Genomic DNA, 55,951 nt, shown 5'->3' on the forward strand with positions numbered 1-55,951 from the left:
CTAAAGACATATGCAATGTACCATCTTTAGCCCAAACACCAATAGGGTCTGCACCAACGAGACCTTTCAAGTCAGAGGTTTGTTTTTTAGATCCTTTCACCGTAGCGGCTAACATACCGAGCAAGATAGCTGCAGAAGCACCTGTTTCAATATATAAAGGATTTTCCTTTAAATTAAAACGCTCAATCAATTGGCTACAATCATCCATAGTAGACAGAGATGTACCGCCGATACCAACAGCTGCGCCTACTTGCACATCTTGATCATGGCGTGTTGCTTCATCAAGACGAATATTGTGAATGGTGCCACCTTTTACAATTTCGTATAAACTTGCATGGTTAGCATCCTTAGGAAAAGATTCGTCTACATATTGGGATACGCCCCAAGAGTCTTTAATATAACCACTTGCCTTTGTGCCACGTAGGAACTCACCTGCCCCAGGGTATACACCCTTTGGAATTTTTTCTCCATGCAATGCAGGCGTATAAATTGGTTGTAACGTAATTCCCTCATAGGTTTTAGTGAACATCTTCTTATGGAAGTCGCCACCTTTTAACGCTTTTTCAACCTCGGCCTGCCATTGTTCATACGTAGGTTTCTTAAACTCATCAAAGGATACAGGTGCTAATAAATCGCGTTCAGCATCCTTTGAAGTCTTTTTGTCAGACATATATGTGCCTCCTTTTCAACTCGAAACCATACCGAGAAACAGCGCACCGTACCTGCGAATTGTTTAGATATATGAATCACTCGAGCTTTATCTTATTGGACCACATCAACCTCAAAATGTGTCCATCTGTTTAATATCTATAAAACCTGATTCCTATACTCAACATCCACTCTAAGGGCAATAAAAAACGTGCCACCTAAAGTGACACGTAAGGTTTCTTATTGAAAGGTACACTAAAAAATACTGTAGCCAGCATACCCCAATCCCCTTCCTATCGCTCGTAGGTACATAACGGTGATTATCAAATAGGCAGTTCTCCTGGCTCGGGATCATCACCTCGCTTTCGCCTTCCCAGATTACTCCAGTGACATGTATGAAAGCAGGCTCATCCTTACAGTGGCGGGACCGCATCGGCTTATACCGATTTCTCTATTAAGTCTTGCGACACCTATTCTCTATATTCGTTGTTCTAAGTCCAATATAGTGTAACAATATGCACAAAGTCAATGAACATAACATTTAATCATAAGTGCCAAAATCAAAGTTATAACTGAAAATCATATGCAATAACTAAAACGCATGACTTGAGTATTAGTGATATAATAAATACTATCACGAGGAGGCATTATGGAGCATACAAGTAAAAAAGGGTTAATCACAGCCCTTAGTTGTTATATAATTTGGGGCTTACTCCCTCTATATTGGGCATTATTAAACCATGTTTCGCCGTATAATATACTGGCACAGCGCATTATCTGGTCAGGTGTTTGCATGGCTATCGTTGTATTTGGCCTACACTTTAAACAATTCAAAAAGGACTTTCAATTACTAAAAGAACAACGTTCACAATTATTCCTACTTTTAGTTGCGGCAGTCATCATCAGTATAAACTGGTTCACCTACATTTGGGCCATCGCCAATAATCAAGTTATGAACACGAGCCTTGGCTATTACATCAACCCACTCTTCAATGTAGTATTAGGTGTCATCCTATTTAAAGAGGTTCTATCGATACCAAAAAAGCTGAGTGTCCTCATCGCTACCATCGGTATCGCCTTACTCACCTATCAAGTGGGATCCTTGCCATTAGTGTCGATGATCCTCGCCGTTTCCTTCGGTCTCTATGGAGCTGTAAAAAAGAAACTGCGCATCTCTCCCTTTACGAGCATCGCCTTTGAGGCCTGGCTATTAACACCGCTAGCCTTACTATATACGACCATGGTCGATAATACCGTGTGGTCCTATTTCGGCACGGACTGGTATACAACTATGTTGCTCATAGCCTGCGGTCTAACTACATCTGTCCCATTGGTGCTATTCTCCTATGGTGCACAACTATTGCCGCTCAATCTACTAGGCTTCTTGCAATATGTATCCCCTACCATTGCCTTGTTGCTAGCCATTTTCTACTTTGGTGAAAGCTTTGGCACACCACAGATAATCGCCTTCGGTTGTATCTGGATAGCCTTAGTATTATTCTCGTTATCAAGCCAAATTACAACGCGCATTAGCCTAAAAAAGTAAGGTATATCCTATATATCAACTAAAAAGCTGTATCAAATGACACTCTCATTTGATACAGCTTTCTTTTATATAGACGTATTAATCTAACTTATTTTAATCTAACTCATTCATATTGGTCGTATTCAGATTAGAAATGTAATGGTTATAGGCCTCAATCATACGATTATAGTCATTATCTTGTTTTGAACCCATATAGGTACGGATTGCCCCAATTGTAGAGTTTACAGAAGTCTTAACAGAATCATACTTAGGACTAGTAATACCATTTGATACATCACCAATAGCTTGCAACTCTTGATTGATAGCATTTACATCTAGTTGTTTTTCACTATCGATCTTTTCTAGGACCGCAGTAAGTCGCAAATGAACCTCTTGTGCTGCAGCGGCATTTTTCTTGCCTGCATCACGCAATTGTTGTAACCGTTGTTGCAAGCGGTCCGTATTGATTTTATGCATAACATTATCAAAATCAGCATAAATAGGAACAAATTGTTCATACAATTGAACATATTTAGGGCCTAATTGTTGCTCCTTAGCATAGTTGTCTGTGGTATACCCTTTAGATTTATAATATGCATCGAGCTCTTCGGCTACCGGTGTAATTTCGTTCAATTTTGAAAGCAGCTTATCTAAAGGCTCCTTCATTTCATCATACGGAATACCTGCTTGCTTAGCCTCTTCTAATTCTTTTTGTAGCTGCTTAAAGTTCGGTGCATTAAATACAGTTAAATGCTGCCCAGCTTTTAACTCATTAAGAGTTGGCGTATTCGCATAATCAAACATGACAGCCATGCGATTGTATCGGCTTACAGCTTTCACATATTGATTAAATAACTGCACCTGATCCTGCTCAGACCGCTGCGCAAGTTCCTTGCGACTCTGTTCAGTCCCCTGCCATAATTCTGACATACTACAACCGCTCAAAAAAAATGGGGATGTCAATGTCGCCGCACACAACACAGTCATTGCTACCCTTTTACCAAATGGTTTCATGATGAATCCTCTCCTTCCATCAATACACAACCTAATTTATATATATTAATTATATACTAATATGATTTTTATGAATAGGATTAATATATAAAGGTCATGTATCAATCTTGTCAAGTGACTAATAGAATCAGGGGTGACCAATGGTCACCCCTATTTTCCTTTATATACTGCTAGACTATAAATAAGAATGTATAACTCCTAATAATTGTTTTGTACGTATACACGTGTTATCATAAAAGGAGAGAATATGAAGGATAAGGATTTACTATTAGGAGGACCTATGAAATTTATATACCCTGCTATAATCCATGATGATGCCGATGGTTTCTGGGCCGAATTTCCAGATCTCGAATACACTAGTAGCACCGGCTCAACACTAATAGAATTAATAACCAATGCACAAGAGGCTATGGAACTCTATATATTAGACGCTTTAGAAGATGGACAAACTCTACCTACCCCCACATCTATTCGCAGCTTACCATGTACCGATACAACATATCCTACATTAGTGCAAACAGATATTGATTTAGCTAAAAATAGTAAGTCCGTAAAGAAAACCCTAACGATTCCTGCCTGGTTAAACGATAGAGCATTAGCTAAAGGAATTAACTTTTCTCAACTTTTACAAGAAGCATTAGTAGAGAAAACAATGTAATTTACATCATCAATTGCTCAGTAAAATTAGAACTATTGTCCATGCAATAGATGCTAAGGTTAGTAATAGTATACAGATCATCCACAAGATTATTACAAAATAGAGCAGTAGCTTGAGTACATATAGTACATCAAACCATATACTATGTTGGTCCTCTAGACGGTCCATATAGGCACTAAGACATCGCACCAAATAGGGCGGTTTAACATTAGGATTCAGTTTTTTCCAATAAAACACCAAATAAGGCATAACAATACACCCTACCACCACTATATAGCTAAGGAAAATTGGTGTTTCAATATTGTACCGAGTCATAAACCCTGACCAGTCTACGACCATTAGACTGCCAAGGTATAGAAAAATAAGCCAATATATAAATCCTATCACCTTTATAATAAGGCGAATCATCTGTTTCACATCCATGTCTATAATTCTACCAATGTTTTAAATCGCCTATTATTGTGAAAGCGTTCAAAATGGTCTTGTTCGGCTGCAACAGCTTTTACAGAAGGATCAATTTTTATAGCTTTTTCTAACCAATCAAGGGCCTTAGTATCTTCTCCTTGGTCTGCATAAATGGTAGCAATACCATACACAGACCAGGTGTTACTAGGGTCCTTTTCCAATACCTTTTCAAACCATTGTTTAGAATCGTTTAACTGACCTTGCAACTTATAGACCATGGCCATGTTATAGTAATTAGCCACATTGTTAGAGTCTAAATCATAAGCCTTTTTAGTATCTGTCAAACCTTTAGCCGCATCACCGTTTAATGCTGTTGCAAAGCCACGTACAGAATAGGCTTCTGCATTATTAGCATTATTCTTAATGGACGCTGTAGCTTCCTCTATGGCTTTCGCATACTCACCAGCGGATAAGGCTTGCTTTGCTGTAATTAGATGTCCATCTTGCTTGGTAGTCGCTTGGCTGTTTCCCGCAGCAGATGTAGAGGAACCAGCAGCAGAACTAGTTGCATTTGATTCTGTTTTATTACTATTCGTATTTTGATTCAATCCACATCCCGTAAGGGCTGTTATTAAAAGAAAGAAAAGCACAACCTTCTTCATTAGAAATTCTCCAATCATTAATTATATACAAGACTCCATAGCATGATGATATAATATAAAATACCTCCCGAAAGGAGGTGGTATATTGCAGGAGCTGTTTTATGCACTCTGGGGCACCTTGCTTGCCCCTATTATTGTTGCCTTAGTTGTAACTACCTACAGCTACTGGCTTAACAATAAAAACAAAAAATAAGCAAGAAAAAGGACGAGCTGCCACTCGTCCTTTTTTTTGGTTATATTGCAGGTAATTTCATACACTCTACTACCTACGTTTAGTATACCACATTTCTTAGAAAAATAAAGAATTAGCAATAAATCTCATAAAACTCCTAAAAAACTATTAGTAGTTTTAACATAATTTACGAGCAATATTAAAGCAACATTAATATAAACTACCAGTTACTTTAACCCAACCTACTAGTAACCTCAATGTAAACTACTAACAACGTTAACGTAAATAGCAATAGATATACAAGACTTATTTCTTAGCCTTAGAGCAACGATCCAATAGGAATGCAACACCAATGAATGGGATGCCGCCGTTTTCGCCAAGGCCGATTTCACAGGTAGAGCTGGAACTTACGCCTAGTGTTGCACCGTATTCAGCGATTTCGGCTGCAAGGTCTTTGGTAGCACATTTGTTGAGTTCTGGTGTGAAGAACCCTTTTTGACCGGCAAAGCCATCGCATGCAAAGGATTTAATGTTGAATACATGGTCTGTGCATAAACGAGCTAAATCTTCAATATATTGAGATTTATTCAAGGATTTGATTTTACATTGTTTATGTACGATGACCCTTTCATCACATTTTTCAATGTCGAGATGAGGCACAACGTATTTGCACAAGAATTCAGAAATATCGTTGATTTCTAAGTCTGGCATATGTTTGAAAGCATGATTAAAGCATGCACTATGGTCAATCACGATTGGGTATTTACCATTTTGAGATGCTTTCATCAACGCATCGTGTAAGTCTTTCACAGCACGCTCATGAACGTCATCGTAGTTTTCAAAACTCAAGCCACAGCAGAGGTTTTCGATATGTTCAGGGTAGATAATATCGATATGGGCCTTATTACATAAGCTTTCCACTACTTGTTGCAAGCTACGTTCATCGTCATAACCTTGATTAGGTTTGAAGGCGCGGTTCGCACAGGTACTGAAGTATACAACCTTTTCAAAATTAGTCGGTTTAATGCGGCTTCTCAATCTGTAGCGATTAGCCTTAGGAGTTGTTTTAGGTACATATGGTGTAACACCTGTTACGCCATGTAAGCCTTCAGTAATCTTAGAAATCGCTTTTTGTGTAATGATAGATCCTGCAATGCCTTCAAGACTTACACCAGCACGGCACATTTGAAGTGTTGTGGAGAAGTTATCATAGATTTTCTTAGCTAATTCTGGTGCAGGTGGATCGATGCGACGCATGGATAATGCAATTTGAGCCGTATCGATGCTGAGCGGGCAAAGACCTTTACACATGGAGCACGCAGCACAAGTATCTACACCAAAGTATTCATAACCTTTTTTAAGCTCTGCAGCCAATGTGAAATTGCCTTCGTTTTCAAGGCGTTTCGTTTCGCGCAACAATGCAATACGTTGACGTGGAGTCAATGTTAAATTGCGGCTTGGACAATGTTTTTCACAGAAACCGCATTCCATACAGATTGTGAAAGCATCATCGATAACGCATTGAGCTTTAAGGTTTTTCTTATACACATCTGGATCATCAGTAATGATAACATCAGGATTCAAGATGCGTTCAGGGTCAAAGATGGCTTTGATGCGACGGTTAATTTCGTACGCTTTACGGCCCCATTCCATTTCAATGAACGGTGCAACCATGCGGCCTGTACCATGTTCAGCTTTCAAAGAACCACCGAAGCCAGAAACGCGTTCGGACATTTCTTTTACCAAATCGCCAAAGTTCTTAGTATCTTTAGGATCACTAAAATCAGGAGTAATGTTAAAATGAACGTTACCAGATAACGCATGGCCGAAGATTACGCCACCGTCTACGAAATCGTATTTGTGGAATAATTCGGTAAGCATTTCGATGCCCTTCGTGAAATCTTCGATTTGGAAGCATACGTCTTCTGTAATAACAGTGGTGCCTTTTCTACGTTGACCACCAACGATTGGCAAGATACCTTTACGAATTGCCCACCAGGAATCGTATTCTTTAGCATCTTGAGAGTAAAGACTTGGGATAGCCGTTGGAATATCTTTCAATTTGTCTTTAATAAAAGCTAAGTTTTTATCGACAGTTTCTTTAGAGTAGCTTTCAGTTTGGAACAAGATAGCACTTGTACCTTCTGGAACTTCACGAACAAAGTCAGGTACATTATCTAGAGATTGAACGGCCTTAAGGGATTGATAGTCCATCATTTCCGCAGCAACAACCTTGTCACGACCCATATTAGCCAAGGCTACAACAGCAAGAGATGCATCGTTCAATGTTTTAAAGAACATGAGACCGCAACCTTTATACGGTACGTCCTCAACAGTGTTATATACGATTTCAGACACGAAACCTAATGTACCTTCAGAACCGATGAACAAGTGGTTGATGATATCAATAATATCTTCAAAATCAACAAGGGAGTTCAAGCCGTAACCTGTGGTATTTTTGATTTTGTACTTATGGTGAATCAAGTGTGTCAATTCTTCATCGGCCAAAATATCCTTACGCAATTGTAAGATATCCTCTACCATTTGAGGTTTTTCTTTAAGGAATTGATCAATACTCTTTTGGTCAGACGTATCAAGGATGGAGCCATCTAATAATACAACGCGAATGGACCGAATTGTTTTATAAGAGTTTTGCGCCGTACCACAGCACATACCAGAGGAGTTATTATTCAAGATACCACCTACTAATGCTGTAGCAAGCGTTGCAGGATCTGGACCAATTTTACGATTGTACGGTTTCAATAAATCATTCGCATCGGAACCGATAACACCGCATTCACATTTCAAGGCTTTCCCATCATCAATAACTTCCATTTTCTTGAAGCCATCATTACATACGATGAGCACATCTTCACTGGAGCATTGACCAGACAAGGAGGAGCCGGCCGCACGGAATGTAAATGGTGTCCCACATTGTTGACACAAACGAATAAGTCGTCTTACTTCTCGTTCATCTTCAGCTTTAACAACTACCTTTGGTAAATAGCTATAGCAAGACGCATCAACGCCATATGCATAACGACGTAAATGATCGGTGTATACGCGACCTTTACAAATCTCATTTGCCTCCTTGGCAAAACGTTCATAATCTCTAATAAGTGTACTCACTTCTATTTCCTCCTATCCTTTCTTAAGGAATCTATTACTTTTAGTATACGCCGTTCTCATTCTCCTCACTATAATTATGCATAATTTATATCTCTTCTAATAAAAATCGATATGCATTACCCTTTTATTCCCTCAGTTGAAAGTACATCTCATTAGCATTATCATGTACCCATTTTTCCTCATATACAATCAAGAATCCTTATTTATTAAGCATGTATAGATATAGTCAGTAATTATATGCTAAAACCTCTCTAAATAACGATTCGTACTACCTATAATTCTATAGTAAATACATTACTAACATTATGCATAAAAATAGTATGATTTATATATTTTAAATTTTTCATTCTCATTTATAGTTCTCTATGACTTTTAGTTATACCCTTTTATAAAATGCTGAAAATACAGAAAGCCCTCTAATGATAAACGCTTACGAATCACCATTAGAGAGCTTTACTAAATTATGCTTATTAAAGATAGATTAATTATAAAACCATATTATCCCAAAATACCAGATTTAAGAATGAGGCGTACCGCCAATGCAAAGACAGCTATGCTCATGAGGGCGAGGATAGCTTTTGCTTTGAGACGTTTTGCAATACGAGCACCTACTTGAGCACCAAAGATAGCGCCAATACTAGTAGGGATAGCAATACTAAATATGATGTGGCTTTCAATTAAATGTGTAATAACCCCCACCGTTGTTGATACGGCGAGAATAGATTGACTTGTAGCCGTTGCCATATGGGTAGGAAAGCCCATGAGATAAATCAAAGCCGGCACATGGATGAGGCCACCACCGATACCAAAGATACTCGAAATAAAGCCAACAAAAAAGCTAATACTAATACCGATAGGTTTGCTATAGCTCAACTGCTCAAGAGTCAGAGACTCTTCCTTTCGTTCCCCTTTTCTAAAATTTTTAAAACCAATCAATACAGATGCACACAGCATAAAGCATCCAAAGGCAAACATAAATCCCTTACCGGAGAACCATCCAGACATTTGGGCCCCTAAAATAGCGCCTGGGAAGGTAGCTAAACTAAAGACAATAGCAGCGTTAATGTATACCTTTTTTTGTTTCAGATATGCTATAGATCCAGAAATAGCATTACACATAACAGAAAAGAGTGACGTCCCTACAATCATGGACGGAGACCACTCAGGGAACCAATACATAAAAAGAGGCACAAAAACAAGTCCTCCACCGGCACCGATGATGGTACCAATCATAGCTGCTAAAAAGCCAACTATGGTAAAGAATATATAGAATACCACTATATTATCAATCACATTAAGACCTCCCATGCCGTTTGAATTATTGTTTCTCCATATATACAAAAGATAATCCCGTTTCATCCTGTATTTCTCTAACGGCTTTATACCCCATTTTTGTATATAACTTTATATTGATCCAGCTTTTCGTACATGTATATAATACACGCCGGTCTTGACTGCATTGTTCATCTACGAAAACTAATAACTTCCGAGCCAACCCTTGTTGCCGATAGTTTGGATGCACCATCAAGCGACCGACCTCTACCACGCCATCGTCATATTGATAGCGAATACCTCCGATGATTCTTCCCCCATCATCTACTAGTTTATAGGTATGCCATTGGGTGAAAGTAGCGTTAAACTCCTCTTCCGACTCCATCAATGCAGGAACCATTCGACTTCCAATCATCTCCGCTTCGCTTTCAAATGTAAGCAATTGCAAACGGTACAGATCCAATACATCTGACTCAGTAGCTTTCACAATTTTCATAAACTACTCCTAATATATACCACGAATCAACGATTAGCTTTAGATATAATGACTAATTTGATTGGAAAAACTCCTTAGCCGCTTTCAATCGGCCACGCTCACAAGAGACTTGTAATTCATCGCCTGGCTCGAGCTTCACATCACCAAGGGGCACAATGTATGTGCCGTTGCGACGAATGCTTACGATGAGCGTCCCATCTGGCAAGGCCAAATCTTGTAATTGTACATCTGTATAGTTTGCCACCACAGGCACCTTCGTTTGAAAGAAGGTTTGCACCGATTCTAGATTGCTTTGACCACTCATGGCTTGCAACAAGGAATCGTAAATCGGCGGTTCTTTTAAAAGCTCCGCCACAAGATAGGCCACGAGCGTAACGATACCGATAGCATAAATATTAGAGAAACTATCCGTCATTTCAAGAACGAGCAAAATCGCCAAAATTGGGGTCCGCATAGCGGCCGCTAACATACCTCCCATGGCACAGATAACGAACTGTGGTACAAAATCAGGAGAAATAAGTCCTAAGGTTGAAAGTAAGCTTTCACAAAAAGCACCTGTTGCAGCACCAATTACGAGCATGGGCAAAAATATGCCCCCTTGAGCACCACTGCCATAGCAGAAGGTGGTAAGTAAAATCTTGCCTAATACAATGCCACCTAAGAGCAATACGCCATGAGATTGAAAGGCAAGCTGACCCACAAGGTCATTGCCCCCACCCAAGAGGAGCTGCGAATCAAAGCCAATGGCTGCCACTGCCACAAAGGTAAGGGCTAATTTCAAGAATCGAGAACATTTGAGCCAGTCAAAGAACCTCTTGAAAGCAAAAATCATACGGCAAAATAACACACCACATAGCCCCATGATAACACCAACCATGAGTAGTATCGGGAAATATTCAAGAGGAACCCCTGAGGTCACCGTAAAGCCCAGCGCTGGTGTAAGTCCAAAGATACTAACTGTAATATAGTTAGAAATCAAAGTTGCCACGAAGGTTGGTACAACGAGATACGGATAAAAGCTTTTATGTACCTCTTCAAAGACGAACATCGCCCCCGATACGGGCGCACTAAAGGCAGCTGTTAAGCCTGCCCCAGCACCTGCGGATGTCAAAATACGCTGTTCTCGTAGTCCCGAATTCATCCAGTAGGACACAATCTTCCCAGCAGAGCCGCCAATCTGTACGGCTGGCCCTTCACGACCTACGGAAAATCCTGCAAAGCCGGTCAGTACGCCACCAATCATTTTAGATACTAGCGTCCGATAGGGCTTCATATCAAAGAGTCCAAGCATTTCCCCTTCGATTTGAGGAATCCCTGAACCACCGGACAATGGGGCCCATGCGAGCAATCGATCTACAATAAACGCAAAAATGACCATTACCACAAGCCAACCTATGGCCCATTCCATAGTAATACCATCCATCAAATGCCACCTGATATGCTCTGATTCAAGTATCAAATAACGGTATGATGCCCCAAAGAAACCTGCAATCACCCCAACAAGGGCCCCCTTTGCAATAAGCTCCGTTAAAAGCACACGATTCATAGACATATCTGCCAAGGTAGAACTACGCTTATTAAATTTCCATAATTTCATAAGATTCTCCTTAGCATTACTATCTAACACCTATCTAAACATCACATGTAACCATCTCAGCGATTTAACGAGTTGAACTAAGCACCTAGTCATTGAGTGCCATCTACCAAAATCGCTCGGCTCTCAGTCAAACTATCTATTCATATCCTTAGTATACTTATGTAAACTACCATTTTCAAGAAAGGATTACGTATAAAAATAGCTTTCTCACTGAACACGAGGTCAAAGGTCCGAGTCATAAAACAATAGATAGCGCTTTAAACACAAAGCTAGCCACCTCTAAAAAGAGATGGCTAGTTTTGTTAAACAAGTGTGTAAATGTATTTTCTTTACATATTCGGAGGCATTTGAAATATGTAAAGACACTAATTAGAATATGGATTCATAGATAGCGATGATTTCTTCCTTAGATGCATCTCGTGGGTTGCCAGGTGTACATGCATCGTTGAAAGCAGATTCAGCGAGGAATGGAATGTCTTCTCGTTTCACGCCCGCTTCGCTAAGAGATTTAGGAATGCCTACATCATCAGCTAGCTTTTGGATGACATCGATTGCTGCTTGACGATAGGTTTCTTGATCCATACTATCTACATCTGGAACGCCCATAACACGAGCGATTTCACGATATTTTTCACCTGTAGCAGGGGCATTGAATTTCAGTACCGCTGTTAACAGCATAGCACAAGCCTTGCCATGAGGGATATCGTACACGGCACTTAATGGATGAGCCATAGAGTGAACGATGCCAAGGCCTACGTTGGAGAAGCCCATGCCCGCGATGTATTGACCTAAGGACATGGCTTCACGGCCTGCATAATCACCAGCCACGGCACTGCGCAAGGAACGGCTGATGATTTCGATAGCTTTCAAATGAAGCATATCCGTTAGTTCCCACGCTCCTTTTGTGATGTACCCCTCTACAGCATGAACGAGTGCATCCATACCGGTAGACGCACAAAGTCCTGTTGGCATCGATGCGGACATGTCAGGATCTACGATAGCTACGATTGGAATATCATGCGGATCAACACAAACGAATTTGCGATTCTTTTCAACGTCTGTAATAACGTAGTTAATGGTAACCTCTGCAGCCGTACCAGATGTGGTAGACACAGCGATAATCGGTAAGCATGGATGTTTAGTAGGCGCTAAGCCTTCCAGGCTGCGTACATCGCCAAACTCAGGGTTCGTCATAATCGTAGCAATAGCCTTACTTGTATCGATAGCGCTGCCACCGCCTACAGCAACGATAGCTTCAGCGCCTGCCGCCTTACAAGCAGCCACGCCAGACGTTACGTTTTCAATGGTTGGATTTGGCTTAATATTATCATACACATCGTAAGCAATGCCTGCCGCATCAAGTAGGTCTGTTACCTTTGTAGCTACCTTAAACTCGAATAAATCAGGTGTAGACGTAACGAGAACCTTTTTAAAATGGCGATTCTTAATTTCGTTCACAATCTCCTGAATCGCGCCTTGTCCAAAATAAGACGTACCGTTCAACATTATTCTCCGAGCCATATACCTCACTCCTAACGAAAAACAAACCGATAGAGAATCACTTTACCTATTAATTCTCTATCGGTTTAATAAAATCCTTGATAGCTCGTTATGTATACACTATATATTTTTCTATTGTAATGATTCTAAATTTTGCTCATTTTCATAAGCAAGATTCGTTTCACCGATTCATCGAGTCGTTCTTTTGAGATGCGACCGTCTTTCACGGCTTTCATAAGGCCATTGTAAGCCTCTTGCATGTGTTCGTATTCGTGGCACACAAGCAAGATGTCGCTGCCTGCGAGGATGGATTGCACCGCCATGTCACCAAAGGTATAGTGTTTCGCGAGGGCTCCCATGTCCATATCGTCTGTTACGACAACGCCATTGTAACCCATATCCTTTCGCAACCAATCAGTAATAATCGCCTTCGATAAACTAGCGGGATGGTCTGGATCGATTTGTGGGTACATCGCATGAGATACCATGATTGTATAGGTATTCGGTTTAGACTGTTTGATGAGGTCTACGAATACCTTTGTGTCCTCTGAAAGCAATGCTTCTTTAGATACAGAAACAATACTCGTATCTGCATGTAAATCTACATCGGTCTTGCCAATGCCGGGGAAGTGTTTATAGGAATACCACAAGCCCGCTTCATCGTAAGCCTTACCAACGGCACCTGCATAGCGCACAACCTCATCAGGGTTTGTACTATAAGAACGACCATAGGTTAATCCCAAGTCCGCCACAGGAGCAAAGTTAATGTTAAAGCCCAAGTCTTTTAGTTCCGCACCAGACTGCTTTGCCAAGGATGCAGCCTGTTCAATAGGTGAATTACCTAGCTCCTCAGCAGAAGGAACCTTGATGAGCTGATTCTCCATGCGCGCTACCGCACCGCCCTCTTGGTCAATGCCGAGGAACAATGGGGTTAAACCCGCACTTTTACCAGCCTTATTAATGTCTGCAATGAGCGTTTTAACTTGATCCTTGGACTCCATATTCCGATCGAACAAAATGATGCCGCCTACGCGGTACTCGTTGAGCATAAACTTTGCGTCATCGTTTAACGTTGTGCCGTGGATGCCAATCATCAACAGTTGACCCACCTTGTCTGCATCAGACATATTCGCCACTAGCTTGTCCACCTTTTGCTCTGGTGAAAGCTCGCTTTGTACTACGGACTCATAGGTCACAGGCTCTGCCTTTGAAGTAAATAGATTATGTAAACCACAGCCCGTTGTGAGTGCTAAGGCGCCGATCATCGTAGCTGCTACCAAACGTCGAAACATGCATACCTCCAAAATCTCTAAAAAGTATTATGTATAGTATATCAAAAAATAAAGACCACCCCAACAACACAAAAAGATTGTTACCCAAACCCTGCGGATACGTCCGATAGCAGGATTAAGCAACAATCTTTATGTATTTAATCTAATCTTTGAAGTTTACTATTTACAGCTTATAGATTCAACTTTTAAATTTATATTATATTGCTTATAGTTCTTAGCTTCGACTTTGTAATTTGAAATTTCGTAATTTACATTTCATATTTTGGATGTTTTAATTTAAATTTTGCCTTGCTCTTTCATTTCCGCTAAGAGCTTTACGATACGAGGTCCACAGCCTTTGCCACCGCAAGCGCCCGTGCCAGCACGAGTTGCTTCTTTTACTTGTGGAAACGTGTGAGCACCATCTAAAATGGCTTCCTTAATCGTTTTGCGCGTAATGCTACGGCAAGTACACACCTTTGTAAGCTTGTCCAGAATCGCCTCTGGCACTTGATTTTCTTCAAAATTCATATGTAATTCCTCATTTATTCACTTGAATATCTATATACAGTATCAATTTAGTGTATCGATTTAATATATCGATTTACGTGTCAATTTAGTGTATTGATTTACATATCGATGTAGCAGATCAATTTACTCTATCGATAGTATCTAATAATACACTGTAATATTAATATATCGAAAATTTACGATCTTTGTATTTATTATAACACAATTGAGGAACTATATCGATAGTTTTTAATATAAAATCCAAAGAACAGTCAAAAGTAAAATTGTTACTATAAAAAACGAAAAAAATTTACAAATACATTATATGTAAAGATAAGCTAAATCTATCTATAAACTATAAAAAACTACCATAAAGATATTATCTTTATGGTAGAAACTTTCACAAAATATAATTATAGTATGAGCCCAATAATGGCAAAGTAGATTTTAAATATCGTTTGTTGTAATGGACGAATAACCATAGAAATAATGGGTGTGTTAATAAGGATGATAAAGAATAATAAATTAAGCATCCCTAATTGGTAATATCTCATCTGCCACTCTGTAGGCAACCACGGCAAGATAATATTAAAACCAGGCAATGGTGGGAACGGAATCAAACAGAAGATTGATAAGCCAATACTATATAAAATAATATATTGCATAACCATGGCAAGACCTTGGGACTCCATGAGGCCTAATTTTCCAAGGAGCATATATATAAAGGTGAATATAAAGCCTGCTATAAGACCTGCCACAGGACCTGCAAAGGCAAGCAAGCTTATATCACGTCGTGGATCTTTAAAGTAAGATGGATTAATTGACATAGGTTTTGCCCAACCAAAGCCAACAAGAATAATACAGATGGTACCAATTAGATCAAGGTGTGCCATTGGTGACAATGTGAGGCGTCCCGCCAGACGTGGCGTTGGATCACCAAACCAAGTTGCTACCTTTGCCTCTGCATATCCAAAGATAGAAAAAACGATCATAATAGCAGGAATACTTGCTAATATCTGAACCGGATTTAAATCAAACATAGAACTCCTTTATTGTTTAGCTTCCCATGCGGTGTAGCCTTCTTGAATACAACGAAGGGCATTTAAGGTACGAGGATAGCCGATATACGGCACGCATTGGGATGCGATATTAATCAAATATTGTTTGCTGTTTCCTACGTTCAAATTGCCTTGTACATGAGCCTTGAGTTGAGATTCACAGCCACCTTGAGCCGCAAGGAAGCAGAAGGTAATCATTTCACGATGAGCCACGCTAAGGCCTTTACGCGTATAGTAATCGCCGAACATATTGGCAAGCCATTTGTTGATATGACGAATATCTTCTGGCCCTTCTTGGTAAGAATTGCGCATAGACTCCCCAAAGATTTCCACTTGTTTTTCTACGCCCTTTTCTAGACGAGACTCACTAGTAATAGTGCTGCGAGAGGGATCAACAATAGCCTCTCCTCGATAGTCAAAAATCTTATTGGTCACCTTAAAGAATGGGCGCACACGTCCGATGCCAAGATAGGGCACCGCTTGATAAATGAGCTCTACCACTTCATCAGGAATAAGGCCAAAGTTTAATGCTGCCGGTAGCATTAATGCATATTCATCAACAGCTGAGGCGCCTACTAATGTAGCGAGAATGGCTAAGAAGCGATCCTTTGCCGGTACATTACGGCCTTCTTCGGTGATGACTTCATCAAAGGCAAAATTATCAAACAATACTTCAAACTCTGGATCAATATAACCTGCTGGGGCTGCAATATCAGGGAACATACGCTCCGTATAGGCTTGAGCAAATTCAGATTTAGACATAAAAAACCTCCATAAACAACACTGGTGAAAGCCATAAAGGAGCTTTCACCAGCAATAGTTATGTAATTATTACGGCACGGGCCATCAGATTATAACGCTGGGAATTCGAAAGTTGTGCCGTATACTTCTTTCCAAGCAGCCATGAACATATTGAACTCATTTGTTCCAGGTTGAATTTGGTAAACTTGACCATCTGGAGCGTAACGATATACAGTATGTAAGCTTGGATTAACAAGATATTTGAACAATGTAGCTTCCCCGTATTGGTTATTATGCATGTTAATCACATTAACACCAAATACGTTGTTACGGCTGCTATCGATACCTTTAAACTCAGATGCTTTATCAAAGAAATACGTTTCTGTACCATTTGCACTATTTGGAACCTCTGGGTAGTTAGCTAACCCATTCCAGTTTTCTGCGTTTGCAACACCACCTACTAATAATGTACCGGCTAATACAAATGCACCTAATAAATTTTTATTCATAATGATCTCCTTTGTGCCACGAGGGCAAATCACGAATCAGTCATACTCTCACATGACTTGAATACAATACGCTATATGTATAGTATATCACATTTTTAATAAAATTTTTAGATTTCCAAAGTTACAGAATATATACATATGAGGTTGTATCAAATTAGCCCTTCATGTTCTCTGCTGTTTTTGCATTTGCGTTATCGATTGCTTCTAGCAATTTATTAAGCAACATACGCAATTGACGTGTCTCTTCTACGTCAAATATAGGACCTGACGATTCAGCCAAGCGGCGTGGTATATGAACCGCTACATCACGTAATGCTTTGCCCGTATCAGTAAGGGTTACCATAACTACGCGTTCATCTTGACGACTGCGTTTGCGTTTCAAGAATGCTTTGGCTTCTAATTTCTTTAAAAGCGGTGTTAATGTACCGGAATCAAGGCGCAATACTTGTCCCAATTCCTTAACGGATAAATCACCATATTGCCACAATGCCATCATTACGATGTATTGAGTATATGTCAAATTTAAAGGATCTAAGTGACTACGATATGCATTAACAATTTCCTTTGCCACTACATAGAGTGGAAAGCTCAATTGATTTTCCAATCTTAAATATTCTGAATCAGGAACATCTTCTTTATGTTTGTACCCTTCAAGTACACCAATTTGTGCCATATTCTACCTCCATATGCACACAATTATCTACTAATTAATTGTACACAATTTTACGGTAAACAGTCAACGCAAAAAGCCCACTTTGAACAGATATTTTTAAATTTGTCAATTAATTAATATTTATTTTCTTATTCGTTAAGAATTAGGCGCTTCTATAGAATTTATGGGTAAAAATCATACCATAAAGTTGTTACTTTATTTATAAATTAATTTGATATTAAATTAGAAAGTTATAACTTCTGTTTTCAATGAAATCTTCTTTCGTTGCAGGCCCGTCTCCTAATAAATGACTTAGTAAAAATACGCCCCCTACTAGGTCCTTCCTTGTAGTATAATAAAAGAAATTCTATATCAAAGCTAACTTATAATAGGAGGCCTATATGAACACCTTAGAGTGCATCAAAACTCGTCATAGTACACGTAAATTTAAAGCAGATCAAGTATCTCGAGAACTTATCAATCAAGTCCTCGATTCTGGGCGCCGCGCTCCATCTGGCGGTAATACACAATTAACACATTTCATGGTCATTACAAACCAAGATGTGCTTCAAGAACTAGTAACACTCATTCAAGAAGAATACGGCAAAATGCCGATTACAGAAAATACTTTACCTTACATGGTGAATATCATTAAGATGTCCGCCGAAGGCAAATTTGTATTCCACTATAATGCGCCTGTACTCATCGTATTGGCTAGTAAACCAAGCTATGCCAACAACTTTGCTGACGTGTCATGTGCTATGCAAAACATGATGCTTGCTTGCAATGAACTTGACCTTGGTAGTTGCTGGGTTAACCAAATCCGTCATCTTCAAGATAATGAACGCATCCAAGCCAAAATGCGTGAACTAGGTCTTAGCGAAGACGAAAAAGTCTACGCTAGCCTCGCTATCGGCTACCCAGATCTACCAAATGGTCTTAACCGCCGTGAAATCGAAGCCAAAGGTTATCCTGTAACATATATTGATTAATCAACACTAGAAACCATCGATTTCATACTATAAGTGAAACAAAAGCGCTATCTATCCCACAACTCTAATTGAGTTTCCTTAGGGATAGATAGCGCTTTTTATTGACTATATTATTTTTTAACGCTCATCGATTTAGTAATCAAATCGATACATACACTCCATACTTATATTTATAATGAACTACTATTAAGCCTCAAACACGCGTTTACGAGCTGCGTTCATGAGAACGGAATGATCATCATCTACTATGTAATTAGATTTGTAAGCCCAACGCAATAGTAATGCAGAGTTTGCAACTACGAGAAGGCTCCCTCCGTTATGAACAAGGGCCCCCCACACTGGAGATAAAGTACCAACCATTGCCAAGATGATAGCTACGAAATTCAAAAGCAAGGAGAAAGAAAGATTAATTTTAATAGTAGTCATCATGCGTTTAGATAATGCCACTAAGTAAGGAATTTCCTTTACATTATCGCTGCCGGCGTTGCCAATACGAGAGCACAAGGACAGAACACAACGAGGATGGTTACGGCACGAATGATTTCTCCAGTTACCACATAGGTGCCAACCGCGGCTAATAACGCAATCACTACAATCCATGTGACCCAACGGTCAGCCAAGCTAACGATTTTCGCATTACCTTGTGTCAATAACAAAATATGTACAATTATTCATATATACTCAAAAGTACAGGAAAAATGCGGATTCAATGAGATTATATTATTCATGCATAGCCTCATTACGCAAATGCATGAACAGTTATTCATATATATATATATATTTACAAATTAATAATTTTTACATAGAAGATATTTTGATATTTTCAACCTATTCAATACTATTTCACCCTAATCAATACTATCCATAATACAGTTTTCTAATAACTATTTATTATAATAGAAAATTAAGTATAGTCGACTACATACCCTACATGGTATTATTACAAATGACATGTTGTAGAAAGGATGTGTAACGATGTCGATTTTCTCTCCTGCTCCTCATATTGAACGTTTACCTGAGGCGCAAATCGATTCCACCTACAAACGTCTTCGTCGCGAAGTCTTTGCAGGTACATTTATTGGTTATGCTACATTCTATTTGATCCGCCAAAACTTTAGCTTGGCTGTTCCGTACATGATTGCTGAGTACGGCTACACCAAAGCGGATCTTGGTATAGTTATGACCATCTTATCCGTAGCTTACGGCGTAAGTAAATTTGTTATGGGTAATGCGTCTGATCGCTCTAACCCAAAATACTTCTCCACAGTAGGTCTATTGCTTAGTGCTTTAGTTATGTTATTATTCGGCACCTTACCAGGTGTTATGAGCAGTATTCCTATCATGTGCGTTCTTGCCTTATTAAACGGTTGGTTCCAAGGTATGGGCTACCCTCCATATGCGAAAAACATGGTAACTTGGTTCTCCCGTTCCGAACGCGGTGCTTGGTGGTCCTGGTGGAACGTTTCCCACAACCTAGGTGGCGGCATCATCGCTCCTCTTGCTACGCTTGGCATCTACCTATTCGGTACATGGCATAGTATCTTCTTCTTCCCTGCCCTTATCTCTATCGTGTTAGCGATTATTACCTTTGTATTGTTGAAAGATACGCCTCAATCCTGTGGCTTACCGCCTATCGAAGAATACAAACATGAAGTCGTTCATACACATACAGAAAATGAAGAAAAAAGTACTTTCAAAGAAATCTTCTACAAATATATTTTGCATAATAAATACTTATGGTATCTTGCGATTGCAAATATCTTTGTATACTTCATCCGTTACGGCGTAGTTAGCTGGGCTCCGACCTATTTAACCGCTGTGAAAGGCTTCACAAAAGAAGGTTCCCGTTGGGCTTACTTCTTATACGAATGGGCTGGTATTCCAGGCATGCTCGTAAGTGGCTACTTGAGTGACCGCGTATTCCGTGGCCGTCGTGCTCCAGCTACGATTTGCTTTATGTTATTCGTTATCTTGGCAATCCTCGTGTACTGGTTTAACCCTGCAGGCAATATTCTCATCGATAACTTAGCACTCATCGCTATCGGCTTCCTCATCTACGGTCCTGTTATGATGATTGGCCTTCAAGCAGCAGATATGGTGCCACGCGTAGCAACAGGTGGTGCTACTGGCCTTACAGGCCTTCTTGGTTACCTCATCGGTTCTGCCGGTGCTGGTGCTTTCATGGGCCTCATGGTTGACCTCTACGGTTGGGATGGTGGTTTCATTGCCCTCGTTGGTGCATGTATCCTATCCATCGTATTCCTACTCCTCACCCTTGGAGACAAAGGACAACAATAGAATATGTACTGTATAATACGTAATGTATAAATACGTACTGTACAACTCACTGTTGTATATACAAAACTCCCCTAGTAATACTTATGATTACTAGGGGAGTTTAATTATTTATGCGATGCACAAGGAGCCGTTTAATACTTTCAAATTATACACGAGACCAAGTCGCGCCAAGCCATGCAATGCAGTGGCCGTTACAGGATTGATAGATCCTAACACACCAGCACCGATAATGACAACGTGGAACAAAATGGACACGATGAGTAAGCCCAAATGGCATTGTTTCGCCTCTTTTGAAAGCCCCGCTGTTGGAGAGTTTTCATCTACGAGAGAACCCATCATGAGTGCCACAAGAACGAGTTCCAAAGAGCATGGGCAAAGGATAACTAGCAATGTAATGGTATGCATAAAGTTCTGCGTCAATGCATAGGAACCCATGGAAAGCAACATGACAGCTACAACAATAACAGATGAATAATTGTTGATGCCCTGACGCAAGGCTACAAGCTGTGTAGGCATGGTCGGCAACATATCATCATCCAATGTATAATGTACGTCGCCCGTAATAAGCTGCTCTAAGAAAAAGCCACCATGTACGATGAGTCCTACATAAGCCGCCGTATGGTAATCTCCAATCGCAATAAGCGCCACCATGGCTATCACGATGAGAAAATTAGCATGAATCTCTAAATGATCCAAAATACTTTGCACGCTGTTAATGAGCAATGGCAAGCCACAAATGATGACCGTTACCCACGCCAAATCAATAGCTGGGTTCATAGGCTCCGTAAGCGCATCTAATATAATAAATAACAAGCCGAGTACCAAAATAGCCCCCTGCGTACGCAGAGAAACCTGCGCTGATAAAGACTGTAAAAACTTCATATAGACCTCTCTATAAATGAGATACCGGCCTTACTTAATCCGGAAATAAAATACAAAACAATTTATTAAATAGTAAGGTACACCCATGCAATATGACACTAATCTTGTGTTAATATCGTACTAATATTAACCTAATAGTAATCAACTACCGATCTGAAGTACCTTTTGTTTCTATTCTAAATTTTTATAGTACCCATAGGGGTATATCTATTGTGTAAATATTATACAAAATATATAAGTTATATACAAATCAAAATTTTTGATAAATGAAAAATATCTTAACTGTAAAAGAGATCCTAGTCGTGAGCTCTAATTTCTTTATTAAAACGTAGAAAGAACAGGTCCCTAAAAACGACTTAGCTCGCTATGGAGGCTTTTAGGGACCTGTTCTTTCGGTTAACTAATATGAAATTAGAGCTTCAACGCCTCAATCCATTCTGCTTCTTTAAATCCAACGAGTACTTTGTCTTCAAGAACCAAGATAGGACGTTTTACAAGCATGCCATTAGATGCTAATAAAGCTAGTTTTTCTTCTTCACTAAGGTTCGGCAATTTATCCTTTAATTGTTGTTCACGGTAAATCATACCAGAAGTATTAAAGAATGCTTTCAAATCCTTGCCAGATTGTGGATACCAAGCAGCGATTTCCTCTGCTGTAGGATTTTCGGACTTGATGTCACGATCTGTGTACTTAATTTTGTGATCATCTAAGAATTTCTTTGCTTTTTTGCATGTTGTGCATTTAGGATATTCAACGAATAACATAGGTTCTCCTTATATCAATATTCAATGTTGTAACAACTTACTAATTTAAGATAATTGTACCAAACACATCGAAAACTATCAATCTCTTATTGACAGTCTACGGGTTCTAATGAAGCACAATGTGTAATAGAGGATAATACTTCATCCATCCCCTCACTAAGTTTTGCTGTACGCAAATCAACATCCATCTGTAAACGCAAGAAATACCCTTCCGAAACACCAAAGTATTTCGCTAAACGCAACGATGTATCTGCTGAAATAGACCGTGTACCATTCAATATTTCTTGAATACGTGAAACAGGCACATGTATATCCTTAGCTAATCGATATGCAGATAGTCCTAATGGATCCATAAACTCTTCCTTTAATATTTCACTAATGGTAGGTGTAAGAATAAACTTTTCCATATTAATTTCCTCTCTATTAATGATAATCTACAATTTCTACATCATAAAAACTACTAATATCTTTCACTTTAAAACACAGTCTATACTGACTATTAATCCGCAAACTATACTGTCCAAATCGATCTCCTTGCAACAACTCCAAGCGATTACCTGGTGGCCAACGTAAATCTTGTAATGATTCAGCATTATCTAACAATAGTAATTTACGAAGGGCTAGCCTTTGTATAAACGGAGAAAAGCGTTTGGAAAAGCTTTGATAGTAAACTTTTTCTGTTTCCTTATCCTTAAATCCGATAATCATAGAATCTCTCCTTTGATTATACCTGTTAAACAGGTATAATTCAATAACATATACTTGAAGAATAACTATACATAGAATTGAAATTATTCTACAAACAATTTTGGTAAAAGAATTCTATAAAACATCATTTAAATCCTACACTTGCGATGACTCTATTGGTCACCTATTTCGGAATGTAATAAATTTACCTTATTGTCATAATTGAATTTAAACTATCATTAATTCGCACATCTATTAAATTGATTTTAAAAAGTAAAAAGACCTACATCCTCGACCGTATCATGTACAAAGTACACATCAAAGGTTCAGAGAATATAGGTCTCTTATAAAAATCTATATATTATTGTAATGCTAATTATAGCAAAAATGTAAGCCCCATTGCCATGAAAATGGCTGGCAAGAGGTTGGCAATACGTATTTTACCAGGCCAGATGAGGTCGATACCAACACAGAAAATCAGAATAGATCCGACGTAAGATAGGTTATCGATGGCACTAGGTGTCATCAGAGGCGCTGCAATATGTGCCATTGCCGTGATGAGCCATTGCGTAATACCTACAGGAATAAAGGAGAACAGCGCCCCTTTTCCCATAGAGGATACCATAACCATAACGATAATACCATCGAGGATGCCTTTCAATAATAGCGTTTGATAATTTCCAGTAAGGCCGTCTTGAATAGAGCCCAGTACCCCCATAGCACCTACAGTAAACGTCAAAGATGCAGTAATAAAAGCATGGGTAAACTTTGGATCACCAGCATTGCCAGTGCGAGCTTTCACCCAATCACCAAACACAGTAATCCAATGATTAAGATCGATAATTTCGCCAATCACGGCGCCTACGACCATGCTAATAATCATTAATAGCGGCCCTGTTGTTTGTAGAGATCCGTTGACAATGACGAGCATATACTGCATGGCCCCACTCATACCGAGGAGGAGCACGATAATACCGCTCACAATCATGAGCGTCTGCTTTAAATTTTCTTTCATAAAGCGACCAAACGCGAGGCCACATAGGCTACCAGCTATGATGAGACCAATGTTAATGGCCGTTCCCAAACCAATCATATATTTCCCTTCTTTAATTGTGAAAGTAACACTATCAATTTACTTCAGTATAACAACTACATCGAAAGAAATCAATTTATATGGTATAAAATATATACTATGAAATTGAATTAATTAAAGATTTTTTAAGACCATACATATAGCCTGTTTAATGCTGTTATAGGTCTCCCTAATACGGCATTACTCCTCTTATAACATTATATACAGCAAAAAGCCTCTACCCAATAAGGTAGAGGCTCTGTATAGTTTATAGCGTTGAGAGAGAACTAATGATAGACCCGCTTAGGAGAGAGAGAGTATATGTGTTTATATAAAGCGGGCCAACATGAGATGAGTCGCTATCGCCTCATCGATTTTAGTGTACACCCAATTCCACATAACAACAAATTCAATTATGTAAACTCAATCATGCGCAAAAACTATTGTTAACTAATCTCTGCTTATCTCCCTTACGCTTCATCGTCTACAGGTAAACGTACGATATCTGCTGTTTTATTAATCTCCTCAAAACAAGGGCAGTCTTTACCGTGATCATTGATGAGACCACTGGCTTGTAGGTGTGAATAAATTGTTACAGGCCCTACAAACTTAAATCCTCGCTTCTTTAAGTCTTTGCTAATCCGCGTGGATAGACCATTTTTAGTAGGGAAATGCCCTTCAGGATGGTTTTCATAAATAATCGTTTTATGATTTGTAAATCCCCAAATATAATTACAAAACGAACCAAATTCAGATTGAATACGTTTAAAAGCAGCAGCATTATTGATAATAGCTTCAATTTTAGGACGATGCTTAAGCATCCCCTCCGTCTGCATGATGCGTTCAATGTCACTTTCACCATAAACAGCCACCGCATCAATATCAAAATGATCAAAGCATTCTCGAATGATATCTCGTTTATTCAAAATCGTAAGCCAACTTAGGCCACATTGGAGACTTTCAAGACAAAGATGTTCAAATTGATGTTGATCATCATGAATTGGTCGTCCCCACTCGTAATCGTGATACTCCTGATATAAAGGCGTCGTCGGCCATTCACAAGTCGTCATCACACACCTCCATGCGCCCATACGAGGACGTCATACATGAGCGCTACTACGAGACCCATTACGAGATGACCACCCACATAAAATGGCACTAGATAATAAATGAATAAAAGCAAGGAATGCAAGGCTTTACGAAGCCATACAATCGGCGTAGATGTGTCGCCACCCACCTTACTATCAAGCCAATTATGGACGGCATAAATAGGCATTCCTAAACGGCGAATCCAGTCAGGGACACGTACCCCAGGATTCAAACCAGGGCAATAGAAGATCACCAAGGGCAACGCCACCACATCAATGACGAGCAGTATGGTTAGCATAAAAGCGAACCAATCTAATTCGCCTTCCCATGTAAAAGGCTGTGCCATGAAACGGGCGCCCCACAAATAGGCCTTGTATACGATATACGGTTCTAATAGCCATAATAAGGGCTTCACTACACTCATGGGACTACCTACACCAAACAAAAAATAATAAAAACTACGCATTTGCGTAGTCATTTCATATATACAACATTCCGATTATATCGACTGAATACTAAGGATATAGTGATTTTCTAGACCAGAAAATCACTTCATACACACCATTTTTTAGTCCTTACATACGTCGATTTTCATACTAATATTATATCAGATTTTGCAGTTTTTGTGGGATTATATTTTATAAAAATTTTATCAATTTACACTATTTATAGTACTGATCAACAAAAGAAGTCACTATATAAGCCATTCATTACACTTAGCTTTTGTATACTTATTTTTCATCGATTTTATGATATATTTTGATGATTAACTTGGATTAAATAATAGATTGTAATTAGTATAATATACGATACAGATCAAAAATGTTACGTTTACAATATGTGGAATTTCATACTCATTCTCTATGATATGATAAATACAGGTAGTAAATACCGTCTCACTTTCTCCTTTTTAAATAACTATAACAACAAAAGAGGCAGCCTCTAGGCTGCCTTTTTTGTATTATATTATTATACAACTATTCAGTAGATAGACTAGCCCTCTATGGCGCCAACTACTTCGCCAATGTACATATAATGAGGTTCCCAACGATCATGCCCAGCTTGTGTATATACAGCAGGATTAGATGCATAATAGTCTTTTACCTTTTCTGCCAAATAGGCTTCATCAAACTGATGTTCATATAGCTTTTTACATACAAAGGTTAACTCTGCTTCTTTGAAAGTCACCCCATCGCCTGCCGCCACCGGGGTTAGTCCAGAGTTAGCTACCTTATCTTCGTCGCGACCAGAATGAGATCCTAAGTAACCAAGCGCCTTGCGGTAGCTTTCAGGGAAGAAACTCACTGTAAAGGTATCGTATTTTGCCATAAATTCCTGCGTATAGCGGGCCGGATGAATGTACACCGTCACCGTAGACATGTCGCCGCCATTAGGGCCCCACACATTGCCCATGCTGCCCCAACTAACTGTACACGTATTAAAATCATCAAGCGTTCCAGCCGTAACAAGAGCCCAACGATTCTCAAACATGGTAAAAGCTTTATAATCCTTTGTTTCAAATGCTTTCATAAGGACCTCCAGTTTATCTCAATTTGACGATATAAATCTTTACCCCTATAATATAGGTAGATAGTCAGACGAGTAGTTGCGTCAGGCTCATCTCTAGTAACATATAAACATGTAGAAATGGCCTTTTCGTTTTATCTAATTTCCGAAGAAACGAAGGGCTATTTTGCTATTTCTAGACAAATAAGCGCCACAAGTGCTCCAAAGGATATCATGACTGATAAAATCCCAAGGATACCATAATGATTTTATACCCACTCATAAGCACCCCTCCCTTCAAAAACGAAGAGAGGCCCAACCTCGTCTAACCATCCTAAGTCTATTATAGAGCAAACTAATATACGATACAATAAAGACCATATTATATAAATATATGAATAAACCAATAAAAGCCGAGCTAATTCTAATGATTAAAAGCTCGGCTTTTTTTCATAGATATGGTAAGAATATAATCATTTATAAATCAAAATCTTACTGACTTTATCGCCTTTTTGTTCAAATTGTACGCCATGCATCATATCAGTTCGATAGCGATATTTCCCATAAAACCATCGATTGTTAGTATCCACTAAATCAGGTCTGCCATATACATTAAGGACCTTTCGCATGGAGTCGCCTACGGCAATACCTCTATGTGTAGTAGCATCACGATTCTCGATCATCATATAGGTAACAATAGAGCCCACACCATCCATTTTAAAACTCCCAAATGTAACACCACCATAGGTAAGTCCTCTACTAGTTTCTTTAGTAGGCTGTCCTAAACTAGCTTTTACACTATCAAAGGTATTACCTAATGAAACACCAAGGACCATCATATCCTCTTCTGGTAAGTTGGCTCCTACAATTTGTCCGCCCGCATAATGAGTATATTGCTCAGCTTTTGGTCAATCATAAGACTGCTTCGCTGCATTTGTTTCAAGGCGGTCCCAAGTTTTACTCAGCCAACTTGCATCCGATTCATAACTATAACCACTTACCAATTGCAGGCCTATAACAAGCCCTGTAATCAAATATTTTCTTTTCATGATCTCTCTCCTGAACTATTTTATGAACAACTCAAACCACTTATTTTATACATAATCTTATTGAGTTAATATTTTAATCCATTCCATATACCACGGATTAAAGATTGGATCCGCATCAAGCTTCTTTTTATGGCTATCACTTATACGCCATTGAGGTGCCTTTCGTAAACTTTCAACATTATCAAAATCTACATATTCAACCATATCGCGCAATTGTTTATGCTTATACGAAGATTTGCTTTCATCATAGTCAATGCGATAACTATAATAATATCCAGAATCCTTTGTAAAATGGCGTAAATAGGATCCCCCATTAAATTTATAGCGATCAACTAGGAAGCCTGGAAGACCATTATTCCAAACTGTTGCATACTGTGTAGGCGCCTCGAGGTCACCATATTTATTCAAAAATGCAAAAATTTGTTTTTTTGCCAAACTTTTATCAACAACATTAGGGTCTATTTGAAAGCGTAACACACGGATCTTAATGCCTGCATCTTCATAAGTACGAACCTCATATTTGTTATCTTCCATAGCCTCGCTCACTAACTTAGCCTTTTTAGGAATACGATAACTGAAATTGTCCCAATGTTTAACATGGCTATAATTATCCAGCCTAGATAGAGATTCAATAGATGGAATAATATAATTACTCATTACCACTTCAGCTATTTTATCTTGGTATGGTTCCTTCACATCACCACCTCCAAGATATGTAATACCATAGGTAGTGTTCGTGTTCTTAGGCGTAAACTCTGTATACATTACATGTGTCTTGGCTTTAAGGATTTTCCAAGATGCATTTTCTAAGCTCGGATAGCTATAGACACCTTCATTGTGCATACGTTTACTAAATTCTTTACCATGTGGTGGCCCCACCATCAAAATACTTGTAAAACCACGAACCACAAATAAAGGACCGTCACTCGATTTAGATTCAACCGTGTCTCCACGCAAGCTAATATTTGGAACAGCTAAACGGATATTATTCTTTTCATCATGAAGTAAGATGACAGTAGATTGTGAGTACTCCCCCAGCTTAACCGCTTTAGCCAATCCAGATTTCTCTTTGAAAACCTTTTCTATCGCAATGCTAGGTTTCTCCACGGTCTTCTGTACTTTGGCACTAAATGCCTCTGCTTCTTGTATCGCCTTTTCATTAATATGGGAATAATTTTCATATGCATTAGCAGGAATGCTTGCATCGGCCCCAGGCACAGGTGGTTGCCCCTCTGGCACTTTGATTTGCACAGCGTTTACGTTCATGGTGAAAGCAGTTGCTAGCGCCATCATAATCAAACTTTTACGTAACATAAAATCCTTTCTTTTTCTCTCACATTACAACAAAATAAGCACAACCTTATTAGCATAAGTATACTATGCAAACAAAACTGTGCCTATTATTAATAATTTTATATTTTAGTATATATCAGAAATCCAATATGAGTGTTTAGGAGCTTTTAAGAGCTAATGAAGAATCAGTCCAGTAATAATCAGAACCGGAGCCAAGTAAGAGACACAAAAATAACAATAGCTAAAACAATAAGAGTGCCATACATTAATAGCCCTAGCTTTATAACAAAATCTATACTATAAAAGATAGATGCTCCCACTAAAGATCGCTCTTTCAGAGAAATGTACCAGGCTTTTACTCTATAATATATATTAGGTTTATCAAATGCGGGATAAATCTTTTCATACCATAAAATAATCCCCGGCAAAATACAAATATTCCCAAAGGTAAATATCAATACTGGAAGATAATCCCTCAATGGATATGCTTCTAATACATATCGATCATACAGCAGATTACTAAAGCCCCAAAGAGAGAGCCCCCAAATAAGCAAAAGTATAAGTTTTAACAAGAGTCCAAAAACAAGTTTAATTATCCACCTAAGTCTATCCACTGCTTGAACCATTCTCGTATTGTTCATAACCTATCACGGCTCATCATCATAGGCCACTCCATAGGCCTTCTGATAGATTATGTTTGCTATTGTATACCGTTCCATTCCAAATTGAGGTGGTAATATCATCGCTTCTAAATGTTCTTTTTGAAGTCGTTGACGGCGTGTTTCACCTTCATTATTAAAAGCAATGCCACCGTTAACGGTCCCTATAATACCGGAATTTTCCTGTTTTGCACGCCAAATAGAGATATACGGCGTATTAGCGCCTTGTTGTAATCCGCTGTCATGAATAGTGATCAAATGACGTAAGGATCGCTCTAAGTCGTAATCATATTGCAGTTGAATGCCTTGAATGAGATTTGATGCAGGCATTAAGACGTAAATAGACGCCTCCACACGTCGATGACCATCGGGTGCATCCACAGCTTTAATGGAACTGAGGTCCAAGTATTTGCCATCTCCTCGGCCAGAATCAACAGTTGAGTCGATATGCTGATAATGCTGCGGATTTAGTAACTCAGCTTGTGATACGGCTTGACCTTGTATCGGTAATACGAGGCAGACTAGTAACCATAGTGAAAATAAATATATGCGTTTCATCGTCCACCTCACTGTACCACAATATCATCAAAATGCTGCTGATAGGCAGCCATAAACATTGCATCAGCTAAATCATACATAAGAATATTCTTTCGATGAATTGGAAGATTTCTAGTATTTTTTAAAGACGGAGTCCTTTTAAGCGCACCATCTAATGTATAAATCGCACTGTCTGTACTAGACATAAATAACCCAGACTTACTTTCACTAGCCTCAATCAAAGCCAACATAGATGGACTAGGATTCATCATATTAGATGATTTAATCAAAGTCGCCAATGAATAGTTTGCATCATAATTAACAGTAAGCTTATTTTCCATAATCTCAGCCTGATAGTGCGACGTGTGTACCACATAATAAATAGCACTTAATGTATACTGTGGTGGCGCATACTTTTGAACCTCCACAGAATAGGTATTTAAATACACATACATACCACCACCATCATTAACAATAGCACTCGATTTCTCATACTCATGCTGATGAACCAACTTAAACTGTGGTAATGTCTTCAGATCCTGAAATGTAATTGCCTCTGTAGGCATGGTGAAAGCCAGCAACACAAGAGCTAGCATCAAAATACGTTGAATCATAAAAACCTCTCTCAAAAAATGAATCTTGTCTCTCAATAAAATAAGCACAGCCTTATTAGCATAAGTATACTATGCAAATAAGGCTGTGCCTATGATTAATAATTTTATAATTTAGTATATAGGATTTACCTATATTGATATTTATAAGATTTATCTCAATTTGACGATATATATCTTTATTCATATAATATAGGTAGATAGTCAGACGAGTCGTAACGTCAGGCTCATCTCTAAATCAGTAAAACATTAGGAAATAGCCTTTCAGTTATCTAGTTACACTAGACAACGGAGGGCTATTTGCTTTTTGTAAGGCAAAACGAAGAGAGGTCCAACCTTATCTGACTATCCTAAGTCTATTATAGGACGAAACTAATATACGACATAATAAGGAACGAATAATAGTGATATACAGATAAATAAATAAAAAAGCCCGTTAATAACGGGCTTTTTTATTTCCTAATATATATACATTCTCCATCACTCAAAGAAACTCCTCTTTGTATTTTCCCCAGTTTTTATGGATAATTAAACTATACTTGATATATGCACCGCAAGTAGTAAGGGTGATTTAGTATGAATCTCTAGATAGTGTAAATTTTTGGAGGTGTCATATGGATTCTCTGACTATTATTTGGGTTATTGTTTGCGCCTATTTATTACTAAATTTATTAGTCGGCGTGTATTGTCATATTCGTGTAAAAGATAGTACTGACTATCTACTCGCAGGTCGTCGTATTGGGGTTCTTATGACGGCAGGCACATTAGCGGCTACAGAAATCGGTGGTGGGAGTACCGTAGGTGTAGCAGCGAAAGCGTATGGTTCGTGGGGTTTATCTGCAGGTTGGTACGTCGTATCTGCAGGGATTGGTGTTATTCTCGTTGCTTTCATCGCACCGCTCTTACGGCGTGCCATGGCAACAACAGTACCGGAGATCATCGGCCGTCGCTTCGGCGCGTCTAGCCATCTCATTACTTCCATTCTGTCCATGCTGGCAACAATTACACTAGCAGGCGTACAGATTACAGCAACTGCAACCATTATTAGCGTTCTCACCGGGCTTTCAACAGAGCTCGCCATCCTCATCTGCGGTGCGGTACTCGTAATTTACACCATGTCCGGCGGTATGTGGAGCGTAACGATGACAGACGTTATCCATTTCTTCGTTCTCGTTGGGGGCTTCTCCCTCGCGGTGCCGTTTGTGTTGCACAATGTAGGTGGCTGGGAATCGGTAGTGACAAAATTGCCACCTGAACAGCTAGGCTTTACAAAGGTGGGTTGGAAAACCATCATCGGCCTTGTCATCATGTACTTCATGACCTTCTCCACTGGGCAAGAGTCAGTTCAACGGTACTTCGCAGCGAAAAATGAAAGAACAGCCGTTCTCGGTTCTATCATTTGCGGGATTATTATGGCTCTATTCGCCTTTGTTCCTGCGGTTTTAGGCCTCGTAGCATTGGCTGAGTTTCCGAACATCGAAGCGAACAATGCGGTGGCAACGGTAGCACTTAACCTCATGCCGCCAGTAATGGCAGGCTTCGTTATGGCCGCTGTCGTATCGGCTACGCTTTCATCAGGCGCAGGCGACCTCTTAGGCGCTGCTACTGTATTTACCAAGGATATTGTGGAACATCATTTTGGTAAAAGCCTCACTGACGCTCAGCTCACAAATTACAGCCGTCTGTGCGTGCTATTCCTAGGCATCATCGCCATTATCATCTCCCTCGTAAGCAAAGCCATCATTCCGATGCTCGTATTTGCTTTCACAATGAGATCCGCTGGCCCATTCGCTGCATTCCTACTTGGCCTCACTTGGAAAAATGCAACAGCTGGCGCTGGCATTTGGTCCATCGTGCTCGGCTCCATCGCAGGCGTGTACTGGGAATTCGTTGGCAACCCATATGGTATCATGTCCATCATCTTCGGTTCCATCGTCAGCCTCATCGTCTTTGTGGCTGTAGTGTTCATTGAACGATCCATGGGTAAACCACCGGCTCCTCCGGCTATACCTGATGATGTAAAAGAAATATAATTAATTTGTTATAATCTGTGACTTAATAATAGGCCTAAAAGTACTATAAAATTACAATTATAAAACCAAAACTCCTATCGGTTAAAGCCAATAGGAGTTTTTCTTATTTTACAACGGCATCATCAAACTGTATGCCATACACGTGTTCATCATAATTTGACGATATATCATAACCTTATTATAATATAAGAAGATAGTCAGACGAGTCGTACCGTCAGGCTCATCTCTAGTTACATAAAAACATGAAGAAATGGCCTTTCAGTTATCTAGTTACACTAGGCAACGGAGGGCTATTTGTCTTTTGTAAGACAAATAAGCGCTATTAATGCCCCAAAAGCAATAACCACAGTTATCACCTGTAATAAGAGCATGATTAATTCATAATCACTCATAGGCTTATCCCTCCCTTCAAAAACGAAGAGAGGCCCAACCTCATCTAACTATCCTAGCTCTATTATAGAACGAACTAATATACGATACAATAAGGAACGAATAATAGAAATATACAGATAAATATATAAGGAAAGCCCGTCTTAGGACGGGCTTTTTAGTATTCATAGGATAGTGATTTATTTATATTTTTGTAGTACTCGATCTGCAAATTGAACGGCTAGACCAAGGTAGTTATGAGGGTCCAACATATAGTCGATTTCTGCTTCTGTAAAAGCTTCCGTAACCTCTGGTTCTGCCATCAAGGCATCTTTCATTTGCGCCTCTTCTTCATAGGCTTTCATACATGTACGATAAACAATGGAATGTGCTGTCATACGCCCCAAACGAGGTGCCAAATGCATCATGATACATTCGCTCATCATCAAGCCACGTAGTTTGTATAGATTTTGCTCCATATGTTTTGGATATACAATGAGATTTTCTAATACGTCTTTAGATTTTTCTAAAGCAGCAGCCAATAATTCACAGGCTCTTGGGATGGATTCCCATTCTGTTAATAAGCATCCCCAATCGCGTTCATTTTCACAAATCATGGCTTCTGCAATACCAGGAGCAATGGTACGTACACTACGACAAACAGCGATAATGTTTTCTAATACTTGAGGATTACGTTTATGTGGCATAGTAGAGGAACCAACTTTACCCATGAAGAACGGTTCTTCTAACTCAAGAATTTCTGTACGTTGTAAGCTTAAAATCTCATGAGCAATGCGGCCTAATGTACCGACACACAAAGCTAGTGTACTAGCAAACTCTGCTTGGCTATCTCGAGCAACATGCCAGGAGATGGTCGGTTGACCGAGCCCCAAAATTTCCATCATGCGTTGTTGTGTTTCTAAGCCTTTTTCTGGTTGTGATGCTAATGTACCAACCGCACCAGACATTTGACCCACAAATACACGTTTTTCAATCTCTTCTAACCGTTGAATATCGCGCCCCAATTCATCGGCCCATACAGCTACTTTATAACCTAATGTAATCGGCAACGCATGAATAACATGAGTACGACCACACATAATGGTATCTTTATATTTTTTTACAAGATTGAGTACATGTTGTTGGCACACTTTCATATCTCGTAAGATAATTTGGTATGCCTCTTTCTCTTGCAAGATAAGACCTGTATCGACAATATCTTGGCTTGTGGCTCCCCAATGGACATATTCGCCTGCATTATCTGGCAGGATTTCTTTGAAAGCTTTCAACAAAGGAACAATGGTAATAGAGGATTTATAGAACTCGCCAATCTCATCAATATTAAGAGCCTTAGCATCAGCATACTTAACGATATCTTCAGCTTGCGTTTTAGGAATCACACCGAGTTCACCTTGTGCCTGTGCAAGAGCTGCCTCGGTATCTAACCATTTCTGTACAAGATTTAGATCGCTAAATACACGTCTCATTTCATCAGTACTAAATAATGCGCCAAACACTTTACTATCGATTACTGTGCTTGCCATAATAAGCGCCCCCTATTCTCCAACTACATCATCGAATTGCACACCATACACATTCATATATGCGGTTTGCCAAGAGTATACCTAATGCAAATTATGTTGCTTGAATCACTATACTTTATTATACATCTTATTATTAAATTTAATTGTCAGTACTCAAAAATAAATCTGTTTAAGAATCTAATACAATTGTACATATTCATCTTAATTTGATGATATACCTTTATCTCTATCATATTAAAAGATAGTCAGACGAGTCGAAACATCGAGCGCATCTCGAAATCGAAAAAAGATTAGGAAATAGCCTTTCAGTTATCTAGTTACACTAGGCAACGGAAGGCTATTTGCTTTTTGTAAGGCGTTTTTAGTTATCCTATACAACGATTTATCTATATAGATACATCATATGTGTATTGAAGTACTCTTTATACTCGTCAATAGTGGAGAATTTACCTTTATTCTCCTGTATAACAGCCTCAAAATCTGGTTTGATTACGTCTACGACAAGTTTCATTTCAGTTGCTACTGTTTTTCTTTCAATTGTTGATGGTTGAGTTCCGTTCCAGAGGCTGCTATATTTGCTTTCATTGTAAGCCCAGCTAGCTTGTGTATAGGCTTGTGTAACATAGGCTTTATCATAGTTATCTTGAGCTAAGTCTAAATTACCAAGGGCTTCGTCAATTTGAGCCATCGTATAGAATGCAAAGGTAGACCATCCATAGTCAATTGGTACGGGCTCATGCCAATGTCTTGCCCTCTCAAAGCTTGTGTGTAAATCCTGCTTAAAGTGCTCTGCTTGTTCTCTATCTCCTATATAAACAGCTAGGTAAGTCATATACTTAGCACATAAGCATTCTGCATAATAGTCTTGGAAATTTCGTTTATCATACATAGACCATAATTGGAGCAACTCTTTCCATAGATTTTGGTCTAATTGATCTAGGTAGAAACGATGGATTGCTTTCAAGAGAACTAAGAAATATACAATATCATTACTATTGAGTTCAGTCTCTAAGTCTAGCAAATCGTGTATTTGCCCATACGCCTCGAAAGGCATCTTGAAGTATGGATGATCGATAGGCTGAACACGGTGCTCGTAGCTTTCACGATTATCTGTTTCAATATCATGATGCAACAATAAATACCGCAAACATTCCAGATTAAAGACATTGTCCTGACAGCTTACATCACAAACATAGTTATTAAAATAAGGCTCATGAACCAACGGTGCTTGCTCTTGTGCTGTAATGAGGTCTTGCAATAAATTCCAATAGATATTATTTCCTGTGAAAGCATTCCCTAGCATGCGGTACCATTTAGATAATCGAGATACTCGCTGCACATACTCAGCCTGCCAAGAGTCAGGAGATTCTATATCTACCTCACCTATAGTTGCATCCAAAGTATCAACTATAGGCACAAGCGCTTCATAGTTTTGATATCGTCGAATAGCCTCATAACAAGCATCTAGAAGGCAATATATACGTTCCAATACCGTCAACTGAGTTTCTACATGAGACAATAGTCCTACACAGGCATTCTCAGTACTAGTTATATCGCTCGTACAATCATCTTCTTTAATACCTATATGTATAAGCATTTTCTTTGCATTGCTCGTATAGGGCACCAAAAAATTAAAATACTCTGTAGCTTTATTCAAGCCAGGATATAAATCGACGCGTAGCTTTTCCTGAGATAGTTCTCTAACAAGATCATCCGCCAAAGGGCTTAGTATACGATATCTCACATAACCAAGTACGCCTTCATTTCCTTCCTCCCAGTAGTCGAGTCCCTCGCTGAATCTATCATACAGATTATAAATATAATCATGTAATAAACTATCAGCCCAGTCGTTGCTTTCATCATATACAGAAATGATAGCATCATTGGTCAAGTTCCTATAAAACCGATGAACAGGTTCACAAATTTTGCGGAAAAATGGATCTTTGGACAATGTATCTAACTGCTCAGATTCTGTCTGACCATGCATGGTCTGCACCATATAAGCCCCCAATGCATCAGCAATCATCAGAAACTCGGACCGGTTTGATTCATCCATAGAATAGGTATTATCTAGGGCTTGAACTGCAATCAACTCAGGTAAATAATATCTATCAACGCGATTTATTGCTTGATGAATGGTATAACACCGCAAAGGAGTGGTAATACGCTGTGCTCCTGCTGCCATTCCAAAAATTCCACTCCTACCATATAAAGACTCTATTAAATATCCCACCATATGGTCAGATAAGTAAAGCATCCCATTCGTATTTCCATAATTGCGTTGGAATAGTAAATCTCGTCCTCGCACGCTCTTATACAAGGCATGGACATTGTAACGCCCTCTTCTCTTTGCTGAAAGTAGCTCCTCACCTTTATAGGTACCATCTAGCATAAACTCAGGCAAAGCCTTTACGAACTCATCTCGTAATTCGTTATACGGTTTACCATGTTCTGCGCAAAGAGCGATTATAAAGGCTCGAATCCGTTCATGCTCTAGCTCAATCTCAGGTCCATTATCCGTAATATCATCGCCCTCTTCAAAAGGCAAAATATCATCCGTACTATACTCCAAAGCATTCATAAACGTAATCCCTTCCTTGCCCTCTACAAGAGGAAACAAAGAAGGACGAATCTCATTAAAAATGCCTGTCGTTGTAATTGTTACATTATACATACAACATCCTTTTACTATAAAACTATATACACTAATAAGTATTTGTTACACTAGTATCCGTACAAGACAAATATATGTTGATTTCTTAATATCACAATATATTATTATAGTCCATTAATACTACAGAATACGTAAAACTTAAGAAAAAACTTAAAAGCCCGTACTTTTCTTAAATACGGACCTTTAAATACCTTACTATAAATTATGATTATTTACTATTAGCTTTTCCAAAATATCTTTGTATCATATCCTTCAGTTGATATTCTATTCTATCAGCACTAACCGATAGGTCTAATATTTCAACATCTAGCTGGATATCGCATACATTATGTTCAAAAATTTTTTTCCCATTCATTTCATCCTGAGTGCCAGCATATAATAACAATCCACTTATATTATCCTCAATATGATTATATTTATAATGCATAATATACGAAAAGATTTGATACAAATTATTTGATCTAAATACCTTCTTATTACCTCTATCTCGAGAGGTAAATATCTGTTTATAAAACTTCGTATCAATAATAAGGGTCTTACATGCTCTGCTATCATGCAATAAAATATCGGTACGCATAATAGGCATGAATTCGCCTTTACCACTGTTACACCATTCCATTTGTCGGGCAGAAACGCTAATATCAGGATAAACATTACTGCAATAATGTTTACAATACATAAACACGAACTTCTCAAATATATTACATAAAGATTGATTATTTATAAAAGGTAAATCAACATTATCTTCATCAGTACATAGGAGCCATGCTTCAGTAATTAATTGACCCCAAAATAATATCATTCGATACCTAATATTTTGTCGATTATATTGAATTTTATCCCAATCGATTAATCTTAATGATATCGACTGAACATCTCCCCAAAATATGCCCCATGTATATAATTTTTTCTTCTGTTCAGGTAAAAGCATGTCAGAATGTTTAAAAAGCAACAATTCAATAACAGCTTTAATAATACTATTATGAATAGTATCGATTGAAAGCTCATCAAAATCACAGACTATTGTATTATGACCACGGCCCTTTAGTCGTAATGAATCACTAAGCACAATCTGACCACGAACAGTATGTAAAGGTTCATCATAATTAATATATGTTTTATATAAACCTTGTTGTACAATCTTTTTCAATTCTTCAGAAAAAAAATCAATATAATAGGAAAATAGCGTTCTATTGTCAGTTTTGAGATTACCTGTAATTCTATGATCAAATGCTATTCCACTTATGTATGTAAGCATATAAAAAACATTTTCAATTGGAATCGTCTTATATAAATACATATAACACCTATTGTACCGCCGCAAATAATGTTTCTTTCCATTTCTTAACCATATCAGTATCATCGAACCAATATTCCTCTAGTAGCGGAACAATATCATATTCAATTACATCACGTAAGCATTCCTTAGTAATATCATTATCATCGATGGATAAATTACAAAAATAGCTATGCCCTATTATAAATCCTTTTCCCAGTTTATCTTCAATCTCTCTATTTAAATCAATAACGACTTTAATTAATGATTTCCCATACTCTGTATTCAACTTCTCTTTATTTAGAAAATGTGCAAACACCCGTTTCGTTTCATCAGCAGAGCTATCTGGACTCCCCCAACTTGTTATATCATCATCTTTTATCCCCTCGAATACAGGTGGTATAGAAATAAAACTAAACCTGCGACGTAATGCATAATCAATCATTGCCAAACTACGATCTGCAGTATTCATCATCCCGATAATGTAAAGATTCTTAGGAACAGAAAATTGTGTATTACTTGCCAACGAAATGGTATGCCCTCGATAATTATTTTCTATGAGCATTAATAACTCACCAAAAATTTTACTAATATTTCCACGATTAATTTCATCAATGGTAAATACGTATGGATTTACCTGCTTATTATTAGTATTATACATTTTATCCGCTTCTAAACAAGCTAAATAAAATTTACCTTTTATCAAATCAAATCCACCTTTTTCATTTGGTTTATATCCTATTACAAAATCTTCATAAGAATAATTTTGATGAAATTGCACAAAATCAGAATTTGATGTATCAGTAATAGACTCAGCAATTTTCTTCGCAATATAAGTCTTTCCCACGCCAGGAGGACCTTGAAGGATAATATTCTTTTTTCGCTTTAATAAGTCTACTATTTTATTAATAATAGACTTAGGTAAATATAAGGAATCAAAAACATCCTGATTAATCGAAAAATTAATAATCTTTTCTTTACTAATAATATTAGGTTTTGGCGAGTTAATAAAATTCAACCCTAACTTTTTCAAACGAGTATTTAAAGTACTTCTAATACTCGCTAAATCTATAATTTTATTAAATTTCGCTTCATCACAAGATGTAAAACTATTCTGATACCCAGTTGTCAAATTATTTTTAGTTAACTCATCAATTGTAAGAATATTCTCTAAAACCATAATTGGCTCAACTGTAATATAATCATTTTCTTGAATATTCTCTTTGTCAATAGGTACATATGAAATGTAACCTATCCCTATTATTCCATTTCTTTTGGCATGTATTAGCACTATATCATTTTTATTAAGATTAGCTGCATTCCCCTTCAATCGTGTTTTTGATGAAATAAAACAATTGTAATTAATAGGTTTATTCCAGTCAGACCACTTGTTAAAACTATCTCCTAATTCTGGTTTCCACTTTTTAAAATCAGCACTTAAAATCCAATACGCCATTTTAACACTCCTTAAACATTTCCCCATAAACCAAAATGCTATAAAAAATATCTCTTAAATTAACACGATTACAGTACCCAATACCAGAGTTAATCTAAAATAAAATTTCTTTTTCTCTACCTTGAAATCTCTCAAAATCACCATAATCGTCTCACCCAATTGTATCATCTTATTTTCATAATCCAAATAACACGGCTAATTTACTTTCTCATATATCATGATTGCAACATATAATAAAAATATAAAAAATGGTTGGTTATAAAATAAAATATATTAGATTATAAGACCTATAAGACTAAAAAACTACCTTAAAACTTTGTTCTAAGGTAGTACTTTTTAATATCATAAATAATATAAATTTATAAAAGGAGACTACTATCAAGATATAGTCAAACTACATACTCAACCCTCAAAATATCAATCTAAAAATTATAAATCTAATCATTTGAGTTATTAAATTTTTTACGAAGTCGTCGTCTTAAATAAACAATAGATTTTTGAGTCACATGAGAAATATGTGAATCATCCCTAAAAATATGCTGTGCATGTGATATATAATCGTGAAAATTACCATTATTACAGGTAATAATACTCACATGTTTTTTTTGACTATGTCTGCGCCTATATGATTTTGTTCCTTTATATGTAAATCTATCAAATACCTTGTACAAAGGAATTCTTTTGCTTACGCTTTTACCCCGTTTAGGATGCGTAACACCATTTTGTCGAGAAATAGCATGCGCTGAAATAGTCATTTTACTAAAGTAGCGTGACAAAGTTTTAGCTCGTACTGATATTCGCTCTCCATCAAAACTAAACCCTAAATAATTAATTAAAGTACTCTCATGATTATGTGTATGAGAGTTTGATCCCACTAGAAAACTGTCAGTAATATTAGTTACGATATTATCAGCAACTTCAAAAATTTGTCTTTTTTCATCTTTAAGAATTAGACCCTCAGCATTATCTACACATTCACGAATCCGATTTATAATATCTTTAATCCCATATTGATTTTCATCGTCAGAGAAAATAAAAATAAAATCATCACTATATCGCTGATAAAATCCATTTACTAACCTTGCTATTTCAGTTAGCTTTTTATCAAAATGAATCATGTATATATTTGATAATACCGCACTAATAGGTGTTCCTTGCGCAACACCAACATTACAATTATCTTTATGAATTTTAACTTTATCACAACCTAATTCTTTTACATCTAAAATACGACCACAATTAAATGTATCTTTATTAATAATTCTCCTTGATTTATCAGTATGATCTAATTTATGCCAGTCTAATATATCATTTAACTCAACATAAGTAGCTCTTGTTATATTTTTAAAAACAGCATAGATATCATCACTTAATCTATCCTGATTTAAAACAAGCTGTAACCTCTCTTTTAAGCATTTATGATTTAAGCTATCAAAAAAATCAGTAAAATCACCAATAATTACATAAACCTTCTCATTATTTCTTTGCCTATCCTTAATAAAGGAAAAAGCATTATTGGCAAATGAGATATTATTTTCTCCAGGTTTATTATTTCTATAGGCCACGGATACATGATCAATATCAATTTGTGATGCATACCTATTGTAAGCTTCATTAATACGATATGCATAATACCTATATATCCAAGAATCGATATGTGCTGCATAAAAAATATTTCGTTTTTTCTCAGTACAGACTCTTCCCTTACCCTGTTCTTTTACCCATTTAGGCTTTGGCATTTCAAAATGAATTAATGGATAGAATCCATGCGACTTGACACGCAATGAATCCAATATATATTCTCTAACATTCTGGTAACTAGTCCATAAGTCAAAATGACTATACTTACGACTAATATTAGAAACTTTCTCTTCCCATTCAGAAAACTCCATATTAAAGCCTCCAATTGCAAAACCCGTAAACAGGCTTTAGTGGAATAGCAAATTTACGGGTTAACATTTTTACACTATGCTTTTTTTATTGAGCAGGCGTCCACTAATAATTTAACAATTATTGTGTATGTTATACTAAGGAGTACACTAAAGATGAATCTTCAATGCGAACTAAGTATTACAATACTAGTTATCATTACTCGTGTAATACTTGAAGCCGTAGCTTCTTGTTTACCAAACAAGTATAGTGGAAGAAATAACTTCTGCCACTTGACAACAATTATGCTCCATTAAGGCAAATCCTTAATGTAATTTTATTATATGCTATATCAACGTTGATAGCAATACTATTAAGTTTTATTTATTAATTAACCTAATAAACTAATTTCTAAAGAAATAAAAAAAAGACCATTACATCCATATTGTATATTAAAACTAAGTATGTTTTAATGAAGACAAATACGATTCGTTTATGACAAATTAAATATGTATCCTTTATTAGAGAAATTCACTATATTTACGCTACATAATAGGTCTTTACTACCATGCATATATAAATCTTAAACACATCATGGTAGTTTTTTTATTACGTAAAGGAGTATAGATGTATGAGTAAGGAGAAATTAGAGTTTGTAGAACCAGTTGATACAAACACAGATAATGAGTACTCTAGAGAGTCTGTCCCGTTAGAGGCAAGGAAGTCCTGCTTTTCCCTCACTATCGTTTGGACTGGGTTCGTTTTTCTTGTTACTAGTATGATGGCTGAAGGCGGGTTAGCTGCTGGGCTAACTTTCAACGAATTATTATTAGCCATGATCTTAGGGAATATTTTCTTATGTATCATCGCAGGTCTAGTGAGTGTAATTGCCTATAAAACAGGCCTTACCTTTGCTCTTTTGACTCGATACAGTTTCGGTCAGGAAGGATCTAGAATTGCCTCTCTCTTCGTACCTATCGTCAATCTAGGTTGGTACACTATTCAAGCGGCTTTATATGGACATTTTATTGCTCAAGTATTCAACCTCTCCTACACAGGAGAAGTCATTGCTATGATGCTCAGCGCCGTTATCATGGGTATCTTTGCAGTTCTCGGTATTAAATCCCTTGCTGTATTCGGCTATATTGCGATTCCGTCCATCGTATTCCTTTCCCTAGGAACAGCGGCTCGCTCGGTTCAAACAATCGGTGGCTGGCAAGAGTTATTTAACTATGTGCCATTACAACCTATCGATTTACTTTCAGGCATTACCATCGTTATCGGCACATGGATTCTATCTACTGCCACATGTATCGCTGATATTATGCGCTATGGTAAAAGCAAGAAAGACGTTATTACAGCGAGTACAATTGGTTTATTAGGCGGCAATACCTTAATGATCAGCTGCGGTGCTATCGCAGGCGTTGCTATGAATGATGGTGACTTAATCAACGTACTATTAAGCTTTGGCCTCGTGTTCCCAAGCTTACTATTGTTGACTACAAATATCTTCACAACAAATGGTGCGAACCTCTATTCCACATCATTGAACCTAGCCAACTCTTTCAAACTAAACAGAAATATTATGCTAGCCGTACTCATTGCTATCTCTGCATTAGCAACAATGACACAACCATATAAAATCGACTCCCTCTTTGTATTCTTAAGTACACTAGGCATCATCGTTCCGCCACTATGCGGTATTATCTTAGCGGACTTTTACCTGGTTCATCGTGGAAAATATATCGATTACAACAAAGCGACTTTCAAAAAATGGAATCTAGTTCCATGGATTACATGGGCCATCGCATTAGTCTGTGTTAAATTCATACCATTCGGACTGGCTTCGCTGAACGGGATTGTAATCGGAGCCCTACTGTACGCAATCATTACATATATTGTTAAACCTAATGTTGTTAGTGAAAGCAAAGGGTGATTATCATGGCAATTCATAAACTATCTGCTATACTAGGCACAATCATTATGGGCATCGGATCCTTTATTACCTGCCTAGCCACAAGTGAAAGCACCATTACCCTTGGTAACGGCATGCTCGTGGTGAGCATTATTATGATGGGATTTGGATATTCGAAATGGCAGCCTTAAAAAATTAATATTTATATAAAATAAGAAAAAGCACTATCTACAAATAATAAGATAGTGCTTTTCTGACCCCATTGGGGATTATTTAATTTAACCTTAGACATACATATGCTACAAAGCTATTAGCAAATGGCTTAGAGTTTCCATCCCCATTAGGGGATTATTTAATTTAACCACCATGTGAAAGTTGGAGTATTGCAAGTGCCATGAAAAATGGGTTTCCGTCCCCTAATGGGGATTATTTAATTTAACCTGCCGAATTAGGTATGGGTGCTGTGTCGGCAATTGCTGACGAGTTTCCGTCCCCTAATGCGGATTATTTAATTTAGCGGACATCACACAATGTACAAAAAGATTTTTGACAGCAAAAGCGTTTCCGCCCCCTAATGGGGATTATTAATTTAACAAGACATCGATTGCGGTAAGTATCCTAAAACAAGCTATGGCATTAGTTTCCGTCCCCTAATGGGGATTATTTAATTTAACCATATGAGACTCCAACGATGTACGGTGTGTCTTTAAAACTCGTTTCCGTCCCCATCAGGGGATTATTTAATTTAACATACTTATATATTCTCAAAGAGGAGACAATGAAGATGAGAAATTTGTTTCCGTCCCCATCAGGGGATTATTTAATTTAACACTTACGATAATAATTATTTTAGTGCTGACGATTGTGTATTGTTTTCGTCCCCATCAGGGGATTATTTAATTTAACAGGTTCCTTTATCTGATGTAGTACGCTCAGCAAAGGGAAATAAGTTTCCGTCCCCATCAGGGGATTATTTAATTTAACCCTGTCTTTGAAACAACAGATATTTACTGGTTCCAAAATGCAAAAAACGGCGGAGATTGCAAATTGAGCCCAAAAGGCACTTTAGCAAGCTAAAATAATGCCGTTAAACCGCGCCACTATCACAACAGCGCAGATTTAATTTTTCAGAAGTTAAATTCTAAACCCATTATATCATATAGGGAAATAGATAATACAATAATAGAATCATCAATACAAAACATCAAGCCTTGAAATACTTTTACCAATATTAATGATCCTATTATTGTTAATTACACCTCTACATCGTAACAGTATGAATCGAGAGTAACTATTTATATTTAAAGAATGATGCAGTCTTGTTCCTTACGTTCTCCAATACCCCAAGTATAGATATTTATAATATCATCAAGGACATAGACTCGTAAGGAGTCCTCTATAGGGTTAATCATCTTGCTAGCTCGCCGCATCATAGCATCATATTGCTTCCTATTAAGCAATGCTTCGAATGCAGATTTCTGAACACGAACACCATAACGCTCCAAGCATTTAACAAGACGGTTACGTGTTTTGTTATCCACCACATCATAGATAACTAGGACGATAAACTTTTTCATATCAGTGAATCTCCAATGGCGTATACAAATCTACATTTTCGTGTATAATTGCACTAGCAAATTGCTTACACTGTTTATAGATAGATTCACGATAGCTTTTACGATCATCAATATATTGATTTTCAGAACGAATTTTCTTATTATAGGCCATTAGAAATGCCTTACGCCCATCTGCTGTCAGGTAGCAACCTTTATCAGAATTATCGAATTCAGATAAATCTACCATATTACGGCTCACCATAGATAGCACCATAGAATCTATAATTGGCGCCCGCCATTCTTCAATTAAGTCAGATGCGAGGGCTGGATGACCTTTAGCTAGGCTATGCATGACTCCTACGAATGGATGGAGACCTGCATTAATAACGCCAGCCAAAATTTCATTAAACAACATACTATATCCTAATCCGAGCATAGCATTAAAGGGATCTCGAGGCGGTTGTTTTGTACGTTTTGTAAAAGCAAAGGCAGGTGGCACAATTTTACCGAGTGCTTCAAAATAAAGACGACTTATCAGTCCTTCATAGCCCATGAGTTCAGATACACGCATACATTCACCAATATGACTACGTACAGATTTAATATTCGCAATCTGTACATCTATATTGATATCCTCTTCCAAATTGCGTGCGTAGCGGCGAAGAATAGTCAACTGATTACGCACCTTTGCCCAAATAATTTTACGTGACATAGCCACTCTAAATGCATTATCATCTAACAGATCAAATTGCTTCTTATGTTTGTTAATGTCAATAGTATTCGTATTGATTATAGTACCAAAATACTTGCCATAACCAGATAGCCATGTAATCGGTACGCCACGTTCAATAAAGTCAGTTACCAATGAGCTTGTTATAGATACTGAGTCAAAAACAGTAATATCTTCGATTCGCTCTAAAGGAACCTCAAACAATACCTCATTATTACGACCAACTACAACATGACCACCGTCACGTTTGATAAACGATCCTGCTTCTGTAACATATAAGGATGACATATAGTCGCCTCCTTTTATACAAATGAATATGCTAAGGAATCAATTTAGGTCTAAAGATGATAATCTATAAAATTATTCAGTTTAATGAGTTTTCACACTATTGAATTTGTTCTAACACATATGTATTAATGGTATCGTAGATTAGTTTATTCTGTTTTTCTTGTCCAGTAATAATAAAGAATACATCCTTAATCTGATGTAAGAAAAATTGTAATGATTGAATATCTGCAGCACTACAGATATCTTGTTCTGTAAATACAACAACTTCATGAGCCATTTTATTGCGAATTTTTTTCTCAATTCTACGTATCTCTTTTAATTGCTTCAATAAAGAACTATCAACTGTATCATAGTCTTCTAACATATGTAACATATGATAAAAAGATACTTGAAGTTCTTTTAGATACGGAGTATCAGAGTTCTCCTTCCATGATTCATAAAGTTTAGGATACTGATTTTTAAACGCTACCATGTCAAGTCGCACTCCCTTAGATGTTTTTTTCTCAACTTGACCCCAGTTTACACGGATCTCTTTAGTAAAGTAATAACGCATCAACTCATACATAAATGGAGTAGTTTTTAAAACAAAGTCCTCAATTTGACCTTGTTTTAAGCGCACTTCCATAAGCATTAAAAACTCATGTAACTTGCGCAGCACCTTATCGGTAAATATAGAAGATAAGTTTATAGAGCCTACTTTACGAGACTTTTGTAAAGCACCATCATAATCTAAACCCAATCGCAATTGAACATGTTCTAAGAGTGGTAATACATCATTAACAACACCATCTGTAAAGGTTCTTTTATAGCCATGATAAAGACTTATAGCCTCTTTGTATTTATAGCTATTGATAAGAGTATGAAGAGATTGTTTAAGATTGTTACGCTTAATATATCCCATTTGAGGTTCATGACATCGATTTTCTGCATCTTCTTGATCATCAAAGTTATTTTCAATAACAATTTCAATATCTTCGTCATCATTAACGGCAGCCTCAGAACGATTAGAGCCTCGTTGAGGGGTATCAACTTGAATACCAAGTACCGCATCATGTTCAACACTAAGATGGGACATAATCATCTTCATTTGAGGTGTTCCAGAACTTAAATTAATAAGTATCTCTGCATCTGGATATTCGGAAAGCATCTCATAGAAATGGTTAATAAATGGTTGTAAAGCATCAATATGATGCACATCTTTAAGACCAGTACGTACGAGCTTAATATGTAAATCGGGTTTCACATGCTTTAAAGCCTTAGAAAAACGACTATCAGAGGCTTCCTTTTGCTCCATTTCCTTACTCAATACGAGGATTGCCATATCGGGATTATAATGCCTCACGATATGAAGTATCCCTCCATCATAGCACCCACGAATAGGATCTGTATCTCCTACAGGAGTATAAAGAATTCTCATTGTACTACCTCACTTTGTACCCCACCCATACCTAATGCGGTCTTAATTCCGAGCCCTGTGAATTGGCTATAGTAGGTCAATAGAGATAAGATGCGTTGCATCACTAAATTTCGCTTAAATTGCATTACAATCTCTCCACGGAAACCACGGATTTTAACCCCTTCTAAACCATACATGCCCATACGTAAATTATAGTCGCGAATGAAAGCTGCCGATTCAAGTGCAGCTAATAAATCTTCAGAATCCATCATTTCAAACGTAGTGAACTGGTTCCATTGACGCAATAAATAGCGATATATACGAAATGCTTCAGGGAATATTGTATATTGTTGATCTACCTTAAAGCTTGTTGTAGTCACACACCGCAATTTAGCCTGCGCATATTCTGCTTCACCACTCCAAAACTTAGCCATTAATGCTTCATAGGAGATTTCCTCTAAAATGGTTCTATCTTGAATATAAATATGCCCTCGTTTTTGTTTCAAAAAAATCTTTTCAGGCATATCTAGTGCTGGTCGTAATATACGCTCAACAGCCTCTGCTGTTACAGCAGAAAGACGCCAAATATATTGACCTTTTTCTTTATCAAAATAGATATATTGGCTATAAGGGCGTAGGCCCGTTTCATGCAACTGACCTGCGTATTCTGTCCCCACTAACTCCATTAAGACGCCATGTAGCACGCTACCTATGGACTGTACAACTTTAATCGATGGATCTGCTGTTATTGCTAACTCAATGGCCATAATTTCAACATTATCTGCCAATATGAATGCCCCCCATTTCATAATAATTGCCATTCCACTTCACTAATTTAATCGCTCGTGGTGCCATAATTTTATCCTTACTATCATGTTTAGCCTTTTGAAAATTTACATCTAAAATAGCTCTAATAATATCAATTCCTGTTTTTTCGTCATCCGTAAAAGCAGCCATAATAATAGTCTTTTGAATAAACCCTGTATTACTGCCAATATAAGCATTAGCTGAGTCTAGTGCCTTAAAGACAGACGGATTAACCTTCTTAAATTTAGAGGCTAATAACTTATGAGTAGCATCAAAGTCTTCCTGTAAAATAGCTAACACTTGATCGACACTAGTAATCCCTATTTCTTTAGTCATAGCTGTATCAAGGGTTAATGTAAAGGAGAATTGCTGATTTGGTAAAATGCACTCACGATGTACAGAAATATCATGAGTTCCATCTTCCTCAACACAAGAATCCTCTTTCTTTAATACCTCTGTTTTAATCACACTCATTGGCATAGCATCAGAAACAGAAACACCTCGGAAAGCGCTAGCTAAAATACCTTTAAATGGTTTTCCTTCATTGTTCGTAAGGACATGAATATGTTTAAGAATAGCTAGATTTACCATCTTAAATATATCTTTGAAAAGACTTCTAGCATTCTTTCTTTTATATACATCTAAAACTTTTCTTAACTCTCTTTGTACATTACTCCTAAATGCTTTATTATTACGAAGCATATGTGAAATAATAGCACTATCAATAATACCTTTAATAGAACTACCAGGAATATAAATATCCCCATTTGCTCCACGAATCTGAGGAGTAATGTCATTCAATGAGTTTTTACGCCCTTTATTATATATCGATGATTTCATAATTGAGCTAATAGCAGGACCTAATGTATCTTTTGTTAGTTGAGATGCACCAATAGTATTTTTTGCCCAATCATACATAGTCCGACCATTTGGCCTTATCATTTCATCCTGCATATATAATTCAAACTCTGCTAACTTATTATGACTTGCTAAAAAGCGAAACCACTCGTAGTTATTAAGTAGATATACTTCACCAGCATCGTAATTATACATATAATCCTTAGTCGTTAGATTTTCAGGGCCACCAATATTGGTAGGACTCACAATAGTGAGCGATAGTTGTGCATGATCTATACGATTACTCATAAATCCACCCCAATCCATAAGCCCATACCATTACGATATACAGGGTGAGGTAAACTATCCCCTGTAATAGTAAGCATTTGTCCTACTAATGCTTTTGGACAAACAGAGCCTTCTTTAACAACATAATAGGAATTACGTTTCACTTGAGTCGTGCTTCCAGCAGATCCTACAAAACCGCCACGCTTTTGTAATTTATAGGAGCCTTGTTTTAAAGTAGCCACTTCATCACTAGTCGGAACACAGGCACTAATACACATCATGTTTCCTTGATTATTGTGAAGCAATACATATAAAGCAGAGTCATCTTTATAAATACCTTCAGATTCCAACTGAATGGGATCATCGGCTAGTTCAAATTTCCCATAGCCACCACTGCGTTTGCCACCGATACCAGATAGACCTAATAATTCAAGAATGGCTTCAAATAACTCACGACTTGTATCATCGGTAAATCTAGCTATAATATATAGTCCTGTATTTGACATAAATTGATAACTACCCACATAATATGGTCTACTTTTTTCACCACGCATATTTACTTGTGTCATGGCTTGCTTTGTTCCAAAGATAGGCATATGTTTTTGTGATGTATCTGACTCTATGTATTGACTAAAATTTTGTAGCTGTGATGCTCGAATGTACTCAATTTTCTTTATCTTTTTTTGTTCCGTAGCTACTCGTTTTGTTTCTTCAAAACTTGTAATCGGCATATCTTTTGAGTCGATTTGCATGATAGGTGAAGGCACATACAATTGATACTCACCATTATCTATGCAGTATGGAAACAAACTAGATAATACAATCTGCTGTGTTTTTACTGAACTTATAAAGGATTCTAATAAACTCGTATCATGACTAATTTCATGGCAGCATGCTCCAAAGAGCACATCAGAACCTAATGTAGAGGAAATAGTTTCTAGGTTTCCCCCTTCTGAGGTATCCCCAAAATGCACTGGTGTAAGAAAACGCAGTGGATATAGATAGTAGTTCATAGTAACAACCTACTTTCTTAATATATCTAATAAATCCTGCGTATTAATAGCACTATTACCTACGGGCTTTACATCATCAATAGAAATATTTACACGACCATAGCCACGAGAGCCATGACCACCCAAATAGTCGATACCTAGTAATGCAAGACCTTCTTGTAAAATCTTCATATCTTCAGTAACTTCGGCTTCATTTTCAATGTTATATGCGACTTTGAAATCGAATGTAGTACCTGCGGGAACACGTTCAATTTGACGAGGTTTAGCACTACCATCAACACGATCAATAACATTTTCAAACTTAATTTCACCCATATAAGTATCAGTATCTATATTAGCAAACAGTTGGCGGCTTTCATCTGTGATAAATAAATCATAGAACTGTAAACGTGCTGGCTGTACAGGGTCTACAGAGCCAAATAGACGTTTGATTTCCTCTTTATCCTTACTTATTTCTTTCATAATATAAGTATCACAATGGCTTTTTGCCAATAAAGTACGTAATTTCCCTTTAATAGAGCTGCCAGGAATGATAGGTTCTTGAGAAACTACATCACGGATAAATGGTGCATCAACGGCACCGATAGGGGCAAAATCATTACTAGCACCAATATGCATACCTGTTTCTAGTTTAATAGTACCTGTAATTAGCAATTTACCACGTAAGGATTTTAAATTATCATTATTCTCCATGTTATACCCCTCCTATCGACGATTTCCATTTGATTGATTGTAATTTTGATTACTAAATGGTTTATTTTTGTTCCAGGCTTCATTAGCAGCTGCAATAATACTGACAGCTCTATATTTATAAAAAGCGACTAATGCTTCTACATATTTACAGAACATATCAAATTTTTTAACATCAGTACCAATGCATTCAACCATCTCTACCAATTGACTATCTTCAATAAAATTTTTTACTGGGTATTTATTATCTTTATCTCGACCAGCTTGATATAAGAATGTAGTTTTTAGAAAACGAACCTCCATCGCTATATTTTCAGGTAGCTTATCAAAGGATTTACTTTTACGTTGTTCCACACCCAATTTATTTTTAATAGCCACTACACTAGATAAAATTTTACGTACTTGTGCATACTTTACGTCAAATACTTCATCTGTTTTTCTGCATTTTGGATTATATCTTAAACGACCGATAGTTTCTTCTGCCTTAGTGACAATATCTATATCCCAATTAAATTTACCTTGTGTCATATACTATTCCTCACTTTGTATCACGCATATAGTAAACAATGAGGTTGCAAGCTGTTAATAATGCTTTGCAATCTTCTTCTGTTTGAATCCATCTATGAATAGCTGTAACAAAGTTTTTATATGATTCATAGGTAGGATTATTTTTCTTAGGTTCTAAACGGGCTAATAAATAGAGAATACGAGCTACATTAATATGCTTTCCTTGTACCTTATCATTTAAAATGCCTTGTAATAATTCCATCAACTTATAAATTAGGCCTTTCCCTAACTTCAGTTTTGATGATTGAGCATCATTAATACCAGGAATAACAAATAATTGATCTAGTGTATAGAGCTTATCTTCTATTACATTATCAATGAGCTCCTCCCACTTATACACATGACGACATATACGCTCTTCACCATTAGCATTTTTATTTGTTTCAAAGCCAAATAAAGCAATACTATCTTTGCCCTCATTATCTTTAGCTACACTTTCAAGTAAACCTGTAATTGCAGCCATTTGGCTAATTGGATAGGATGAAGAGAATAGAGCTAGGCCAGCAGACATAGTGATTTTATTATCTGTAACCTCTGCCAGTTTTTCACGAATATCAATTGCTAATTCTAACAATTCATCCCATGCACCAACAAGGAATACATCGTCACCACCGGAGTAAATAACGTGAATTTTTCTAGTCGTAACTTTTTTATTAGCCCAAATAGTAAATGGTGTAACAGATCTACCAAAACCTTGCACATCACCTTGAGCCATTTTATTAACAGCAACCTTAAAGAACATTGCCAAATCACGAGATAAGTCAGCATATCGTGATAAAGTACCATATTTAAATTTATCAGAGCCCTCAGAAATAAAGCCTCCGATAAAGGCAGCACCAAGGTTATCTACGTCTGCTCGTAATACACCAAGTCGCTTAATACCTTTATCATCACCTAAGCCACTAGATGCGGCAAGTTCTTCAAATTCATAAACTTGACCATTATCCTTGCGTGCTACATAATCTGCTAACCAAATACGATTGAATACATTATGTCCAGTTTTAGCTGTATTCTTAGAGTAAATTCTAAAAATATCATGACTAGTTTCAAACTTCTGTAATGATGCTTCAGGGACCACATAAAGATATAACTTCAAATTATCCGCATCACTATTCAAATTATTAACATATACTTCAACCTTAGGGATACTTTCACTATTATCACTCGTATTAAGGCTAGCTAATACAAAGACCGTATCTCGACTGTCAACAATCTGTTCCCCTAAACGATACAAGCCATTACAAATTGGACAAGCCTCTGCATCTGTATCCTTACCATAAGGCGATAATGTTGCTGTTGAAGTGTGACAAATGGAACATTCCCGCTCGCCATGAAGAACTGTATTATACGTACTATTTGGATTAAATAGATCTGTTAGGTGCCGTTCAGAATATCGTTTAGCCTTAGCCTCACCAACAGATTGGCTCACCTTACGGAATAATGTACGTTGCGATTGAATTAACTCGGCAGCTGTTGCTGTAGCGGAACCAAGTGCTAAATACAATTTAGTACCAAATACGGTTAAGAACCATTCGTTAATGGATTTTTCCATAGATTCAATAGCAGTACAAGTTTTTGTTGTATTAGGAGCCAATACATAAAAATGACCGCCACCATTGTAAATAAGATTTGCCCGAGTTAACTGCAATGCATCTAATAGCTCATCTACAATTTGTTCCATCAAAATTTCTAAATAGAATGAGCGACCACGTAATGATTTCAATGCACCTTTAGACGGGATCGTATAAATAAAATTCTGAATGCCAGAAATATCTCCAGATATTAATCGAAACGATGGCATTTCGCGAAACTTTTTAGAATTCTGATAACAGTATTCTTTATAGTCAGTAATACCTTGTTCCTCAAAATAATGCACCATACTATGTGCCACAGCAGCTGTTATCTTTGAGTGCATATACAAAGAAATATCATTGGCTTGATCTGTTGCCGTACTAGATGGCATATAGGACACAGTGTCTTCATAAATTCTCAACAACTCATTAACGGACATCTTATCGATTGGTTGTTGCTGAAAGTTCTGTACTAACACATCATATAGTGCCTTATACTTATCACTTGATGCACGTATCGTTTTATCGCTTTCAGGATAATTAAAGTGATCAGATACATCAATACCACGTAGATAATACTGTAAGGGTTTATTGCTGGTGTTACCACCAAATACCCGGAAGATTGATTGAAGTGGTATCTCTTTATCAAACTTCTGTGTAGCGGTGCTCTCACCTTCATCAAGATCTCGACGATCTACAGCAGCAGCAACATTATCCGCTTCATACACAATGTATGCATAATCATCATTTTTTAATTGAGCCGCACTAAGCTCTTTCCCATGATGATACTTTAAACAATGAGTAATACTTTGCTTTAAGCCCATATCGGAAAAATAGGGCTCAATGAAAGCAGCGCCGCGCTTAGAATGTGCATCGGTTCCCTGATTAGCTCGATACACGACTTTGCCGATATCATGAAGCAATGCACCCTTTACCAGTGCATCCCATTTACCCATCACATCGCCTCCAAACTCTACTTAAGAAATAAAAAACCTATTGACTTCATTATATATTCATTTCTGATTAAAACCAATAGAAAAACCATCCGATTTATACAAAAAAGCCAGTATATTCACTAAAAAGAATATACTGGCTATATTTTTGTACTTATATGAGTTTTTAACATAAGAACCGACCCCGTGAGGGGGATTATTTAATTTAACGTATTGGAGAATATACTTATAGAGTACAAATCACATGAATTGTTTCCGTCCCCATTAGGGGATTATTTAATTTAACATGCCTAAAACAATTTTTATTAAAACTATAATCGCAGGCACAAAAGAGTTTCCGTCCCTAATGAGGATCATTTAATTTAACGGTAGTATCCATACAGCGACTACCATAAAACAGAATACCGCCGGTTTCCGTCCCCTAATGGGGATTGTTTAATTTAACGCAACATGATTATAAATATAGCCCATACAAAAGGTGGGATAGCATTTCCGCCCCTTATTAAGGATAAGTTAACTTTATCACTAATATATGAATTTACTGTGTACTAAGCCTCTAAACCCATAAGGAGATTATTTAATTTAACAATCACGTATAGATGAGTAAAAGGAGGAGTTTCATGAACATACGTTTCCGCCCCCTAATGGGGATTATTTAATTTAACACGAAGAGGCTCTATTATCCATGACTGCCTATAGTTGTTTCCGTCCCCATCAGGGGATTATTTAATTTAACAATAGTGCAGAAGAAGCTTTTGAACGATTCGAAGTATTAATTGGTGTTTCCGTCCCCTAATGGGGATCATTTAATTTAACAAAAGTGATTTCGGTCGCCCAAATGGCGACTGTACTCGGAATTA

Annotated in this window: 50 protein-coding genes, 1 pseudogene and 1 riboswitch (1 of these 52 running past the window's edge); of the genes and pseudogenes, 8 read left to right on the forward strand and 43 right to left on the reverse strand. The window is 37.5% G+C overall.

Features of this window, described 5'->3' with window-relative positions; translation table 11 throughout:
* On the reverse strand, positions 1 to 670 hold the 5' portion of the coding sequence (locus E7L28_RS05775) for a methylmalonyl-CoA mutase family protein (protein ID WP_008714670.1). 1,493 nt of this gene lie to the left of the window's left edge; the window shows 670 of its 2,163 coding nt (coding positions 1-670); its start codon is at positions 668 to 670; its stop codon lies beyond the left edge, outside the window.
* Between the two features lie 291 nt (positions 671 to 961).
* Positions 962 to 1,137, reverse strand: a riboswitch (cobalamin riboswitch).
* A 160-nt stretch (positions 1,138 to 1,297) separates the two neighbouring features.
* On the opposite strand from E7L28_RS05775, the gene rarD reads away from it, so the two are divergent.
* On the forward strand, positions 1,298 to 2,194 hold the full coding sequence (gene rarD / locus E7L28_RS05780; RefSeq protein ID WP_316711489.1) for an EamA family transporter RarD: 897 nt from the start codon (positions 1,298 to 1,300) through the stop codon (positions 2,192 to 2,194).
* A gap of 93 nt (positions 2,195 to 2,287) precedes the next feature.
* Here the strand turns inward: rarD and E7L28_RS05785 are convergent, their stop codons facing one another.
* Entirely contained in the window at positions 2,288 to 3,187 is a 900-nt protein-coding gene (locus E7L28_RS05785; RefSeq protein WP_316604214.1) for a DUF3829 domain-containing protein, read from the reverse strand.
* Between the two features lie 280 nt (positions 3,188 to 3,467).
* Between E7L28_RS05785 and E7L28_RS05790 the strand changes: the two genes are divergently transcribed.
* Complete coding sequence (locus tag E7L28_RS05790) at positions 3,468 to 3,845, forward strand: type II toxin-antitoxin system HicB family antitoxin (protein ID WP_316604224.1); 378 nt, start codon at positions 3,468 to 3,470, stop codon at positions 3,843 to 3,845.
* 425 nt (positions 3,846 to 4,270) lie between these two features.
* Here E7L28_RS05790 and E7L28_RS05795 read toward each other — a convergent pair whose 3' ends face one another.
* Complete coding sequence (locus tag E7L28_RS05795; protein ID WP_287509559.1) at positions 4,271 to 4,912, reverse strand: tetratricopeptide repeat protein; 642 nt, start codon at positions 4,910 to 4,912, stop codon at positions 4,271 to 4,273.
* A gap of 118 nt (positions 4,913 to 5,030) precedes the next feature.
* On the opposite strand from E7L28_RS05795, the gene E7L28_RS05800 reads away from it, so the two are divergent.
* On the forward strand, positions 5,031 to 5,105 hold the full coding sequence (locus E7L28_RS05800; RefSeq protein ID WP_229039624.1) for a type I toxin-antitoxin system Fst family toxin: 75 nt from the start codon (positions 5,031 to 5,033) through the stop codon (positions 5,103 to 5,105).
* A gap of 285 nt (positions 5,106 to 5,390) precedes the next feature.
* Here E7L28_RS05800 and E7L28_RS05805 read toward each other — a convergent pair whose 3' ends face one another.
* The 11 genes from E7L28_RS05805 to E7L28_RS05855 all read right to left on the reverse strand — a co-directional run bounded on the left by E7L28_RS05805 (position 5,391) and on the right by E7L28_RS05855 (position 17,840).
* Positions 5,391 to 8,213: an FAD-binding and (Fe-S)-binding domain-containing protein gene (locus tag E7L28_RS05805; RefSeq protein ID WP_008602033.1), complete on the reverse strand. Its 2,823-nt coding sequence runs from the start codon at positions 8,211 to 8,213 to the stop codon at positions 5,391 to 5,393.
* A 498-nt stretch (positions 8,214 to 8,711) separates the two neighbouring features.
* Positions 8,712 to 9,506, reverse strand: coding sequence for a sulfite exporter TauE/SafE family protein (locus tag E7L28_RS05810; RefSeq protein WP_008602031.1), 795 nt, complete (start codon positions 9,504 to 9,506; stop codon positions 8,712 to 8,714).
* 25 nt (positions 9,507 to 9,531) lie between these two features.
* Entirely contained in the window at positions 9,532 to 9,981 is a 450-nt protein-coding gene (locus tag E7L28_RS05815; RefSeq protein ID WP_008602029.1) for a GNAT family N-acetyltransferase, read from the reverse strand.
* Positions 9,982 to 10,033: 52 nt separating this feature from the next.
* Complete coding sequence (locus E7L28_RS05820; RefSeq protein WP_008602026.1) at positions 10,034 to 11,578, reverse strand: ClC family H(+)/Cl(-) exchange transporter; 1,545 nt, start codon at positions 11,576 to 11,578, stop codon at positions 10,034 to 10,036.
* Positions 11,579 to 11,947: 369 nt separating this feature from the next.
* A complete protein-coding gene (gene fucO / locus E7L28_RS05825; protein WP_316604299.1) occupies positions 11,948 to 13,099 on the reverse strand; it encodes a lactaldehyde reductase in 1,152 nt (383 codons plus the stop codon).
* Between the two features lie 125 nt (positions 13,100 to 13,224).
* Positions 13,225 to 14,370, reverse strand: a complete 1,146-nt coding sequence (locus E7L28_RS05830; protein ID WP_316711492.1) for a glycoside hydrolase family 3 protein — start codon at positions 14,368 to 14,370, stop codon at positions 13,225 to 13,227.
* 276 nt (positions 14,371 to 14,646) lie between these two features.
* A complete protein-coding gene (locus E7L28_RS05835; protein ID WP_004694527.1) occupies positions 14,647 to 14,880 on the reverse strand; it encodes a (2Fe-2S)-binding protein in 234 nt (77 codons plus the stop codon).
* A 392-nt stretch (positions 14,881 to 15,272) separates the two neighbouring features.
* Positions 15,273 to 15,899: a site-2 protease family protein gene (locus E7L28_RS05840; protein WP_004698228.1), complete on the reverse strand. Its 627-nt coding sequence runs from the start codon at positions 15,897 to 15,899 to the stop codon at positions 15,273 to 15,275.
* Positions 15,900 to 15,908: 9 nt separating this feature from the next.
* On the reverse strand, positions 15,909 to 16,679 hold the full coding sequence (locus E7L28_RS05845) for a carboxymuconolactone decarboxylase family protein (RefSeq protein ID WP_174892416.1): 771 nt from the start codon (positions 16,677 to 16,679) through the stop codon (positions 15,909 to 15,911).
* A gap of 89 nt (positions 16,680 to 16,768) precedes the next feature.
* Complete coding sequence (locus tag E7L28_RS05850; RefSeq protein WP_004694522.1) at positions 16,769 to 17,167, reverse strand: hypothetical protein; 399 nt, start codon at positions 17,165 to 17,167, stop codon at positions 16,769 to 16,771.
* A 154-nt stretch (positions 17,168 to 17,321) separates the two neighbouring features.
* Positions 17,322 to 17,840 carry a MarR family winged helix-turn-helix transcriptional regulator gene (locus E7L28_RS05855; RefSeq protein ID WP_316711495.1) on the reverse strand — a complete coding sequence of 173 codons (519 nt, stop codon included), beginning with the start codon at positions 17,838 to 17,840 and terminating at the stop codon, positions 17,322 to 17,324.
* 380 nt (positions 17,841 to 18,220) lie between these two features.
* Between E7L28_RS05855 and E7L28_RS05860 the strand changes: the two genes are divergently transcribed.
* Positions 18,221 to 18,811: a nitroreductase gene (locus E7L28_RS05860; protein ID WP_024061572.1), complete on the forward strand. Its 591-nt coding sequence runs from the start codon at positions 18,221 to 18,223 to the stop codon at positions 18,809 to 18,811.
* Between the two features lie 186 nt (positions 18,812 to 18,997).
* Here the strand turns inward: E7L28_RS05860 and E7L28_RS05865 are convergent, their stop codons facing one another.
* Together E7L28_RS05865 and E7L28_RS05870 are read right to left on the reverse strand one after the other, a co-directional pair.
* On the reverse strand, positions 18,998 to 19,258 hold the full coding sequence (locus tag E7L28_RS05865) for a hypothetical protein (RefSeq protein ID WP_232054992.1): 261 nt from the start codon (positions 19,256 to 19,258) through the stop codon (positions 18,998 to 19,000).
* A 17-nt stretch (positions 19,259 to 19,275) separates the two neighbouring features.
* Positions 19,276 to 19,467, reverse strand: a complete 192-nt coding sequence (locus E7L28_RS05870; protein WP_270279069.1) for a P-type ATPase actuator domain-containing protein — start codon at positions 19,465 to 19,467, stop codon at positions 19,276 to 19,278.
* A gap of 319 nt (positions 19,468 to 19,786) precedes the next feature.
* Here E7L28_RS05870 and pgtP point away from each other — a divergent pair, with 319 nt between their 5' ends.
* Positions 19,787 to 21,109 carry a phosphoglycerate transporter protein PgtP gene (gene pgtP, locus E7L28_RS05875; RefSeq protein ID WP_004694513.1) on the forward strand — a complete coding sequence of 441 codons (1,323 nt, stop codon included), beginning with the start codon at positions 19,787 to 19,789 and terminating at the stop codon, positions 21,107 to 21,109.
* A 108-nt stretch (positions 21,110 to 21,217) separates the two neighbouring features.
* On the opposite strand, the gene E7L28_RS05880 is transcribed toward pgtP, so the two are convergent.
* The 13 genes and pseudogenes from E7L28_RS05880 to E7L28_RS05940 form a co-directional block, all read right to left on the reverse strand.
* A complete protein-coding gene (locus E7L28_RS05880) occupies positions 21,218 to 21,991 on the reverse strand; it encodes a hypothetical protein (protein WP_316711499.1) in 774 nt (257 codons plus the stop codon).
* Positions 21,992 to 22,402: 411 nt separating this feature from the next.
* Positions 22,403 to 22,756 carry a Spx/MgsR family RNA polymerase-binding regulatory protein gene (locus tag E7L28_RS05885; protein ID WP_004698187.1) on the reverse strand — a complete coding sequence of 118 codons (354 nt, stop codon included), beginning with the start codon at positions 22,754 to 22,756 and terminating at the stop codon, positions 22,403 to 22,405.
* Positions 22,757 to 22,842: 86 nt separating this feature from the next.
* Complete coding sequence (locus E7L28_RS05890) at positions 22,843 to 23,163, reverse strand: HigA family addiction module antitoxin (protein ID WP_316711501.1); 321 nt, start codon at positions 23,161 to 23,163, stop codon at positions 22,843 to 22,845.
* 16 nt (positions 23,164 to 23,179) lie between these two features.
* The gene (locus E7L28_RS05895) at positions 23,180 to 23,464 is read right to left on the reverse strand and encodes a type II toxin-antitoxin system RelE/ParE family toxin (RefSeq protein WP_012864982.1); all 285 of its coding nucleotides are present in this window, start codon (positions 23,462 to 23,464) and stop codon (positions 23,180 to 23,182) included.
* 355 nt (positions 23,465 to 23,819) lie between these two features.
* Entirely contained in the window at positions 23,820 to 24,536 is a 717-nt protein-coding gene (locus E7L28_RS05900; protein ID WP_316691795.1) for a DUF554 domain-containing protein, read from the reverse strand.
* A 449-nt stretch (positions 24,537 to 24,985) separates the two neighbouring features.
* On the reverse strand, positions 24,986 to 25,585 hold the full coding sequence (locus E7L28_RS05905; RefSeq protein ID WP_316711503.1) for a DNA-3-methyladenine glycosylase I: 600 nt from the start codon (positions 25,583 to 25,585) through the stop codon (positions 24,986 to 24,988).
* Positions 25,585 to 26,028: a hypothetical protein gene (locus E7L28_RS05910; RefSeq protein ID WP_316711505.1), complete on the reverse strand. Its 444-nt coding sequence runs from the start codon at positions 26,026 to 26,028 to the stop codon at positions 25,585 to 25,587. Before E7L28_RS05910 ends, E7L28_RS05905 begins: the two co-directional genes overlap by 1 nt.
* Positions 26,029 to 26,597: 569 nt before the next feature.
* On the reverse strand, positions 26,598 to 27,134 hold the full coding sequence (locus E7L28_RS05915; RefSeq protein ID WP_316711508.1) for a flavin reductase: 537 nt from the start codon (positions 27,132 to 27,134) through the stop codon (positions 26,598 to 26,600).
* Positions 27,135 to 27,583: 449 nt separating this feature from the next.
* Positions 27,584 to 28,159, reverse strand: a pseudogene (locus E7L28_RS05920) (TonB-dependent receptor).
* Between the two features lie 57 nt (positions 28,160 to 28,216).
* The gene (locus E7L28_RS05925; RefSeq protein ID WP_316711510.1) at positions 28,217 to 29,473 is read right to left on the reverse strand and encodes a hypothetical protein; all 1,257 of its coding nucleotides are present in this window, start codon (positions 29,471 to 29,473) and stop codon (positions 28,217 to 28,219) included.
* A gap of 179 nt (positions 29,474 to 29,652) precedes the next feature.
* The gene (locus E7L28_RS05930) at positions 29,653 to 30,093 is read right to left on the reverse strand and encodes a hypothetical protein (RefSeq protein ID WP_101928882.1); all 441 of its coding nucleotides are present in this window, start codon (positions 30,091 to 30,093) and stop codon (positions 29,653 to 29,655) included.
* Between the two features lie 6 nt (positions 30,094 to 30,099).
* Entirely contained in the window at positions 30,100 to 30,669 is a 570-nt protein-coding gene (locus tag E7L28_RS05935; protein ID WP_101928883.1) for a hypothetical protein, read from the reverse strand.
* Between the two features lie 8 nt (positions 30,670 to 30,677).
* Positions 30,678 to 31,262 (reverse strand): hypothetical protein, encoded by a 585-nt coding sequence (locus tag E7L28_RS05940; protein ID WP_101928884.1) that lies wholly within the window; start codon positions 31,260 to 31,262, stop codon positions 30,678 to 30,680.
* A 611-nt stretch (positions 31,263 to 31,873) separates the two neighbouring features.
* On the opposite strand from E7L28_RS05940, the gene E7L28_RS05945 reads away from it, so the two are divergent.
* Positions 31,874 to 33,292: a sodium:solute symporter family protein gene (locus E7L28_RS05945; protein WP_316711513.1), complete on the forward strand. Its 1,419-nt coding sequence runs from the start codon at positions 31,874 to 31,876 to the stop codon at positions 33,290 to 33,292.
* 569 nt (positions 33,293 to 33,861) lie between these two features.
* Here E7L28_RS05945 and purB read toward each other — a convergent pair.
* The 5 genes from purB to E7L28_RS05970 all read right to left on the reverse strand — a co-directional run bounded on the left by purB (position 33,862) and on the right by E7L28_RS05970 (position 42,503).
* Entirely contained in the window at positions 33,862 to 35,205 is a 1,344-nt protein-coding gene (gene purB, locus E7L28_RS05950; RefSeq protein WP_314932661.1) for an adenylosuccinate lyase, read from the reverse strand.
* A gap of 382 nt (positions 35,206 to 35,587) precedes the next feature.
* Positions 35,588 to 37,879, reverse strand: a complete 2,292-nt coding sequence (locus E7L28_RS05955) for a hypothetical protein (RefSeq protein WP_314932663.1) — start codon at positions 37,877 to 37,879, stop codon at positions 35,588 to 35,590.
* A gap of 208 nt (positions 37,880 to 38,087) precedes the next feature.
* Complete coding sequence (locus E7L28_RS05960) at positions 38,088 to 39,179, reverse strand: 5-methylcytosine restriction system specificity protein McrC (protein ID WP_024060187.1); 1,092 nt, start codon at positions 39,177 to 39,179, stop codon at positions 38,088 to 38,090.
* Positions 39,180 to 39,186: 7 nt separating this feature from the next.
* A complete protein-coding gene (locus E7L28_RS05965; RefSeq protein WP_024060186.1) occupies positions 39,187 to 40,611 on the reverse strand; it encodes an AAA family ATPase in 1,425 nt (474 codons plus the stop codon).
* 437 nt (positions 40,612 to 41,048) lie between these two features.
* Positions 41,049 to 42,503: a reverse transcriptase domain-containing protein gene (locus E7L28_RS05970; protein ID WP_314932668.1), complete on the reverse strand. Its 1,455-nt coding sequence runs from the start codon at positions 42,501 to 42,503 to the stop codon at positions 41,049 to 41,051.
* 608 nt (positions 42,504 to 43,111) lie between these two features.
* Here E7L28_RS05970 and E7L28_RS05975 point away from each other — a divergent pair.
* Both E7L28_RS05975 and E7L28_RS05980 read left to right on the forward strand, forming a co-directional pair.
* Positions 43,112 to 44,416 carry a cytosine permease gene (locus tag E7L28_RS05975; protein WP_316711517.1) on the forward strand — a complete coding sequence of 435 codons (1,305 nt, stop codon included), beginning with the start codon at positions 43,112 to 43,114 and terminating at the stop codon, positions 44,414 to 44,416.
* Positions 44,417 to 44,421: 5 nt separating this feature from the next.
* A complete protein-coding gene (locus E7L28_RS05980; RefSeq protein ID WP_187658828.1) occupies positions 44,422 to 44,586 on the forward strand; it encodes a hypothetical protein in 165 nt (54 codons plus the stop codon).
* 1,110 nt (positions 44,587 to 45,696) lie between these two features.
* On the opposite strand, the gene cas2 is transcribed toward E7L28_RS05980, so the two are convergent.
* The 9 genes from cas2 to cas10 form a co-directional block, all read right to left on the reverse strand.
* A complete protein-coding gene (cas2, locus tag E7L28_RS05985) occupies positions 45,697 to 45,972 on the reverse strand; it encodes a CRISPR-associated endonuclease Cas2 (RefSeq protein WP_060919607.1) in 276 nt (91 codons plus the stop codon).
* 1 nt (position 45,973) lies between these two features.
* Positions 45,974 to 46,969 carry a CRISPR-associated endonuclease Cas1 gene (gene cas1, locus E7L28_RS05990; RefSeq protein WP_315296781.1) on the reverse strand — a complete coding sequence of 332 codons (996 nt, stop codon included), beginning with the start codon at positions 46,967 to 46,969 and terminating at the stop codon, positions 45,974 to 45,976.
* A gap of 97 nt (positions 46,970 to 47,066) precedes the next feature.
* Positions 47,067 to 48,386, reverse strand: coding sequence for a type III-A CRISPR-associated CARF protein Csm6 (gene csm6 / locus E7L28_RS05995; RefSeq protein ID WP_315296780.1), 1,320 nt, complete (start codon positions 48,384 to 48,386; stop codon positions 47,067 to 47,069).
* Positions 48,383 to 49,153, reverse strand: a complete 771-nt coding sequence (gene cas6 / locus E7L28_RS06000) for a CRISPR system precrRNA processing endoribonuclease RAMP protein Cas6 (RefSeq protein ID WP_315296778.1) — start codon at positions 49,151 to 49,153, stop codon at positions 48,383 to 48,385. Before cas6 ends, csm6 begins: the two co-directional genes overlap by 4 nt.
* On the reverse strand, positions 49,143 to 50,318 hold the full coding sequence (csm5, locus tag E7L28_RS06005) for a type III-A CRISPR-associated RAMP protein Csm5 (RefSeq protein ID WP_315296776.1): 1,176 nt from the start codon (positions 50,316 to 50,318) through the stop codon (positions 49,143 to 49,145). The genes cas6 and csm5 overlap by 11 nt, the downstream gene beginning before the upstream one ends.
* The gene (gene csm4 / locus E7L28_RS06010; RefSeq protein WP_315296774.1) at positions 50,315 to 51,310 is read right to left on the reverse strand and encodes a type III-A CRISPR-associated RAMP protein Csm4; all 996 of its coding nucleotides are present in this window, start codon (positions 51,308 to 51,310) and stop codon (positions 50,315 to 50,317) included. The genes csm5 and csm4 overlap by 4 nt, the downstream gene beginning before the upstream one ends.
* Before the next feature lie 9 nt (positions 51,311 to 51,319).
* A complete protein-coding gene (gene csm3, locus E7L28_RS06015) occupies positions 51,320 to 52,003 on the reverse strand; it encodes a type III-A CRISPR-associated RAMP protein Csm3 (protein WP_316711523.1) in 684 nt (227 codons plus the stop codon).
* 12 nt (positions 52,004 to 52,015) lie between these two features.
* Complete coding sequence (csm2, locus tag E7L28_RS06020) at positions 52,016 to 52,528, reverse strand: type III-A CRISPR-associated protein Csm2 (RefSeq protein ID WP_315296771.1); 513 nt, start codon at positions 52,526 to 52,528, stop codon at positions 52,016 to 52,018.
* A 10-nt stretch (positions 52,529 to 52,538) separates the two neighbouring features.
* Positions 52,539 to 55,094: a type III-A CRISPR-associated protein Cas10/Csm1 gene (cas10, locus tag E7L28_RS06025; protein WP_316711526.1), complete on the reverse strand. Its 2,556-nt coding sequence runs from the start codon at positions 55,092 to 55,094 to the stop codon at positions 52,539 to 52,541.
* Positions 55,095 to 55,951: the final 857 nt, after the last annotated feature.

It is taken from the genome of Veillonella parvula (genome assembly GCF_032575955.1).
Classification (GTDB): domain Bacteria; phylum Bacillota; class Negativicutes; order Veillonellales; family Veillonellaceae; genus Veillonella; species Veillonella parvula_J.

Coding starts and splice junctions, on each gene's coding strand:
- rarD (WP_316711489.1), top strand. CDS start 1,298: ATGGAGCATACAAGTAAAAAAGGGTTAATCACAGCCCTTAGTTGTTAT.
- E7L28_RS05785 (WP_316604214.1), bottom strand. CDS start 3,187: ATGAAACCATTTGGTAAAAGGGTAGCAATGACTGTGTTGTGTGCGGCG.
- E7L28_RS05790 (WP_316604224.1), top strand. CDS start 3,468: ATGAAATTTATATACCCTGCTATAATCCATGATGATGCCGATGGTTTC.
- E7L28_RS05795 (WP_287509559.1), bottom strand. CDS start 4,912: ATGAAGAAGGTTGTGCTTTTCTTTCTTTTAATAACAGCCCTTACGGGA.
- E7L28_RS05815 (WP_008602029.1), bottom strand. CDS start 9,981: ATGAAAATTGTGAAAGCTACTGAGTCAGATGTATTGGATCTGTACCGT.
- E7L28_RS05820 (WP_008602026.1), bottom strand. CDS start 11,578: ATGAAATTATGGAAATTTAATAAGCGTAGTTCTACCTTGGCAGATATG.
- fucO (WP_316604299.1), bottom strand. CDS start 13,099: ATGGCTCGGAGAATAATGTTGAACGGTACGTCTTATTTTGGACAAGGC.
- E7L28_RS05830 (WP_316711492.1), bottom strand. CDS start 14,370: ATGTTTCGACGTTTGGTAGCAGCTACGATGATCGGCGCCTTAGCACTC.
- E7L28_RS05835 (WP_004694527.1), bottom strand. CDS start 14,880: ATGAATTTTGAAGAAAATCAAGTGCCAGAGGCGATTCTGGACAAGCTT.
- E7L28_RS05840 (WP_004698228.1), bottom strand. CDS start 15,899: ATGTTTGATTTAAATCCGGTTCAGATATTAGCAAGTATTCCTGCTATT.
- E7L28_RS05845 (WP_174892416.1), bottom strand. CDS start 16,679: ATGTCTAAATCTGAATTTGCTCAAGCCTATACGGAGCGTATGTTCCCT.
- E7L28_RS05850 (WP_004694522.1), bottom strand. CDS start 17,167: ATGAATAAAAATTTATTAGGTGCATTTGTATTAGCCGGTACATTATTA.
- E7L28_RS05855 (WP_316711495.1), bottom strand. CDS start 17,840: ATGGCACAAATTGGTGTACTTGAAGGGTACAAACATAAAGAAGATGTT.
- E7L28_RS05860 (WP_024061572.1), top strand. CDS start 18,221: ATGAACACCTTAGAGTGCATCAAAACTCGTCATAGTACACGTAAATTT.
- pgtP (WP_004694513.1), top strand. CDS start 19,787: ATGTCGATTTTCTCTCCTGCTCCTCATATTGAACGTTTACCTGAGGCG.
- E7L28_RS05880 (WP_316711499.1), bottom strand. CDS start 21,991: ATGAAGTTTTTACAGTCTTTATCAGCGCAGGTTTCTCTGCGTACGCAG.
- E7L28_RS05885 (WP_004698187.1), bottom strand. CDS start 22,756: ATGTTATTCGTTGAATATCCTAAATGCACAACATGCAAAAAAGCAAAG.
- E7L28_RS05890 (WP_316711501.1), bottom strand. CDS start 23,163: ATGGAAAAGTTTATTCTTACACCTACCATTAGTGAAATATTAAAGGAA.
- E7L28_RS05895 (WP_012864982.1), bottom strand. CDS start 23,464: ATGATTATCGGATTTAAGGATAAGGAAACAGAAAAAGTTTACTATCAA.
- E7L28_RS05900 (WP_316691795.1), bottom strand. CDS start 24,536: ATGATTGGTTTGGGAACGGCCATTAACATTGGTCTCATCATAGCTGGT.
- E7L28_RS05905 (WP_316711503.1), bottom strand. CDS start 25,585: ATGACGACTTGTGAATGGCCGACGACGCCTTTATATCAGGAGTATCAC.
- E7L28_RS05910 (WP_316711505.1), bottom strand. CDS start 26,028: ATGAGTGTAGTGAAGCCCTTATTATGGCTATTAGAACCGTATATCGTA.
- E7L28_RS05915 (WP_316711508.1), bottom strand. CDS start 27,134: ATGAAAGCATTTGAAACAAAGGATTATAAAGCTTTTACCATGTTTGAG.
- E7L28_RS05925 (WP_316711510.1), bottom strand. CDS start 29,473: ATGTTACGTAAAAGTTTGATTATGATGGCGCTAGCAACTGCTTTCACC.
- E7L28_RS05930 (WP_101928882.1), bottom strand. CDS start 30,093: ATGAACAATACGAGAATGGTTCAAGCAGTGGATAGACTTAGGTGGATA.
- E7L28_RS05935 (WP_101928883.1), bottom strand. CDS start 30,669: ATGAAACGCATATATTTATTTTCACTATGGTTACTAGTCTGCCTCGTA.
- E7L28_RS05940 (WP_101928884.1), bottom strand. CDS start 31,262: ATGATTCAACGTATTTTGATGCTAGCTCTTGTGTTGCTGGCTTTCACC.
- E7L28_RS05945 (WP_316711513.1), top strand. CDS start 31,874: ATGGATTCTCTGACTATTATTTGGGTTATTGTTTGCGCCTATTTATTA.
- purB (WP_314932661.1), bottom strand. CDS start 35,205: ATGGCAAGCACAGTAATCGATAGTAAAGTGTTTGGCGCATTATTTAGT.
- E7L28_RS05955 (WP_314932663.1), bottom strand. CDS start 37,879: ATGTATAATGTAACAATTACAACGACAGGCATTTTTAATGAGATTCGT.
- E7L28_RS05960 (WP_024060187.1), bottom strand. CDS start 39,179: ATGTATTTATATAAGACGATTCCAATTGAAAATGTTTTTTATATGCTT.
- E7L28_RS05965 (WP_024060186.1), bottom strand. CDS start 40,611: ATGGCGTATTGGATTTTAAGTGCTGATTTTAAAAAGTGGAAACCAGAA.
- E7L28_RS05970 (WP_314932668.1), bottom strand. CDS start 42,503: ATGGAGTTTTCTGAATGGGAAGAGAAAGTTTCTAATATTAGTCGTAAG.
- E7L28_RS05975 (WP_316711517.1), top strand. CDS start 43,112: ATGAGTAAGGAGAAATTAGAGTTTGTAGAACCAGTTGATACAAACACA.
- E7L28_RS05980 (WP_187658828.1), top strand. CDS start 44,422: ATGGCAATTCATAAACTATCTGCTATACTAGGCACAATCATTATGGGC.
- cas2 (WP_060919607.1), bottom strand. CDS start 45,972: ATGAAAAAGTTTATCGTCCTAGTTATCTATGATGTGGTGGATAACAAA.
- cas1 (WP_315296781.1), bottom strand. CDS start 46,969: ATGTCATCCTTATATGTTACAGAAGCAGGATCGTTTATCAAACGTGAC.
- csm6 (WP_315296780.1), bottom strand. CDS start 48,386: ATGAGAATTCTTTATACTCCTGTAGGAGATACAGATCCTATTCGTGGG.
- csm5 (WP_315296776.1), bottom strand. CDS start 50,318: ATGAGTAATCGTATAGATCATGCACAACTATCGCTCACTATTGTGAGT.
- csm4 (WP_315296774.1), bottom strand. CDS start 51,310: ATGAACTACTATCTATATCCACTGCGTTTTCTTACACCAGTGCATTTT.
- csm3 (WP_316711523.1), bottom strand. CDS start 52,003: ATGGAGAATAATGATAATTTAAAATCCTTACGTGGTAAATTGCTAATT.
- csm2 (WP_315296771.1), bottom strand. CDS start 52,528: ATGACACAAGGTAAATTTAATTGGGATATAGATATTGTCACTAAGGCA.
- cas10 (WP_316711526.1), bottom strand. CDS start 55,094: ATGGGTAAATGGGATGCACTGGTAAAGGGTGCATTGCTTCATGATATC.